At 62.0% G+C, this 44,766-nt stretch carries 46 protein-coding genes and 2 pseudogenes; 22 read left to right on the top strand and 26 right to left on the bottom strand.

Annotated elements, in window-relative coordinates:
• Positions 1-137, top strand: a pseudogene (locus D6877_RS09405) (LysR family transcriptional regulator); the annotation flags it as partial.
• 203 nt (positions 138-340) lie between these two features.
• Here D6877_RS09405 and madM read toward each other — a convergent pair.
• From madM to pilG, 16 genes are all read right to left on the bottom strand, one after another.
• On the bottom strand, positions 341-1,105 hold the full coding sequence (gene madM, locus D6877_RS09400; protein WP_024014642.1) for a malonate transporter subunit MadM: 765 nt from the start codon (positions 1,103-1,105) through the stop codon (positions 341-343).
• A 5-nt stretch (positions 1,106-1,110) separates the two neighbouring features.
• Positions 1,111-1,503, bottom strand: coding sequence for a malonate transporter subunit MadL (gene madL / locus D6877_RS09395; protein ID WP_016772756.1), 393 nt, complete (start codon positions 1,501-1,503; stop codon positions 1,111-1,113).
• Positions 1,504-1,570: 67 nt separating this feature from the next.
• Positions 1,571-2,491 carry a malonate decarboxylase subunit epsilon gene (gene mdcH / locus D6877_RS09390; RefSeq protein WP_130910573.1) on the bottom strand — a complete coding sequence of 307 codons (921 nt, stop codon included), beginning with the start codon at positions 2,489-2,491 and terminating at the stop codon, positions 1,571-1,573.
• The gene (locus D6877_RS09385) at positions 2,488-3,108 is read right to left on the bottom strand and encodes a malonate decarboxylase holo-ACP synthase (protein ID WP_130910572.1); all 621 of its coding nucleotides are present in this window, start codon (positions 3,106-3,108) and stop codon (positions 2,488-2,490) included. The genes mdcH and D6877_RS09385 overlap by 4 nt, the downstream gene beginning before the upstream one ends.
• Complete coding sequence (gene mdcE / locus D6877_RS09380; protein WP_130910571.1) at positions 3,102-3,887, bottom strand: biotin-independent malonate decarboxylase subunit gamma; 786 nt, start codon at positions 3,885-3,887, stop codon at positions 3,102-3,104. The genes D6877_RS09385 and mdcE overlap by 7 nt, the downstream gene beginning before the upstream one ends.
• Entirely contained in the window at positions 3,884-4,735 is an 852-nt protein-coding gene (locus D6877_RS09375) for a biotin-independent malonate decarboxylase subunit beta (RefSeq protein ID WP_130910570.1), read from the bottom strand. The genes mdcE and D6877_RS09375 overlap by 4 nt, the downstream gene beginning before the upstream one ends.
• Entirely contained in the window at positions 4,728-5,027 is a 300-nt protein-coding gene (locus D6877_RS09370; RefSeq protein ID WP_024014647.1) for a malonate decarboxylase subunit delta, read from the bottom strand. The genes D6877_RS09375 and D6877_RS09370 overlap by 8 nt, the downstream gene beginning before the upstream one ends.
• The gene (locus D6877_RS09365) at positions 5,027-5,884 is read right to left on the bottom strand and encodes a triphosphoribosyl-dephospho-CoA synthase (protein WP_130910569.1); all 858 of its coding nucleotides are present in this window, start codon (positions 5,882-5,884) and stop codon (positions 5,027-5,029) included. Before D6877_RS09365 ends, D6877_RS09370 begins: the two co-directional genes overlap by 1 nt.
• The gene (mdcA, locus tag D6877_RS09360; RefSeq protein WP_130910568.1) at positions 5,884-7,554 is read right to left on the bottom strand and encodes a malonate decarboxylase subunit alpha; all 1,671 of its coding nucleotides are present in this window, start codon (positions 7,552-7,554) and stop codon (positions 5,884-5,886) included. The genes D6877_RS09365 and mdcA overlap by 1 nt, the downstream gene beginning before the upstream one ends.
• Positions 7,555-7,843: 289 nt before the next feature.
• Positions 7,844-8,209, bottom strand: a complete 366-nt coding sequence (locus D6877_RS09355; protein WP_130910567.1) for a hypothetical protein — start codon at positions 8,207-8,209, stop codon at positions 7,844-7,846.
• 512 nt (positions 8,210-8,721) lie between these two features.
• Positions 8,722-9,192, bottom strand: coding sequence for a chemotaxis protein CheW (locus tag D6877_RS09350; RefSeq protein ID WP_130910566.1), 471 nt, complete (start codon positions 9,190-9,192; stop codon positions 8,722-8,724).
• Positions 9,185-15,094: an Hpt domain-containing protein gene (locus D6877_RS09345; RefSeq protein ID WP_130910565.1), complete on the bottom strand. Its 5,910-nt coding sequence runs from the start codon at positions 15,092-15,094 to the stop codon at positions 9,185-9,187. Before D6877_RS09345 ends, D6877_RS09350 begins: the two co-directional genes overlap by 8 nt.
• Positions 15,095-15,105: 11 nt before the next feature.
• Positions 15,106-17,154: a methyl-accepting chemotaxis protein gene (locus D6877_RS09340; RefSeq protein WP_130910564.1), complete on the bottom strand. Its 2,049-nt coding sequence runs from the start codon at positions 17,152-17,154 to the stop codon at positions 15,106-15,108.
• 140 nt (positions 17,155-17,294) lie between these two features.
• Positions 17,295-17,834, bottom strand: coding sequence for a chemotaxis protein CheW (locus D6877_RS09335; protein WP_130910563.1), 540 nt, complete (start codon positions 17,832-17,834; stop codon positions 17,295-17,297).
• 10 nt (positions 17,835-17,844) lie between these two features.
• A complete protein-coding gene (gene pilH / locus D6877_RS09330; protein ID WP_039757553.1) occupies positions 17,845-18,210 on the bottom strand; it encodes a twitching motility response regulator PilH in 366 nt (121 codons plus the stop codon).
• A 60-nt stretch (positions 18,211-18,270) separates the two neighbouring features.
• Positions 18,271-18,675, bottom strand: coding sequence for a twitching motility response regulator PilG (gene pilG, locus D6877_RS09325; RefSeq protein WP_016772743.1), 405 nt, complete (start codon positions 18,673-18,675; stop codon positions 18,271-18,273).
• 225 nt (positions 18,676-18,900) lie between these two features.
• Between pilG and gshB the strand changes: the two genes are divergently transcribed.
• The 7 genes from gshB (at position 18,901) to D6877_RS09290 (ending at position 24,979) form a co-directional block, all read left to right on the top strand.
• Entirely contained in the window at positions 18,901-19,872 is a 972-nt protein-coding gene (gshB, locus tag D6877_RS09320) for a glutathione synthase (protein WP_130910562.1), read from the top strand.
• 139 nt (positions 19,873-20,011) lie between these two features.
• The gene (locus tag D6877_RS09315; RefSeq protein WP_039757551.1) at positions 20,012-20,911 is read left to right on the top strand and encodes an energy transducer TonB; all 900 of its coding nucleotides are present in this window, start codon (positions 20,012-20,014) and stop codon (positions 20,909-20,911) included.
• 170 nt (positions 20,912-21,081) lie between these two features.
• Positions 21,082-21,654: a YqgE/AlgH family protein gene (locus tag D6877_RS09310; protein WP_016772739.1), complete on the top strand. Its 573-nt coding sequence runs from the start codon at positions 21,082-21,084 to the stop codon at positions 21,652-21,654.
• Positions 21,654-22,091: a Holliday junction resolvase RuvX gene (gene ruvX, locus D6877_RS09305; protein ID WP_016772738.1), complete on the top strand. Its 438-nt coding sequence runs from the start codon at positions 21,654-21,656 to the stop codon at positions 22,089-22,091. The genes D6877_RS09310 and ruvX overlap by 1 nt, the downstream gene beginning before the upstream one ends.
• Positions 22,092-22,172: 81 nt before the next feature.
• Complete coding sequence (pyrR, locus tag D6877_RS09300) at positions 22,173-22,679, top strand: bifunctional pyr operon transcriptional regulator/uracil phosphoribosyltransferase PyrR (protein WP_024014655.1); 507 nt, start codon at positions 22,173-22,175, stop codon at positions 22,677-22,679.
• Positions 22,680-22,706: 27 nt separating this feature from the next.
• Positions 22,707-23,711 carry an aspartate carbamoyltransferase catalytic subunit gene (locus D6877_RS09295; protein WP_130910561.1) on the top strand — a complete coding sequence of 335 codons (1,005 nt, stop codon included), beginning with the start codon at positions 22,707-22,709 and terminating at the stop codon, positions 23,709-23,711.
• A complete protein-coding gene (locus tag D6877_RS09290; protein WP_130910560.1) occupies positions 23,708-24,979 on the top strand; it encodes a dihydroorotase in 1,272 nt (423 codons plus the stop codon). The genes D6877_RS09295 and D6877_RS09290 overlap by 4 nt, the downstream gene beginning before the upstream one ends.
• Positions 24,980-25,131: 152 nt before the next feature.
• Here the strand turns inward: D6877_RS09290 and D6877_RS09285 are convergent, their stop codons facing one another.
• Positions 25,132-25,566, bottom strand: coding sequence for a TM2 domain-containing protein (locus tag D6877_RS09285; protein ID WP_016772734.1), 435 nt, complete (start codon positions 25,564-25,566; stop codon positions 25,132-25,134).
• Between the two features lie 248 nt (positions 25,567-25,814).
• Here D6877_RS09285 and D6877_RS09280 point away from each other — a divergent pair, with 248 nt between their 5' ends.
• Entirely contained in the window at positions 25,815-26,432 is a 618-nt protein-coding gene (locus D6877_RS09280) for a C40 family peptidase (RefSeq protein ID WP_024014657.1), read from the top strand.
• 94 nt (positions 26,433-26,526) lie between these two features.
• Here D6877_RS09280 and D6877_RS09275 read toward each other — a convergent pair whose 3' ends face one another.
• Positions 26,527-27,561 carry a type IV pilus twitching motility protein PilT gene (locus D6877_RS09275; protein ID WP_016772732.1) on the bottom strand — a complete coding sequence of 345 codons (1,035 nt, stop codon included), beginning with the start codon at positions 27,559-27,561 and terminating at the stop codon, positions 26,527-26,529.
• A 56-nt stretch (positions 27,562-27,617) separates the two neighbouring features.
• Between D6877_RS09275 and D6877_RS09270 the strand changes: the two genes are divergently transcribed.
• The 10 genes from D6877_RS09270 to D6877_RS09225 all read left to right on the top strand — a co-directional run bounded on the left by D6877_RS09270 (position 27,618) and on the right by D6877_RS09225 (position 35,010).
• Positions 27,618-28,304, top strand: coding sequence for a YggS family pyridoxal phosphate-dependent enzyme (locus tag D6877_RS09270; RefSeq protein ID WP_016772731.1), 687 nt, complete (start codon positions 27,618-27,620; stop codon positions 28,302-28,304).
• Between the two features lie 23 nt (positions 28,305-28,327).
• Positions 28,328-29,146: a pyrroline-5-carboxylate reductase gene (gene proC / locus D6877_RS09265; protein ID WP_130910559.1), complete on the top strand. Its 819-nt coding sequence runs from the start codon at positions 28,328-28,330 to the stop codon at positions 29,144-29,146.
• Between the two features lie 10 nt (positions 29,147-29,156).
• Positions 29,157-29,747 (top strand): YggT family protein, encoded by a 591-nt coding sequence (locus tag D6877_RS09260; RefSeq protein WP_016772729.1) that lies wholly within the window; start codon positions 29,157-29,159, stop codon positions 29,745-29,747.
• Positions 29,748-29,952: 205 nt separating this feature from the next.
• Positions 29,953-31,092 carry a homoserine O-acetyltransferase gene (locus D6877_RS09255; protein ID WP_130910558.1) on the top strand — a complete coding sequence of 380 codons (1,140 nt, stop codon included), beginning with the start codon at positions 29,953-29,955 and terminating at the stop codon, positions 31,090-31,092.
• A gap of 7 nt (positions 31,093-31,099) precedes the next feature.
• Complete coding sequence (gene metW, locus D6877_RS09250) at positions 31,100-31,720, top strand: methionine biosynthesis protein MetW (protein WP_039757544.1); 621 nt, start codon at positions 31,100-31,102, stop codon at positions 31,718-31,720.
• Positions 31,721-31,746: 26 nt separating this feature from the next.
• On the top strand, positions 31,747-32,181 hold the full coding sequence (locus D6877_RS09245) for a DUF4426 domain-containing protein (RefSeq protein WP_016772726.1): 435 nt from the start codon (positions 31,747-31,749) through the stop codon (positions 32,179-32,181).
• Positions 32,178-32,774: an RdgB/HAM1 family non-canonical purine NTP pyrophosphatase gene (rdgB, locus tag D6877_RS09240; RefSeq protein ID WP_130910557.1), complete on the top strand. Its 597-nt coding sequence runs from the start codon at positions 32,178-32,180 to the stop codon at positions 32,772-32,774. The genes D6877_RS09245 and rdgB overlap by 4 nt, the downstream gene beginning before the upstream one ends.
• Entirely contained in the window at positions 32,771-33,976 is a 1,206-nt protein-coding gene (gene hemW / locus D6877_RS09235; protein WP_130910556.1) for a radical SAM family heme chaperone HemW, read from the top strand. Before rdgB ends, hemW begins: the two co-directional genes overlap by 4 nt.
• A gap of 22 nt (positions 33,977-33,998) precedes the next feature.
• Positions 33,999-34,322, top strand: coding sequence for a DUF3392 domain-containing protein (locus tag D6877_RS09230; protein ID WP_008083808.1), 324 nt, complete (start codon positions 33,999-34,001; stop codon positions 34,320-34,322).
• 139 nt (positions 34,323-34,461) lie between these two features.
• Positions 34,462-35,010 carry an RNA 2'-phosphotransferase gene (locus tag D6877_RS09225; protein WP_130910555.1) on the top strand — a complete coding sequence of 183 codons (549 nt, stop codon included), beginning with the start codon at positions 34,462-34,464 and terminating at the stop codon, positions 35,008-35,010.
• A gap of 129 nt (positions 35,011-35,139) precedes the next feature.
• Here D6877_RS09225 and trmB read toward each other — a convergent pair whose 3' ends face one another.
• The 4 genes from trmB to D6877_RS09205 all read right to left on the bottom strand — a co-directional run bounded on the left by trmB (position 35,140) and on the right by D6877_RS09205 (position 37,382).
• Positions 35,140-35,865, bottom strand: a complete 726-nt coding sequence (gene trmB, locus D6877_RS09220; protein ID WP_024014663.1) for a tRNA (guanosine(46)-N7)-methyltransferase TrmB — start codon at positions 35,863-35,865, stop codon at positions 35,140-35,142.
• 9 nt (positions 35,866-35,874) lie between these two features.
• Complete coding sequence (locus D6877_RS09215) at positions 35,875-36,669, bottom strand: thiazole synthase (protein WP_007964131.1); 795 nt, start codon at positions 36,667-36,669, stop codon at positions 35,875-35,877.
• A gap of 60 nt (positions 36,670-36,729) precedes the next feature.
• Positions 36,730-36,930 (bottom strand): sulfur carrier protein ThiS, encoded by a 201-nt coding sequence (gene thiS, locus D6877_RS09210; protein ID WP_161984075.1) that lies wholly within the window; start codon positions 36,928-36,930, stop codon positions 36,730-36,732.
• A 71-nt stretch (positions 36,931-37,001) separates the two neighbouring features.
• On the bottom strand, positions 37,002-37,382 hold the full coding sequence (locus D6877_RS09205) for a DUF423 domain-containing protein (RefSeq protein WP_122881808.1): 381 nt from the start codon (positions 37,380-37,382) through the stop codon (positions 37,002-37,004).
• Between the two features lie 74 nt (positions 37,383-37,456).
• Between D6877_RS09205 and mtgA the strand changes: the two genes are divergently transcribed.
• On the top strand, positions 37,457-38,179 hold the full coding sequence (gene mtgA, locus D6877_RS09200; RefSeq protein WP_095181330.1) for a monofunctional biosynthetic peptidoglycan transglycosylase: 723 nt from the start codon (positions 37,457-37,459) through the stop codon (positions 38,177-38,179).
• A gap of 179 nt (positions 38,180-38,358) precedes the next feature.
• On the opposite strand, the gene rpoH is transcribed toward mtgA, so the two are convergent.
• The 4 genes from rpoH to ftsY form a co-directional block, all read right to left on the bottom strand.
• Positions 38,359-39,213 carry an RNA polymerase sigma factor RpoH gene (gene rpoH / locus D6877_RS09195; RefSeq protein ID WP_016772717.1) on the bottom strand — a complete coding sequence of 285 codons (855 nt, stop codon included), beginning with the start codon at positions 39,211-39,213 and terminating at the stop codon, positions 38,359-38,361.
• Between the two features lie 115 nt (positions 39,214-39,328).
• Positions 39,329-40,354 carry a permease-like cell division protein FtsX gene (gene ftsX / locus D6877_RS09190; protein WP_053124717.1) on the bottom strand — a complete coding sequence of 342 codons (1,026 nt, stop codon included), beginning with the start codon at positions 40,352-40,354 and terminating at the stop codon, positions 39,329-39,331.
• Positions 40,351-41,022 carry a cell division ATP-binding protein FtsE gene (ftsE, locus tag D6877_RS09185; RefSeq protein ID WP_016772715.1) on the bottom strand — a complete coding sequence of 224 codons (672 nt, stop codon included), beginning with the start codon at positions 41,020-41,022 and terminating at the stop codon, positions 40,351-40,353. Before ftsE ends, ftsX begins: the two co-directional genes overlap by 4 nt.
• Positions 41,019-42,503, bottom strand: coding sequence for a signal recognition particle-docking protein FtsY (gene ftsY / locus D6877_RS09180; RefSeq protein WP_130910554.1), 1,485 nt, complete (start codon positions 42,501-42,503; stop codon positions 41,019-41,021). The genes ftsE and ftsY overlap by 4 nt, the downstream gene beginning before the upstream one ends.
• Positions 42,504-43,111: 608 nt before the next feature.
• Here ftsY and D6877_RS09175 point away from each other — a divergent pair.
• Positions 43,112-44,467, top strand: a complete 1,356-nt coding sequence (locus D6877_RS09175; protein ID WP_125916683.1) for a pitrilysin family protein — start codon at positions 43,112-43,114, stop codon at positions 44,465-44,467.
• A pseudogene (locus D6877_RS09170) lies at positions 44,460-44,766 on the top strand (insulinase family protein); the annotation flags it as partial. The gene D6877_RS09175 and the pseudogene D6877_RS09170, both read left to right, overlap by 8 nt.

Genomic DNA, 44,766 nt, shown 5'->3' with positions numbered 1-44,766 from the left:
TCATCCCGTTGCAGGAGAAGTACCGCTTGCAGCAGCACATTGGCGTGGTGTTTCTCAAGGCCAAGGAGCGCGATCCGAATCTGCTGGCGTTGCTGGCGGAGTGTCGGATGTATGCCAATCGGCAGGCTGGGGTTTAGATCAAGATCAAAAATCAAGAGCTACCCCCTCACCCCAGCCCTCTCCCCCAAGGGGTAGAGGGGGAAAGGGAGCAGATCGGGGGCTTTTCAGAACCTCAGTTCAACTCAGAAATTTCAGGTCGATGTATAACGCCAAAACAACTCGGTCAGTCCCCTCTCCCTCCGGAAGAGGGCTAGGGTGAGGGGCTTTTGGGGGTGATTAGCTAGCCCATCAACCCGCGCATCGCCAGAAACAGCAGCGAAGGCCCCAGCAGACACCCAAGCGCGGTGTAGAACGCCGCCGTCAGGCAACCATATGGCACCAGCTTCGGATCGGTGGCCGCCAGGCCTCCGGCAACGCCGCTGGAGGTGCCCATCAAACCACCGAAAATCACCGCGCTGCGCGGGTTGTTCAGGCCGATCATCGGTGCCACGAACGGTGTCATCACCATCACCAGAATCGCCTTGATCAGCCCCGCCGCAATCGACAGCGCCATCACCTCGGAACTGGCGCCGATCGCCGCGCCGGTCACCGGGCCGACGATGTAAGTCACGGCACCGGCGCCAATGGTGGTCAGGCTCACCGCATCGGTGTAGCCGAACGCCATCGCCACGCCGACTCCGGCGACGAACGAGGTGCCAACGCCGACAAACAGCGCCAGCACACCGACGAGTCCGGCGCGTTTGAGCTCATCGACACTGACGCCAAACGCCGTCGCCACAATCGCGAAATCCCGCAGCATCGCACCGCCGAGCAGGCCGATGCCGGACAGCAGGGGAATATCCACCACGCCTTTTTGCCCACCGGTGAGTGCGCCGCCGATATACGACAGCACCAGCCCGAGCAGAATCGCAATCGCTGAACCGTGCAGACGGCCCTTGGTGAAGGTGTTGGACATCCAGTAGGACACCCACATGGTCAGGCCGACAATCAAAAAGCCGCTGATCAGACCGTAGCCGGTGATCACTTTCATCATCGATTCGTACATGGCGATTACCCCGCAGTCTTGGCAGGAGCGATCGGTGTCTCTTGCTTGTTGCCCATGCGTGTCAGCACCGGCACCAAGGCAAAAGCGATCACTACGGCGAGGGTGCCGGCAAGAATCGCCATCGGCCCGCCTTTCAGCGCACCGTAGACATTCTGCTGCGCGGCCATGGCGACCACGATGGGAATGTAGATCGCGCTCCAGAACTCCACGCCCTGCTCGGTCTTGCCCTTGAGCCAGCCGCTCTTGTAGAGATAGCTGCCCAGGCCGATCAACAGCAGCATCGCAATGCCGACACCGCCGACGTTGGCCGGCACGCCGATCAGCTTGCCGAGCAGTTCACCGACCCAGATACCGACCAGCGTGCAAAAGGCGAGAAACGCCACACCGTAAATAATCATTGTTGTAGTCCTCAAAGTGCATCGTCGAATGTTGTTTTTGTTGTTCGAAGCTTGAGTCGCGGCGGTTTTAGAGTTGGCGGCCACCCTCCTCGCGCAACAGCGCTTGCAGGGTATCGAGGCGGGCACTGTCGAAGGCAGTGACGGTGCCCTGCTCGAACACCCGGCGCGCCAGCCCGGTCAGCACCGCACCGGGCGGCAGTTCGATCTGTAGACGCACGCCGCGCTCGTAGGCGCTTTGCACGGTGCCGCGCCAATCCACCACGCGGCACATGTTGAAAGCGAGGTCATCGCGCAGCGCTTCGACTTTGCTCACAGGCCGCGCGCGACTGCCGCTCAGATAAGCGATTTTCGGGTTCTTCAGTTCAACCTTGGCGAAGGCCTCGGCAAGCGCCTGCGCCGGTTTTTCCAGCAATGGGCAATGCGACGGCACGCTCACCGCCAGCCGCTTCGCCACTCCGGCGCCGCGACTGCGCGCCAGTTCGGCCACCGCGTGCATGGCCTTGTCGCTGCCGGCGATGACCACTTGGTTATCCGCGTTGATATTGGCCAGGTACACCGGCGCATCTTCGCTGTGCACTTGCGCCAGCAGGGTTTCGACGGTGGACAACTGCAAGCCGATGATCGCGGTCATGCCGTAGCCCTGTGGATAAGCCTGCTGCATCAGCTCACCGCGCAGGCTGACCAGATGCAGCGCATCGCTGAAACTCAAGGCTCCCGCCACCACTGCTGCCGGGTATGCGCCGATGGACAGGCCGGCGACGTAATCCGCGCTCAGTTCATCCTGCAATAACTGCCGCGAAGCAGCGACACCGGCGATCAGCAGGCACAGCTGCACCGCTCGTGTCGTGCGCAATGCCTCGGCTGAATCAAGCTGCAAAACATCCTCGCCGAGTACATCACTGGCCTCGGCCAGCGTTTCCCTTGGCAAACGCTGGAGCATGCCCGCTTGCTGCGCGCCCTGGCCGGGAAACACCAACAGGCTGCTCACGCTGCCTGCTCCTGCGGGTGCCACGGATTCGTCACCAGTGCAGCCTGATGCGCATTTTTCAGCAGCACTCGGGCCGAACCGCTGGCCCATTCCCGCAAGGCCACAGCGCCGAATGGGGTCTGCAATTGCATGTCGACCCGGCACACAGCCTGATCGAAAAGCTCCACGAGTTTGCAGGCCTGATTGCGCGTGATCATCTGCGGCGCACGCAGAATCAGATCGAGATCACTGCCCGCGTGCATCGCTGCAAAACCACTGGCCAATTCAAACCCGACACTGCCGCTGACACCCCAGACCCAACCGCAGTCATCGAGCATCGGCCGTAGTTGTTGGAGCCCCTGCATCACCGGCAGATCTCGCTCGCACTCAACATGACAGAGGGCCTCCGGACTGACCCGACAAGCAATCGAATCCAGCGGCATAAACGTCGCCAGCCGCTGCTCACGCAACACACCACGAACGCCGACCGCGACCAGACCTTTCTCGCTCAAGGCCCGGCGCACCACCACCGGTTGCCCGGCCGCCAGCGCCGCGATCGCCCACTGCGGCGCATCCGCCGGCAACTGCGCTGGGGTCATGCCCCAGAGCAGATCGTGGGCCAGAGGCAGGTTCACCACTGCGCCCTCAGCAATTCGCGGACTTTGCTGGAGGCGGCACGATTGCTCGCACCAAGGCGCCCTTTCAAATCAGTGCTGGTCACATTGCTGATCGCTTGCTTCAGGCACTCAGTCACGCGCGTCAGATCTTCCTCTGTCGGCTGTTCAATCTGCTGCACCGAGAGGGTTTCCCAGAGCAGGCCGAGGCTGGCGTAGCTGTCGATGTCATAGGCCATCGGCGGCACGCTCGACGCCAGCGCCTCCAGTTCCTCGACACTGCGCAAGGTGACCCGCGCCGCCGAGGCTTTGCCCATTGCGTGGACCATCACGCCGGGATCGCGCAGCGCGATCAGGCGATTGGCCTGATAACCGTGGGCGAGAAATGCACCTGACATGGCCTTGCCCACCAGCAGCGCAATCACCGGATGCCCGGCCAGACGCGCACGGGCATAACTGTCCGCCGCGCCGGCCAAGGCCTGATGAATGCCGAGGGCTTCTTCGCGGCGGCCATACGCCTGGCTCGGCACATCGACGATGGCGATGATCGGGCGCTTCTGTGCGCTGTCGCGGTCGGCGCTGATCGCGTCATCCACAGCCTTGGCCAGCGCCCAACCTTCGAGCAGACCGACCTCGCCATTGCGGGCGCGGGGAAAACGATTGTCCGGGTCGGCGACCACGGCGATAAACCTGCCGAGCTCAGCGTCGGCGACTTTCAACGACGGCGGCAAACCTTCGACGACACTGGCGCCAGCGCTGAGCGCATTGAACCAGTGCAAGCCGCGCAATGAATAACCGCTCATGAGCGCTCTCCTTGATACAGATCGCGAACCACCGACGGTTCGATTTGCAGGTCAGTGTTCAGCTTGCCGAGGCGTTGCAGGAACCACTCGGCGCGTTGACTGCGCGGCTGTGCCGGCAGGCCTTGCTGGAGCAGTTGGCCGACCTGCTGACGAATCTGCGCCACATCATCGCCGACATAACGATCCACCAGACCACTGTGGAAACGCTGTTCGCCGCCGGTCAGGCTCCAGATGAAGGGCCGGTCGCGGGAGTCGTATTCCTCGATCCCGGCTTCCTGCTCGATTACCTGCGGGCCGTTCAGGCCGAGACGTGCCTCCTGGGTCACCAGCAAATAACTGCACAGCGCAGCGGCGATCGACATGCCGCCGAAGCAACCGACGCTGCCGGCGACCACGCCGACCACCGGTTGGTATTGCTGCAAATCGACAATCGCCGCGTGAATATCGGCAATCGCCGCCAGCCCTAGATTGGCTTCCTGCAAGCGCACGCCACCGGTTTCCAGCAGCAACACAGCGCGGGTGGGGAGGCCGTTGCGGTTGTCTTCGGCGGCCAGTTCCAGCGCACCGGCAATCTTTGCCCCGCCGACTTCGCCAAGGCTGCCGCCCTGAAACGCACCTTCAATCGCTGCGATGACCACCGGCAAACCGTCGAGGCGGCCCTTGGCGATGATCACCCCGTCGTCGGCTTGCGGCACTACGCCCTGGCGCTCGAGCCACGGCGACATGACCCGTTGAAACGGATCGAGCAGTTCACGAAAGGTCCCGACGTCGAGCAAGGCTTGCGCCCGCTGCCGCGCGCCGAGTTCGACGAAGCTGTGTTTGTTGAGCAACGCTGCGCTGTCAGTCATGGCCGATCTCCTCGAAACCCTGTTCCAGACGCAAGCGCACCACCCCCGGTGTCGCGCCGAAATCATGGATGTCGATGGCCATCGCCGGCGGCGTGGTGCCGTCGAACATCCGCGCAAACAGGTGCTGCCAGCGCTGCTGCGCGCCGTTGACCGAGGTCTGCACATTGATCGTCAGTTTGCCGGCCAGACCCGGTTCGATCAGCACTTCCAGATCACCCGAGCCGACACAACCGACCAGCGCACGCCCGCGTGGCGGCTGCCCGGCGGGGAATTCAAACAATAGGCTTTCCATCAAAACGCTCCCTGAGAGATGCCGTCGCGCTCGATACGATCGAGCAGCAATGTGGCGGCGAGCAGGTCGGCGGCGCCACCGGGCGAGGCATTCAATGTGATGAGTTGTTGATCCAGTTCGTGCAGGCGGCGACGACCGCTGAGGCTGGCGCTGCCACCGGCATCGAGCACCGCTTGTGCGCCAGCCTGCATGGCCTGCAGACCGGGCTCGCCGGCGCGGTAAAGCACGCAGGTGTCGGCCAGCTCGGTCATGATCGCCAGCAACGCATCGAGCCGGGCGTTCTGTTCGCCGTGGCCGTTGGCGCGACTTTTGTGCAGTTGCGGCAGGCCGCGTTGCAGCACGGACGGAAAGCCGAGTTGCGCTTCCTCGCGAGCACCGCGTGCGCCGTAACGCTGGGCAACTTGTGCGCCGTGGCTGAGTGGTGTCGGTGCGTAGCGGTCGTCGAGCAGTGCCAGGCGGGCGGCGCACAGGGCGATGGATTTCGGTTGCAGCGCGGCGGCCGTCACCAACAGTCCCAACGCCCAGATCGCACCGCGATGGGTGTTGACGCCGTTGGTGGTCACGAGCATGGCTTGTTCGCCCTCGCGACCGATGCGGCCGATCGCTTCGCGCAATGGCACACCGACTTCGCCGATCTCCAGCGCCGCCTCGGCCATTTCCTTGAACGCTGGCCACAAGGCCAACGCCGACGCGTGCATCAGGCCCAGGTGCAGATCGGTGTGCGCGCCATTGCCGCGACGGTCGACCAGCGCCGGTTTCGGCGACAGATCGGCTTCGTCGATCAACGCGTCCACCGCCAGATCGGCCAAGCGGTCAGCCAGGGACAGCGGTTTCGCTTGCAGGTTGAATGCGTGCATTACCAGCTCCTGAATTTGGCGGGCGGGTTGTACAGGCCGCCGGACCACTCGACCAGATCGGCGACGCTTTTCGCCGCGAGCAATTCGCGCGTGGCGTCGGTGCGGCGGATGCCGAGGTCTTCGGGCAAGGCGATCAGGCCTTCGCGGCGCATGCGTTCGGTGTCTTTCGGGTTGTGCCGCAGGCCGATGGCGGTAACCCCGGCGACTGCGGCGATCATCGCCTGGCGCTCTTCCAGCGAGCGCGCCTTGTACAGGTAGGCGATGCCTTCTTCGGTGAGCAGGTGGGTAACGTCGTCGCCGTAGATCATGATCGGCGCCAGCGGCATGCCGCTTTTCTTCGCCACCTCCACCGCGTCGAGGGTTTCGACGAAGGTCGGTTTGCCGCCCTCCTGGAAGGTCTCGACCATTTGCACCACCAGTTTCTTGCCGCGTTCGAGCATCGGTTGCGGTGCATCGGCATGGCGCATGTCCAGCCACGCTGGGGTGCCGTGACGGCGGCCGCGCGGGTCGTGGCCCATGTTCGGCGCGCCACCGAAACCGGCGAGACGGCCACGGGTCACGGTCGAAGAATGGCCGTCGCCATCGACCTGCAACGTCGCGCCGATAAACAGATCCACCGCGTATTGCCCGGCGAGTTGGCAGAACATCCGGTTGGAACGTAGCGAGCCGTCGCGGCCGGTGAAGAACACGTCCGGGCGCGCGGCGATGTAGTTTTCCATGCCCAGCTCGGTGCCGAAGCAATGCACGCTTTCGACCCAGCCGCTTTCAATCGCCGGGATCAGCGTCGGGTGCGGATTGAGCGTCCAGTTGCGGCAGATCTTGCCTTTCAGGCCAAGGGATTCGCCGTAGGTCGGCAGGATCAGTTCGATGGCGGCGGTGTTGAAACCGATGCCGTGGTTGAGCGACTGCACATTGTGTTTTTCGTAGATGCCGCGAATCGCCATCATCGCCATCAACACGTGCACAGGCTTGATGTGGCGTGGGTCGCGGGTAAACAGCGGTTCGATGTAGAAAGGCTTGTCGGCGACCACAACGAAATCGACCCATGAAGCGGGAATGTCCACGCGGGGCAGCTCGCTGACGTCGTCGACCAATTGGTTGACCTGAACGATGACGATGCCATCGCTGAACGCCGCCGGCTCAATCAGCGCCGGGGTGTCTTCGGTGCTCGGGCCGGTGTAGATGTTGCCGGCGCGGTCGGCCATGAAACCGGCCGAGAGCACAACGTTGGGGATCAGGTCCACGACGAGGCGGGCGTAGAGTTCGATGTAGGTGTGAATGGCGCCGACTTCGAGCAAGCCATCTTCGAGCAACTGGCTGATGCGCAGGCTCTGGGTGCCGGCGAAGGAGAAATCGAGCTTGCGGGCGATGCCGCGTTCGAACAGATCAAGGTGCTCGGAGCGGCCGACGCTGGGCATGATCATGTGCAGATCGTGGAGCTTGGCCGGGTCAGCCTTGGCCAGCGAACGCGAAAGGAAATCCGCCTGCTTCTGGTTGTTGCCCTCCAGCACCACACGGTCGCCGGGATGGATCAGTGCTTCGAGCGCGGCGACGATTTTGTCGCTGGGCAACACCACGCCATCGGCCAGCCCGCGCACCTTGTCGAGCCGGCGCTGCTTCTCGTCACGCCGCCGCGTCCAGCGCGAGTCGGGGGAAATTGTTGTTGTCATGCTCACTCCACGGGGTTCGCTGTCGTGGAGCCAAGTTAGGCGTGTGTGGTGAGGGCATCAATCAAGCTGGGTGGTGAATCATTACGCTGAGCGTAACGTTCAAAAGCTACCCTCACCCTAGCCCTCTCCCGGAGGGAGAGGGGACTGATTGGGGGATGCTTGGGAATGACTCTGACCTGAACCCGTTGTAGTGAATCCATAATCGACTCGGTCATTCAGGTCGATGTAGGACGCGAGACACCTCGGTCGGCTCCCTCTCCCTCTGGGAGAGGGCTGGGGTGAGGGGCTTTCAGTCGGTTGGCACCATTTTGTCCAGCACGCGGTTCACCGCCATCTCCGCCACCATGACAATCTGCGCGATGCCCTGCAGGGTCTTGCGCTGCGAGCCGTCCACCGAGGCAGCATGGTTATGTAGCATCACCATTGCCGAACCGAGGGTTTCGCAGGCGTCGGCCAGCAAGGATTCGGTGTCGGCTTCGGGGTTGGCCATGTACAGCGTGTTGGGGGTGTACGGCGGGGCCATGAAGTCAGCGCTGGGCGGGCCGAGGTAATGGTCGAGGGCGCGCTCGGCGGCTTCGTGGAATTTCCTGGAGTCGGGGGATTGGTAGGGCGATGCCGGGTCTTGGGTCGGCGGATTTGGCGTTACTTTGAACATGAGCTGTGTTCCCGTTGTTGAGCGCCAACCCCTTGGCTACTAAACGAAAGGGAGGCGACTGTACGCAGGTTAGTAGACCGGGGAACTCAGCTTAAGCCGGCGCGCCGAAGCGCCCTACGTACAGCCACCATCAAGCTCAGATGCGGACACCTGTGATGAATGCACGACCAGCTGAATTACCGCGGGCTACTAAACCCGATCACTGGGAATCAGTGACCCGATCCAAGTTACGCAGCAAGCCCTGGGCGCACAAGCCGGCGGATTCTGGTGCATGCGTAGGCAGGGGCGCAAGGATTTGTAGGCTGGTGCGGCGTAACACTGGGTGTCTTTAAACACCGGTAAGGATTGGTGTTTATTGAGCTACAGGAATTGAGGATCTACCTGTGGGATTGAGGTGATGCGACTGGCGCTTTCGCGAGCAGGCTCGCTCCCACAGAGGTCGCCCGGTGTACACACCCTGTGGGAGCGAGCCTGCTCGCGAAGAGGCCAGCCAGAACACTGAAGACTCTGGATCAATGGACCAGCCCAGCATCCACCAACAACCTCTCCAACCCCAAAAGATCCGGCACCTTCGCCACCTGCTCGCCCACCTGCACCGCCGCCTGCTCCAGCGCGCACAACGGCACATCCACGTAACTCAACTGACTGTCGAGCTTGTACGACCGAGGAATCCCCTGCACCAACAGGGCGATGAATCTCAGCTCGGGCAAGCCGCCCAGCGCATTCAGAATGACGATCCGCGCCCGTTCGCCGATGACGATTTTCTGCCCGCAGGCCGATTCGAAACTGATCAGCGGAATCTGCCGCTCGCGCCACGTTACCCGGCCCAGGTACCACGGCGGCGTGTCGAGGTCGAAGGCGCTGGCCTGGTAGTCGATCAGCTCGGCGATGGCGACATTGGGCAGGATCAGGTTGCGATCGGCCAGCGGCAGCAGCAGCCCGGTGAGCTGGCTGGTGCGCGGGTTGTGCCGGTGCTCATGCATGTTTCTTGCTCCACTGGGCGATGCTCTCCAGCAACACCGATTCCTGATACGGCTTGCCGAGGTAGTCGTTGACGCCGATGGCCATGGCGCGGTCGCGGTGTTTCTGCCCGGTGCGCGAGGTGATCATGATGATCGGCAAGTGGCGCAGGCGTTCGTCGGCGCGCACCTGGGTGGCGACTTCGAAGCCGTCCATGCGCGGCATTTCGATGTCGAGCAGCATCAGGTCGGGCGTGTGCTCTTCGAGCAGCAGCATCGCATCGACACCGTCCTTGGCGGTCAGCACGTTCATGCCGTGACGCTCGAGCAAACGGCTGGTGACCTTGCGCACCGTCACCGAGTCATCGACGACCATGATCAGCAGCGGCTTGTGCGGTTCGCTGTCGATCTCCGTGGCCGTCGGTTCCTGCGCCAGGCGCGCCTGCATCGCCCGGATCGGTGCGAGCAGATCCAGAATCAACACCACCCTGCCGTCGCCGAGAATCGTCGCCCCCGACACGCCCTGCACCGCCGCGAACTGCGCGCCGAGGCTCTTGACCACGATCTCGCGAGTGCCGGCCATGGCATCGACCAGCACCGCAACATGGCGGTCGTTGCAATGCACCAGCAGCACCGGCAACGGCAGGTTCTGCCCGAGCAGTTTCGGCCGTGGCGCAGTCTTCAACAGCTCGCCCAGGTAGCACAGTTCATAACGCTGGCCGGCGTATTGATAACTCGGCGGATCCTGACGGAAGTGCCCTTCCAGATCATTCGGCAACACGCGCACGATGCCTTCGATGGTGTTCAGCGGGATCGCATACTGATCCTCAGCGCACTGCACCATCAGCGCGCGGTTGACCGACACGGTGAACGGCAGGCGAATGCGGAAATGCACGCCCTGCCCCGGCACCGAATCGATGCTCATGCTGCCGCCGAGTTGGCGCACTTCTTCGTGGACCACGTCCATGCCGACGCCACGCCCGGAAATCTGGGTGATCTTTTCCGCCGTGGAGAAACCCGGCTGGAGAATGAACTGCAACACGTCGCGGTCGCTGATCTCGGCGTCGGGCGCCAGCAGACCGCGCTTGATCGCCTTGCGCCGCACGGCTTCCAGCGGCACACCGGCGCCGTCGTCGCGGATGTCGAAAACCATGTCGCCGCCCTCGCGGGACAGATCGAGGGTGATCTGCCCTTGCGCCGGTTTACCCGCCGCCAGCCGCACCTCGGTGGATTCCAGGCCATGGTCGACGGCATTGCGCAGCATGTGTTCCAGCGGCGCGGCCATGCGTTCGAGGACGTTGCGATCCATCTCGCCATCGGCATTGCCGACCACGAACGCGACATCCTTGCCCAGCTCTTCGGCGACCTGACGCACGATGCGTTTCAGACGCGGCACCATGCGCTCGAACGGCACCATGCGCGTACGCATCAGGCCTTCCTGCAATTCGGTGTTGATCCGCCCCTGTTGCTGCAACAGGTTCTCCGCATCGTGGTTGCGGCGGTCGAGGGTTTCCTTGAGGTCGAGCAGGTCCGAGGCGGATTCGAACAGCGCCCGCGACAGTTGCTGGAGCTGCGAATGGCGGTCCATTTCCAGCGGATCGAAATCTTCGTAACCGAGGCGTTCGCCATCGACTTGCTGGCGGCTGAGAATGCGCCCCTGGGTTTCGGTGTCGAGGCGGCGCAACTGATCGCGCATGCGCTCGATGGTGGTTTCCATCTCGTTGAGAGCAATCTGCGCATCGTTGACTTGCTGCTCGATCCGTCCACGAAAGATCGAGGTTTCCCCGGCCAGATTGACCAGTTCATCAAGCAGCTCGGACGAGACCTTGACCATGTCCGCGCCAGCATCGGCGCTCGGCGGCGCGGCCTCAGGCTTGATGACCGGAGCTGGCGCCGGCGGCGCTTCAACCTGCACCGGGTGACTGAAATTCTGGATCGCATTGATCAGCCGATCGGCCGGTGGGCACGGTTGCCCGGCGCGCACGCCATCGAGCATTTGCGCCAGCCGGTCATGGCCGCGCTGCACCAGCGCGAACAGTTCGGCGGACGGTTGCAGCGCACCGGTGGAAAGGCTTTCGTAGAGAAATTCCAGCTCATGGGCGAGGTCGCCGATCGGGCCGATTTCGACCATCCGCGCGCCACCCTTTAGGGTGTGCAGATCGCGCAGCAGGGTTTCAATTTCCTGACGGTTGCCCGGCTCGGCCTGCCAGCGCAACAGCGCGGCGCCGGAGCTTTCGATGATGTCGAAACCTTCTTCGAGGAAGATCTCCAGCAACTCCGGATCATGCCCGGCGTTGTCGTGTTCGAGCGCTGCGGGGGCAGATTCGCTGGCGGCCTGGCCCTGACGCAACTGACGGATCGCGTCGATCAGATCTTGCGCCGGGGTCAGCGCTTGATGCGCTTGCAGTTGCTCCAGCATCAGCGCCAAACGCTCATGACTGTGCTGCAACAAACCTTCGAGCGCGGCGCTGTGGCTGTAGCGTCGATCGACCAGCCCTTCGTAAAGATTTTCCAGTTCCTGGGCAAGGTCGCCGACGGCCTCGACCTCGGCCATGCGCGCGCCGCCCTTCAGCGTGTGCAAGTCGCGCTGCAATGACGACAGCGGCGCGGCGTTGTCCGGGTCCTTGAGCCAGCGCTGCAAGGCTTGCCCGGCGCTGTCGAGAATGTCCACCGCCTCTTCGAGGAAGATTTCGACGATCTCGTCGTCAGGCTCAAGGGCGGCAACCGATTGCTGCAATTGCGCGGTGGCGCTGCCCAGCTCGCGAATGTCCAGGGTGCGGCTGCCATCGCTGCGGATCAGGCCCATCGCCGCCGGGTCGAGGCCTTCGTCGAGCAGTTCCTGCAAGGCCCAAATCCGCTCCGGTTGCGCGGTGATTTCCTGGCCGGCAGCGAGTTCGTCGAGCATGTTGATCAGCGCTTCGTGGGCCAGTTGCGCTTCGTGGAAAAACCGCTCGCTGACCGCCAGGCTGCTTTCTTCCACCGCGCCATACAGGTCGAGCAAGGCTTCGCAGAGGCCATCGACCGCCTGCAGATCGGCCAGATGCGCGCCTTCGCCCAGAGTGGTCAGCTCATCGAGCAAGGCGCTGAGTTCCTGGCGCTCGCCGGGGTGCTGCTGCCAGCGCTGCAAAAGGTTTTCGGCGTCGAGGAGGATGTCCATGCCCTGGGCGAGGAAGTTGTTGATCAGTTGCGGATCGCGCTTGAGGCGCAGGCCGCTGTCAGCCCCATCGGAGCTGGCTTGCAGGCGCTCGGCGAGCAGCGCCTCGGTGCGTTTGATCAGCGACTGCGCACCTACAATCGGCGCCAGCGGATCGTGTTTGAGCTGGCGCAGGCCGACGCGGAACAGGCCCTCGGCTTCGAGCAGCAGTTCGACCTCGTCCAGATCCAGCGGCAACTGATGCGCCTTGAACTCGCGGGCCAGTTGATCCAGCGAAGCCGCCAGTTCGGCCATCGGCAATACGCCGGCCATCGAGGCACTGCCCTTGAGCGTGTGCAGCGCCCGTTGCAGTTCGTCGCTGGCCGGCAACGGCACCTGTTCGGCGGCCTGATCGAGGAAACGGTTGAGGCTGGCGAGGTGGGTTTCGGCTTCTTTGCGGAAGATTTCCAGCAGCAGCGGATCAAGCGCGGCGACGTCGTCGGTGTCTTCGGCAGCCAGCGGCTCATCGCCTTTGGCCAACGCGTGGGCGCGTGCGGCGAGTTGGTCGACATCGCTGCGCTGGCGTTGGCGCTGGGTGGCAAATTCGTTGATCAGCTCGGGCAGCAGCAACACCGCGTCGTCGAGCAATTGGCGCAGCACTGCGCCGGGCTCGACGCTTTGTTCGAGCACGCGATTGAGCAGGTTTTCCACCGCCCAGGCCAGCTCGCCGAGGACCAGCGCGCGGACCATGCGCCCGCTGCCCTTCAAGGTGTGAAAGGCCCGGCGCAGTTCGGTCAGCGCGGCGCGGTCCTGGGGATTGGCGGTCCAGCGCGGCAGGTATTCGTGGAGGACCGCGAGGACTTCGTCGGTCTCTTCGAGGAACACTTCGCGCAGCTCATCGTCTACCGGTTCTTCATCGGCCGGCGGCGGCATCAGGCTGTCGGGGCTGTTGCGCGCCGGCGGGTTGAGCGCCGACACCGGGCTGGCGAGCACTTCGGCCAGCGACTGCACGACGTCAGGGTCGTCGAGCGCTTGCAGATCCTGCATCACCTGCGCTTCGCTGGGGCTGAGCACCTCATCGAGCACCGGCACCTGCGGTTCACCGGGCTGCTCGTTGGGAAAGAAGCCGAGGCTGGCGAGGCTGTTCTGCGCTACATCCAGCAAATGCTCGGCCGGTGCCTGCGGATCATCGCTCAGGCGTTCGAGGTAATACTCCAGGCTGCTGATCACATCGGCCAGATGATCGAGTTGTTCCCAGCCCGGTTCGTGGGCATCGAGCATCAAGTGCTCGCGAATGAAACCGTTGCAGGCCTCGACCAGACTCGCTGCGCGGGCCAGCGGAATCATCGCCAGCGCGCCGCGCACCTGTGTCAGCAGCTCGGGCAGCGATTGCAGATGCTGGCGGTCCCAATCGGCGTCGATGTAATCGACGATCATGTCCTTGGCCTGTTGCAGGCAGATGCGCGCTTCCTTGATCACGATCTGATGGATCTGCGTCAGGTCGGTGGTCGGCAGGCGCGTGTCGTCGGCGCTTTGCGTCTCCACCGTGCCGACCATGCCGGCCAGCGTCGCTTCGACGTAGAGCAAGGCCCCGGCGACGTCCATGAGAATGGCGTCGTTCGGTTCGCGCTGGCCCTGAGCGAGGCTGAGCACCACCGCCAGTTGGTCGATGATGACCTTGCGCGGCTGGCCGAAACCCAGCACCGCGAGGGTGTCGGCAATCTGTCGCAGCGGCGCGAGCAGGCTGTCCAGATCCGAGGCGTGCTGGCGGTCGCTGCGCACGAACAGATCGAGGCGCTCCTTGACCCGCACCAGCTCTTCGCACAGCGCTGCCAGCACCGAGCGCATGGCATCGCGGTCGGGGCCGGCGAGGCGCGCGCGTTCTTCATCGACCATCGCGCTGTCGGGCAACGCGTCGTCCAGGGAGTAGCGATCTTTCATGGTCAGCATCTGCCCGGTGGGATGTTCGGCTTTGGCAATATAGAACAACAGACTTTTCAGCAGCTCGGCCGGCGCCGGCTGGTTGAGCCCGACGATGCCCTGCTCGAGCAGGCGCTTGAGCTCTTGGTCGGCGTCCTTGAACAGGCTGCGCAGCGCCGGACTGTTGGCGATGACGCCCTCGCGCATGCCCTCGATCAATGCTGAGGCGATTTGCCACAAAGGGCTCAACGGCGCATCGCCGCTCAGCGCTTCGAGACGGCTGAAGACTTTGGCCAGATAGCCAAGGTGCGTCTGGTCGTCCTGTTCGCGCAGCAGCCCGACCAGAGCCATTTGCAGCATCTGCCGCAGTTTGCGCAGCACGTTCGGCAGATCGGGCGGTTCCAGGGCGGCGAGTGCCGCGGCGCCGAGCGGCGCCAGCTCGGGCAGCGGCGGGCTGAACAGGCTGGTTTCCGCCAACAGGCTTTCACCACGGGCGCTGCGCAGGTCGTTGATCAGCGGCAGCACCACCAACGGCAGGTCACGACGGGCGCTCTGCACACGGTCGAGGTAAAGCGGCAGTTGCCCCAGGGCTTGCAGCATCAGGTGCAGGGCTTCGTCGCGGTGCGGTACACGATCATGTTGCAGGGCTTCGACCAAGTGCTCCATTTCTTCGGCCAGTAACGCTGCGCCGTAGAACTCGACCATTTGCAGACTGCCGTGGACCTGATGAATGTCGGCCAGGCATTCGTCCAGCCCGGGGAAGGCCTGCGGATCGTCGAGCACGGCTTCGATCGCCTGATGCGCCAGCTTCAGCGTTTCGGCAATTTCGCCCTTGACCCATTCCAGGGCCACGTAGTCGTGCCGATCACCCATAACCACTCCACTCACGCTTTATCTGTCGCCGCCGGCAAGGTGAAACCGGACACCGAACGACGCAACTGACTGGCCATTTTCGCCAGATTGCCGATGCTCTCGGCGGTGGCCGTGGACCCCGACGAGGTCTGCGAGGTGATCTGCTGGATCACGTTCATCGTCAGCGAGATTTGCCCGGCCGAAGAGGTCTGCTGCTGCGCCGCGTTGGAAATGCTCTGGATCAGCGCCGCAAGGGTCTTGGAGACGCCTTCGATTTCTTCCAGGGCCACACCGGCATCCTGCGCCAGTCGCGCGCCGCGCACCACTTCGGTGGTGGTCTGCTCCATGGAAATCACCGCTTCGTTGGTGTCGGCCTGAATCGCCCGCACCAGGGTTTCGATCTGCCGGGTCGCGGCGGACGAACGCTCGGCCAGCCGCTGCACTTCGTCGGCAACCACGGCAAAACCGCGCCCGGCGTCCCCGGCCATCGATGCCTGGATCGCTGCGTTGAGGGCGAGAATGTTGGTCTGGTCGGCGATGTCGTCGATCAGGCTGACGATGTCGCCGATTTCCTGGGACGACTCGCCGAGGCGCTTGATGCGCTTGGCGGTGTCCTGAATCTGTTCGCGGATGTTGTCCATGCCGTGGATGGTGTTGTGCACCACCTCGTTGCCCTTGTTGGCGATTTCCACGGAACGCTCGGCCACCGCCGACGATTCGGCAGCGTTGGCCGAGACCTGATCGATGGACTCGGCCATGTCGCTGATGGCTGTCGAGGCTTCGGAAATCTGCTGCGCCTGTTGCTCCGAGGCCTGGGCCAGATGCATGGCGGTGGCCTGGGTTTCCTGCACGGCGGCGGCAACCTGGCCGGCGGTGAGGTTGATGGTCGCCACCAGATCGCGCAATTGGTCGACGGAATAGTTGATCGAGTCGGCAATGGTGCCGGTGAAGTCTTCGGTCACCGAAGCGGTCACGGTGAGGTCGCCATCGGCAAGGTCTTCGATTTCGTCGAGCAGGCGCATGATCGCGTTCTGGTTGCGCTCGTTCTTCTCGGCGGTTTCGCGCAACTGGCGATTGGTTTCCCGCACCATCACCAGACCGATGAGGATGATCGAGGCCAGCGCCAGCAAGCCCAGCACGTAGCCGCCAATGGTGTCGGTGTTGCGCCCGCCGGCCAAGTGTTCGAAACCGGTGGCCAGATGCGAGGCTTCCTCGAGCAGGGTTTGCGACAGGGTGAAGATGTTGCTCGCCGATTCGCGCACCTTGAACAGCTCTGGCGAAGTTTCGAGGATTTCGTCCACGGAGCCGGAAACGAACTGGAACAGCTCGGAGATTTCGCTCAAACGCGCACGGGCGTCGCGGTCTTCGACCTGGCTGATTTTCAGCGCCGGGTTGCCCTGCAACATGCCGTTGAGCACCAGACCGAAACGCGCGGCATCGCGGCCAAAGGCATCGGCGGCCTGCTGCGAGTTTTCGTCACCGGCGAGCACGGTGTTAACCGCACCGAGGATGCGTTCGGCGAGCAACGATTGCCGTTGCGCCATCGCTACCTGCGCCGCGGGAGCGCCACGCTGGAGGAGGATTTCCACGACTTTTTCGTATTCGATCTGCAACTGCGGCACGGTTTCGGCCAGCGTCGCGGCGACCTGATGCAGCGACAGCACGGTCTGTTCGCTGGTGAGGATCGCGTCGGTGTTTTTCAGCAGGCGTTCCCAGTCCATCTGCACCGCGCGCATTTCCGGGCGCACGGCGACGGGTGCCGGTGGCAGGCCGGTGTTCGGGTCACCCTTTTTCAGGTAACCCCAGCGCTGGGCAAAATCGTTGCGCGCATCACTAAGCAGTTTGAAGGCGGCCGCCTTGCCCGCCGCCGCTTCGGTGGCGTTCTTGGCGATGCGTTGCGAGAGCACGCGCAGTTCGCCGGCATGGCCGATGTACTGCTTGTCGTAGTTCGCCTGGGTGTTGAGGTACGCGAAGTTGGCGAACAGCAGCATGATGAACACGATCAGTGCGATAAACAGCACGATGATCTGCGCGCGACTGCGCGATGCTTCTGCCGACTTGCCTGTTTTTGCTTTTGTCATCGGTCCTCGCCTTAGAAACTCGCCATGGCCTCTTGTGGGAGCGAGCCTGCTCGCGAAGGCGGTGGGTCAGCCAGCATCAGTGTGCAGGGCAGACCGCATTCGCGAGCAGGCTCGCTCCCACAGGGATGGTATTCAACCAATCAGATTGCGACACCCATGAACACCGGGGATCTGGCCAGTGCAAACAGGCTGAACACCCGCCAGTTCTGTTCACGGCGGAAATAGCCTTTGACGAATTCGGCCTTGGAGCCCTGGCGCTTGCTGATCGACAGCGGCTCGAAACTGCCTTGCTCGAAATGCTGCAAACCGATCACCTCGTCGACCATCACCCCGGCGAACACGTCTTCATGTTCCACCACCAATACCCGCCGTTGTTTGCGCAGCGGCGACAGCTCATGGCCGAAGAACCCGCACAGGTCCATGATCGGCAGCAGCCGCCCGCGCAGGTTTGCCACCCCCTTGACCCACGGCTTGACCCCGGGCAACTGGGTGAAGCGCGGCTCATGCAAAACTTCGCTGACTTCGCCCATCGGCGCCACATACCAATGCTCGCCGAGGCGAAAGCCGATGCCGCTCCAGCGATCCGGGCGCGCCGCTTGCGACGGCAGGTCGGCTGCCAGCAGGCGGCAGCGCTGGTCGATCTGCCAGAGCAGTTCGAACGCGGTCAGCGATTCGTTCATGATCGCGCGATCAGCCTTTGAGGACGTTGTTCAGGGTCTTGATCAGGGTGTCTTCGTCGACCGGTTTGGTCAGGTAATCCTTGGCGCCCTGGCGGGTGCCCCAGACTTTGTCGGTCTCCTGATCCTTGGTGGTGATGATGATCACCGGGATGTGCGCGGTATCGGCATCCTTGGTCAACTGGCGGGTCGCCTGAAAACCGTTGAGGCCGGGCATGACGATGTCCATCAGCACCGCGTCGGGTTTTTCCTGACGGGCCAGGGCCACGCCGTCGGCGCCGTTCTCGGCCTTGAGCACTTCATGGCCGTGCTTTTCGAGCATGCCGGTGAGTTTGTACATTTCAGTCGGCGAATCATCGACGATCAGGATACGTGCCATGGTCTTCCCCATTTTTCTGGTCGACTGCCGGCCCGCTGGCCGAGCGTCACTGTGCGTGTCTTACTGCGGCAAAACGGCGGCGAAGCCCGGAACATGGGCCTGGATCGCGTTGAGCAGTTCTTCTTTGCTGAACGGTTTGGTCAGAAATTGATCAGAACCGACAATCCGCCCCTTGGCCTTGTCGAACAGACCGTCCCTGGACGACAGCATGATCACCGGCGTCGCCTTGAAGGCGCTGTTGTTCTTGATCAGGGCGCAGGTCTGATAACCGTCCAGACGCGGCATCATGATGTCGACAAAGATGATCCCGGGATGGTGGTCGGCAATCTTGGCCAGCGCATCGAAACCGTCGATTGCGGTGATCACTTCGCAACCGACATTCTTCAACAATGTTTCGGCGGTGCGGCGAATCGTTTTCGAGTCGTCGATCACCATGACCTTCAAGGCGCTGGACTGCTGTTCCATAAGAGGGTTCTACCGTCGCCTTTGCGAATCAAATTGTCCGTTTTGCTGTGAATAATGGCCTGAAACCCTTGAAACCCATGGGGCGGCGCGATCTGCCAGCCTTTTTAGCACAGTCTCCAGATGCAATCTATCGACGGGTTTTTCCTTGACCCGAAACCCGCCCGGCGCCACTCTGGCGGCACTTTTTCAATACCGATCCGGTAGCCAAATTTCGAGGAAAACCCAATGAGCGTTCGCGTCGGGATTGTCATGGACCCTATCGCCAGCATCTCCTATAAAAAGGATAGCTCGCTGGCCATGCTGCTGGCCGCGCAGAAGCGTGGCTGGGAACTGTTCTACATGGAACAGAAAGACCTGTATCAGGCCGAAGGCCAGGCGCGGGCGCGGATGAGTCCGCTGAAAGTCTTCGCCAACCCGGAAAAATGGTTCGAACTGGACGCCGAGCAGGACAACCTGCTGAGCGATCTGGACGTGATCCTGATGCGCAAGGATCCGCCGTTCGACATGGAATTCGTCTATTCCACTTATCTGCTGGAACAGGCCGAAGCCGCCGGCGTGCTGGTGGTGAACAAGCCGCAGAGCCTGCGCGACTGCAATGAAAAGCTGTTCGCTACGCTGTTTCCGCAGTGCACGCCGCCGACCATCGTCAGCCGCCGCCCGGACGTATTGCGTCAGTTCGCCGACCATCACGGTGACGTGATCCTCAAGCCGCTGGACGGCATGGGCGGTTCGTCGATCTTCCGCCATACCGCCGGCCACCCGAACCTCTCGGTGATCCTCGAAACCCTGACCCTGCACGGCAAGCAGCAGATCATGATTCAGGGCTACCTGCCGGCGATCGTCGATGGCGACAAGCGCATCCTGATGATCGATGGCGAGCCGGTGGATTACTGCCTGGCGCGGATCCCGGCCATGGGCGAAACCCGTGGCAACCTCGCCGCCGGTGGCCGTGGCGAAGCGCGTCCGCTGACCGAGAAGGATCGCTGGATCGCCGCCCAGGTCGGCCCGACCCTGCGCGAGAAAGGCCTGCTGTTCGTCGGCCTCGACGTGATCGGCGAGCACCTGACCGAAATCAATGTCACCAGCCCGACTTGCATCCGCGAAATCGACAATGCGTTCGGCACCGACATCGGCGGGATGCTGATGGATGCTATCGAAAAGCAGCTGCAAGCTTCGAGCCGCAAGCCACAAGCTTGAAGCCGCCCGCGTCAGCTTGAAGCTTGAAGCTTGAAGCTGCCCCTATGCAGCTTGTCGCTTGAAGCTCGTCGCTTGCAGCTAAAAACCAACATTGCGTTATCATGCCGAGCCCAAAAAAACGCGATGTTGGTTTTCTACGATGACTCTGCCGTCCGATCTGCCCGCTGAACTCGCCCATCGTGGCGTGCGCCCGGCCGATCGCCTCGGTTTTACCCTGTTTCTGGCGGCGCTGATTCATTTGGCGCTGCTGCTCGGCGTCGGCTTCACCATGGTCGAGCCGCAGCAGATCAGCAAAACCCTGGAAATCACCCTGGCCACCTTCAAGGCCGAGAAAAAGCCGGAAAAGGCGGATTTTCTCGCCCAGGAAAACCAGGAAGGCAGCGGCACGCTGGACAAGAAGGCCCTGCCCAAGACCACCGAAGTCGCGCCGTTCCAGGACAATCAGGTCAAAAAGGTCACCCCGCCGCCCGCCGCCAAGCCAGTGGTGCAGGAAGCCGCACCCAAGGCAGCGGTGACCACCGTCGCGCCGAAACCGAAAAAGGCGCCGACCAAGAAAGAAGAAAGCAAAACCGAAGTCAAACCGACCGTCGACGCGCCGGTGTTCGACAGCTCGCAGCTGTCCAGCGACATCGCCAGCCTCGAGGCGGAGCTGGCCAAGGAACAACAGCTGTACGCCAAGCGCCCGCGCATCCACCGCTTGAGCGCGGCCTCGACCATGCGTGACAAGGGCGCCTGGTACAAGGACGACTGGCGCAAGAAGGTCGAACGCATCGGCAACCTCAACTACCCCGAAGAAGCCCGACGCAAGCAGATCTACGGCAATTTGCGCCTGATGGTCTCGATCAACCGCGACGGCTCGCTGTATGAAGTGCTGGTGCTGGAATCCTCCGGCCAGCCGCTGCTCGATCAGGCGGCGCAGCGCATCGTCCGCCTGGCCGCGCCGTTTGCACCGTTTACCGGCGATCTGTCGGACATCGACCGCCTGGAAATCATCCGCACCTGGAAATTTGCCAGGGGCGACAAGCTCTCCAGCAATTAAAGACCCTGCAAACCCTGTGGGAGCGAGCCTGCTCGCGAATGCGGTGTGTCATTCAATATTAATGTGACTGGTCCACCGCATTCGCGAGCAGGCTCGCTCCCACCTTGGATCGGTGTGTTGCTTACATCTCCAGCTTGTCAGTTCGCCCCTCGAACGCCACACTAGCGCTCATGAAAAACGTCAGCCCCAGCTACCTCAAGCATCACTTCCTGATCGCCATGCCACACATGGCCGACCCGAACTTTGCCCACACCTTGACCTACATCGTCGAGCACACGGCCAATGGCGCGATGGGGCTGGTGGTCAACAGGCCGCAAGATTTGAACCTGGCCGACATCCTCGAACAGCTGCGCCCGGACATCGAGCCGCCGGCGCGTTGCCAGGATGTGCCGATCTTCATCGGCGGGCCGGTGCAGACCGATCGCGGTTTCGTCCTGCACCCGGCGGGCCAGACCTTCCAGGCCACGGCGCAGCTGGACGGCGACCTGGCCCTGTCGACTTCGCAGGATGTGCTGTTCGCCATCGCTGACGGCGTCGGCCCCGCGCAAAGCCTGATCACCCTCGGTTACGCCGGATGGGAAGCCGGGCAACTGGAAGCCGAACTGGCCGACAACGCCTGGCTGACCTGCCCGTTCAACGCCGACATCCTCTTCAACACTCGCAGCGAATTGCGTCTGGAAGCGGCAGCGCGGCACCTGGGCATCGACCTGAATCTGCTCACCAGCCAGGCGGGTCACGCCTGATGGCCCTGCGCCTGATTCTCGGCTTCGACTACGGCACCAAACAGATCGGCGTCGCGGTCGGCCAGGTCATCACCGGCCAGGCCCGCGAGCTGTGCACCCTCAAAGCACAGAATGGCGTGCCGAACTGGGATCAGGTCGAAGCGCTGATAAAAGAATGGAAACCCGACGCCGTGGTGGTCGGCCTGCCGCTGAACATGGACGGCACGCCCAGCGAGATGTGCGTACGCGCGGAGAAATTCGCCCGCCGCCTCAACGGCCGCTACAACCTGCCCTTCTATACCCACGACGAACGCCTGACCACTTTCGAAGCCAAGGGCGAGCGACTGGTGCGTGGCGGGCAGAAAGGCAGTTACCGCGACAACCCGGTGGACGCCATCGCCGCCGCCCTGCTGCTGCAGGGCTGGCTCGATGAAAACACTGCATTGTTTGAATCCTGACAAGCGCTTCGGCGCTTTTCTTTTGGTTATAAACCGAGCTTCGTCCGGCAGGACGCAGCGCGGAATCACGAAGGAGCAACCATGAGCCTGCCCAATCCCGCCGATCTGATCAGCCAGATGGCGACCCGCCTCAAGGCGCACCTTGCCCAGCGTGACATCAGCGAACCGCGTTACATCGGCATCCGCACCGGCGGCATCTGGGTCGCGCAGGCGCTGCTCAAGGAACTGGCCAGCGATGCGCCACTGGGCACGCTGGATGTGTCCTTCTACCGCGACGACTTCAGCCAGAACGGCCTGCACCCGCAAGTGCGCCCGTCCGCCCTGCCCTTCGAGATCGAAGGCCAGCATCTGGTGCTGATCGACGACGTGCTGATGAGCGGTCGGACCATCCGCGCCGCCATGAATGAATTGTTCGATTACGGCCGCCCGGCCAGCGTCACCCTGGTCTGCCTGCTGGACCTGGACGCCGGCGAGCTGCCGATCCGCCCGAACGTGGTCGGCGCCACCCTGACCCTGGCCGGCAACCAGCGGGTCAAGTTGTCCGGCCCCGAGCCGCTGACGCTCGAACTGCAAGACGTCACCCTTTAATCCGCCCTATTGAGAGTCCCCCTCGCGATGACGCCTCTAGATACCAAGCGCCCGCTGCAGCTCAATGATCAGGGCCAGCTGCGCCACTTCCTCTCGCTCGACGGCCTGCGCCGTGAGTTGCTGACGGAAATCCTCGACACTGCCGACTCGTTCCTTGAAGTCGGCGCCCGGGCGGTGAAGAAAGTCCCGCTGCTGCGCGGCAAGACCGTGTGCAACGTGTTCTTCGAGAACTCCACGCGCACCCGCACCACGTTTGAACTGGCGGCCCAACGGTTGTCGGCAGACGTGATCACCCTGAACGTGTCGACATCGTCGGCGAGCAAGGGCGAAACGCTGCTCGATACCCTGCGCAACCTTGAAGCGATGGCCGCCGACATGTTCGTCGTGCGCCACGGCGACTCGGGCGCGGCGCACTTCATCGCCGAGCATGTCTGCCCGCAAGTGGCGATCATCAACGGCGGCGACGGCCGGCATGCGCACCCGACCCAGGGCATGCTCGACATGCTCACCATCCGTCGGCACAAGGGCGGTTTCGAAAACCTTTCGGTCGCCATCGTCGGCGACATCCTGCATTCGCGGGTGGCGCGCTCGAACATGCTCGCGCTGAAAACCCTTGGCTGCCAGGACATCCGCGTGATCGCGCCGAAAACCCTGCTGCCGATCGGCATCGAGCAATACGGCGTCAAGGTCTACACCGACATGGCCGAAGGCCTGAAAGACGTCGACGTGGTGATCATGCTGCGTCTGCAACGTGAGCGCATGACCGGCGGCCTGCTGCCCAGCGAAGGCGAGTTCTATCGCCTGTTCGGCCTGACCACCGCACGTCTGGCCGGAGCCAAACCCGATTGCATCGTCATGCACCCGGGGCCGATCAACCGTGGTGTGGAGATCGAGTCGGCGGTGGCCGACGGCCCGCACTCGGTGATCCTCAATCAAGTGACCTACGGTATCGCGATTCGTATGGCTGTGCTGTCCATGGCCATGAGCGGGCAGACTGCGCAACGTCAATTCGAGCAGGAGAACGCCCAGTGAAGCTCAGCATTCTCGGCGCACGCGTCATCGATCCCAGCAGCGGCCTGGATCAAATCACCGACATCCACGTTGAAGCCTGCAAGATCGTCGCCCTCGGCGCCGCGCCGGCCGGTTTCAGCGCAGTGGAAACCATTGATGCCCAAGGTCTGGTCGCCGCGCCTGGCCTGGTCGATCTCAACGTTGCCCTGCGCGAGCCGGGCTACAGCCGCAAAGGCTCGATCGTCAGCGAAACCCGCGCCGCCGCTGCCGGTGGCGTGACCAGCCTGTGCTGCCCGCCGAAGACCAAACCGGTGCTCGACACATCCGCCGTGGCCGAACTGATCCTCGACCGCGCCCGCGAGGCGGGCAACACCAAAGTGTTCCCGATTGGCGCGCTGAGCAAAGGCCTCGACGGCGAACAACTGGCCGAACTGGTCGCGCTGCGCGACGCCGGTTGCGTGGCGTTCGGCAACGGTCTGGAGAGCTTCCGCAACAGCCGCACCCTGTGCCGGGCGCTGGAATACGCGGCGACTTTCGACCTGACAGTGATCTTCAACTCGCAGGATCACGATCTGGCCGAGGGCGGTCTCGCCCACGAAGGCGCGGTCGCCAGTTTCCTCGGCCTGCCGGGCATCCCGGAAACCGCCGAAACCGTGGCGCTGGCTCGCGATCTGCTGCTGGTCGAGCAGACCGGCGTGCGTGCGCATTTCAGCCAGCTGACCAGTGCACGGGGTGTGGCGCTGATTGCTCAGGCGCAGGCCCGTGGCTTGAAGGTAACGGCGGATGTTGCGTTGTATCAGCTGATCCTGACTGACGAAGCGCTGATCGACTTCAACAGCCTTTATCACGTGCAACCACCGCTGCGCACCCGTGCCGACCGCGATGGTCTGCGTGAAGCGGTGAAATCCGGGGTGGTCTCGGCCATCTCCAGCCATCACCAGCCCCACGAGCGTGACGCCAAACTGGCACCGTTCGGCGCCACCGAGCCGGGCATCAGCAGTGTTGAGTTGCTGCTGCCGCTGGCGATGACGCTGGTCGAGGATGGTTTGCTCGACTTGCCGACGCTGTTGGCGCGTCTGAGCGCAGGCCCGGCTGGAGCGCTGCGCCTGCCGGCGGGCAAACTGGCGGTGGGCGGTGCGGCGGATATCGTGCTGTTCGATCCGAAGTCTTCGACGGTGGCCGGTGAACACTGGCTGTCGAAGGGCGAGAACTGCCCGTTCATCGGGCACAGTCTGCCGGGTGTGGTGCGCTACACGCTGGTGGATGGGCGGATTACTCACCAGGCATGACTTGCTGCTGAGGGAGATTGTGGCGAGGGGATTTATCCCCGTTCGGCTGCGTAGCAGTCGCGAAGCCATTGCACGCGGTGGAACAAATCCACCGCGTTCTCGGATTCAGGACCGCTTCGCGGCCCAACGGGGATAAATCCCCTCGCCACTACTTACTGGAAGGCGCCGCGATTCTGCGCGTTGCGCACCGACACCTGATCGTTCAGGGTCCAGAAGTCATACAGCACGCCAATAAAGAACAACCCGCCGGTCAGCAGATACAGCAGGCCGCTGATCCATTTGCCCTGATACATCCGGTGTACGCCGAACACACCGAGGAAAGTCAGCAGAATCCACGCGACGTTGTACTCGATCGGCCCGGCAGCAAAGCGCAAATCCGCTTCGCGATCCATCGCCGGGATCAGAAACAGGTCGATCAGCCAGCCAATCCCCAGCAAACCGAAGGTGAAGAACCAGATCGTCCCGGTCACCGGTTTGCCGTAATAAAAGCGGTGCGCGCCAGTGAATCCGAAAATCCACAGCAGGTAGCCGATGACTTTGCTGTGAGTGTCTTTTTCTTTCACGCGGGGGAGCTGATAGCTGTTCATTAAGACCTCATTGCACTCGATAGATAAATATTCTTCATTTCTTTGTGACTTTTTTACAGGTGGCCGACGTATGGCAAATGTTACCGTTGCTAGCGCGAAACCCTTGTAGAACCTGACTTCTGTCGGACAATTGCGTACTTTTTGAGCGTTTTTGGTTCCGTAGCCGGCGGAATGAATCGATGAACGGCCTCGGAACGGCAAAAAAAGCTGTTATAAAGTTGCGCGCTATCACTTATGAGCCACGCCTAATGCGACCATTTTTCAAGACATGGCTGACTATTTGCCTATTAATGCCACTGGCCGCCCACGCCACCAATCGTGAGCAACGTCTTCCCAACGTCAACGGCTTCACCCCTAAATCCCATGCTTCGGCTCCATCGAGCAAAAGCAGCAAGAGCAAGACCACCACGCTGAGCAGCAAGAGCCGCAGCAAGCTGGTGCCACCGATGGCGAGCAAGGAAAGCAGCAATGTGCTGAGCCGTGCGGTAAACGTCCTCGGTACACCTTATCGTTGGGGCGGCAGCAGCCCAAGTAAAGGCTTCGATTGCAGCGGTCTGGTGAAATACGCGTTCAACGACGCTACGTTCGACCTGCCACGCACCTCCAACGCCATGGCCAGCGGTCACGGCGAGAAAGTCGAGCGCAAGGATCTGAAGCCGGGCGATCTGATTTTCTTCAACATCAAGAGCCGTCGGGTCAATCACGTTGCCATCTACCTGGGCAACGACCGCTTCATCCACGCCCCGCGCCGGGGCAAAGCGGTGAGCATCGACACGCTGAACAAGCCGTACTGGGAAAAGCATTACGTCGTCGCCAAGCGCGTATTGCCGAAAGAGCAACAGCAGCTGCGTGTAGTGCAGCGTTAAAGATCAAAAGATCGCAGCCTTCGGCAGCTCCTACATTGGGATCAGCGTTTCCCTGTAGGAGCTGCCGAAGGCTGCGATCTTTTGCTTTTGGTGGTTAAAAATTATCCGGCGTACGCGCTTTCTCGCGAGCATGCTCGCGGCTGATCAAGCCCTTGGTCACCAGATCCTTCAGGCACATATCGAGTGTCTGCATCCCCAACGACCCACCGGTCTGAATCGCTGAATACATCTGCGCCACCTTGTCCTCGCGAATGAGATTACGGATCGCTGACGTACCGAGCATGATTTCATGCGCCGCCACCCGCCCGCCGCCGATCTTCTTGATCAACGTCTGCGACACCACCGCCAGCAACGACTCCGACAGCATCGAACGCACCATCGACTTCTCGTCGCCGGGAAACACGTCGACCACGCGGTCGATGGTCTTCGCCGCCGAGGTCGTGTGCAGGGTGCCGAATACCAGATGCCCGGTCTCGGCGGCGGTCAGCGCCAAGCGAATGGTTTCCAGATCACGCATCTCGCCAACCAGAATCACGTCCGGGTCTTCACGCAGGGCCGAGCGCAGTGCGGTGGCGAAGCTGCGGGTATCGCGATGAACTTCGCGCTGATTGATCAGGCATTTGCGCGATTCATGGACGAACTCGATGGGGTCCTCAATGGTGAGGATGTGGTGATGGCGATGGGTGTTGAGGTAATCGATCATCGCCGCCAGCGTGGTGGATTTGCCGGAGCCGGTCGGCCCGGTGACCAGCACCAGCCCGCGCGGCGCGTCGGTGATCTTGCGGAAAACATCGCCCATGGCGAGGTCTTCCATGCTCAGCACTTTCGACGGAATAGTGCGGAACACGGCGCCGGCACCACGATTCTGGTTAAAGGCGTTGACCCGAAAGCGCGCCACGCCGGGTACATCGAAGGAAAAATCCGTTTCCAGATTTTTCTCGAATTCGATGCGCTGGGTGTCGTTCATGATGTCGTAGATCAGATCGTGCACTTGCTTGTGATCCAGCGCCGGCAGATTGATCCGTCGCACGTCGCCATCGACGCGAATCATCGGCGGCAGGCCGGCCGACAGGTGCAGGTCGGAAGCGCCCTGTTTGGCGCTGAAGGCCAGCAGTTCAGTGATATCCATAGCGTCCCTCAATTCCAGTAGAATGCCGCGAACCTACAGACCGCCGGCGCCTCTTGATGTCCACGATAGCAGACAACATCCTTCAGGTTAGTTCGCGCATCCAGGCAGCGGCCAAAGCTGCGCACCGCGACGAAAACAGCATCCATTTGCTCGCCGTGAGCAAGACCAAACCCGCCCAGGCCCTGCGTGAAGCCTATGCCGCCGGCCTGCGCGACTTCGGCGAGAACTACTTGCAGGAAGCCTTGGGCAAACAGCTGGAGCTGGCCGACCTGCCCTTGATCTGGCACTTCATCGGCCCCATTCAATCGAACAAGACTCGCGCGATTGCCGAGCATTTCGACTGGGTGCACTCCGTGGATCGTCTGAAAATTGCCCAACGCCTGTCCGAACAACGCCCGGCCGAACTGCCGCCCCTGAACATCTGCATTCAGGTCAATGTCAGTGGCGAGGCGAGCAAATCCGGTTGCACGCCGGCCGATCTGCCAGCGCTGGCCGAGGCCATCAGCGCGCTGCCACGCTTGAAACTGCGCGGACTGATGGCGATTCCCGAGCCGACCGAAGAGCGCGCCGAACAGGACGCTGCCTTCGCCGCCGTGCAGGCATTGCAGGCGAGCCTCGCTCTGCCGCTCGACACACTGTCCATGGGCATGAGCCACGACCTCGAGTCGGCCATCGCCCAAGGTGCCACCTGGGTGCGGATCGGTACCGCGCTGTTTGGCGCCAGAGATTATTCCCAGTCTTGAACGTTTCCAGATAAGGACCACACATGAGCAACACACGTATTGCGTTTATCGGTGCGGGCAACATGGCGGCCAGTCTGATTGGCGGCTTGCGCGCCAAAGGTCTGGAAGCGGCGCAGATCCGCGCCAGCGATCCGGGCGAAGACACCCGTGCCAAGGTCAGCGCCGAACACGGCATCGAAACATTCGCTGACAACGCCCAGGCCATCGACGGCGTCGATGTCATCGTCCTGGCGGTCAAGCCACAGGCGATGAAAGCCGTGTGCGAGGCAATCCGCCCGAGCCTCAAGCCTAATCAACTGGTGGTGTCGATCGCCGCTGGCATCACCTGCGCGAGCATGACCGCGTGGCTCGGCGAACAGCCGATCGTGCGCTGCATGCCCAATACTCCAGCGCTGCTGCGTCAGGGTGTCAGCGGTCTGTACGCGACCAGCGAAGTGAGCGCCGAGCAGCGCCAGCAAGCCGAAGAGCTGCTGTCCGCCGTCGGCATCGCCCTGTGGCTGGAAGAAGAACAGCAACTGGACGCAGTCACCGCAGTGTCCGGCTCCGGCCCGGCGTATTTTTTCCTGCTGATCGAAGCGATGACCGCCGCCGGCGTCAAACTGGGCCTGCCGAAAGCAATCGCGGAGCAACTGACCGTGCAGACCGCCTTGGGCGCCGCGTACATGGCGGTGTCCAGCGATGTCGACGCCGCCGAATTGCGTCGCCGCGTGACCTCGCCGAACGGCACCACGGAAGCTGCGATCAAATCATTCCAGGCTGGCGGCTTCGAAGCGCTGGTTGAAACCGCACTCGGCGCCGCCGCGCACCGCTCGGCCGAAATGGCCGAACAACTGGGCAAATAAGGAGCCTTACATGATCGGATTGAACACCGCAGCGGTTTACGTGCTGCAAACCCTCGGCAGCCTGTACCTGCTGATCGTGCTGCTGCGCTTCGTCCTGCAACTGGTGCGGGCGAACTTCTACAACCCGCTGTGCCAGTTCGTGGTCAAGGCCACCCAGCCGCTGCTCAAGCCTTTGCGCCGGATCATCCCGAGCCTGTTCGGCCTCGACATGTCGTCGCTGGTACTGGCGATTCTGGTGCAACTGCTGCTGATGGCGCTGACCCTGCTGCTGACCTACGGCACCACCGGCAACCCGCTGCAACTGGTGATCTGGTCGCTGATCGGCGTCACCGCGCTGTTCCTGAAGATCTTCTTCTTCGCCCTGATCATCAGCGTGATCCTGTCGTGGGTCGCACCGGGCAGCCACAATCCGGGCGCTGAACTGGTCAACCAGATCTGCGAACCGGCGCTGGCACCGTTCCGTCGTTTCCTGCCGAACCTCGGCGGCCTGGACCTGTCGCCGATCTTCGCCTTCCTTGCGCTGAAATTGATCGACATGCTGGTGATCAACAATCTGGCGGCGATGACGATGATGCCGGAGATTCTGCGTTTGCTGATGTAACCGAGTGCGTTCGGTCTGACTGACCGAGTCGCCTTTTTCGCGAGCAGGCTCGCTCCCACATTGGAATGCATTTCAACTGTGGGAGCGAGCCTGCTCGCGAATGGCTGCACCTCGATTCGAAGCGAAAACGCCGGACCTGATCGTTGCTTGCCGCTAACCCCCCCGGTCTTTAGACTTACGCCTCATTTCAACGAGAGCAGGGTCGATGCCAACTGCCTTTCCCGCCGATTCTGTTGGTCTGGTAACGCCGCAAACCGCGCATTTCAGCGAACCGCTGGCGCTGGCCTGTGGGCGTTCGCTGGCCGCCTATGACCTCATCTACGAAACCTACGGCACGCTGAACGCCCAGGCGAGCAACGCCGTGCTGATCTGCCACGCGCTGTCCGGTCATCATCACGCCGCTGGTTATCACAGCGTCGACGACCGCAAGCCCGGTTGGTGGGACAGCTGCATCGGCCCCGGCAAGCCGATCGACACCAACAAGTTCTTCGTGGTCAGCCTGAACAACCTCGGCGGCTGCAACGGCTCCACCGGCCCGAGCAGTATCAACCCGGAGACCGGCAAGCCGTTCGGCGCCGATTTCCCGGTGCTCACCGTGGAAGACTGGGTGCACAGCCAGGCGCGTCTGGCTGACCTGCTCGGCATCAGCCAGTGGGCAGCGGTGATCGGCGGCAGCCTCGGCGGCATGCAGGCACTGCAATGGACCATCACCTACCCGGATCGCGTGCGGCACTGCTTGGCGATCGCCTCGGCGCCTAAATTGTCGGCGCAGAACATCGCCTTCAACGAAGTCGCGCGCCAGGCGATCCTCACCGATCCGGAATTCCACGGCGGCTCGTTCCAGGAAGCCGGCGTGATCCCCAAGCGCGGGCTGATGCTCGCGCGCATGGTCGGCCACATCACCTATCTGTCCGATGACTCCATGGGTGAGAAATTCGGCCGTGGCCTGAAGAGCGAAAAGCTCAACTACGACTTCCACAGTGTCGAGTTTCAGGTCGAGAGCTATTTGCGTTATCAGGGCGAAGAATTCTCCGGGCGCTTCGATGCCAACACTTATCTGTTGATGACCAAAGCACTCGATTACTTCGATCCGGCGGCGAACTTCGACGATGATCTGGCGAAAACCTTCGAGAACGCTACAGCGAAATTCTGCGTGATGTCGTTCACCACCGACTGGCGCTTCTCCCCGGCCCGCTCGCGCGAGCTGGTGGATGCGTTGATGGCGGCGCGCAAGGACGTCAGTTACCTGGAAATCGATGCGCCGCAGGGCCACGACGCCTTTCTGATTCCGATCCCGCGTTATCTGCAGGCGTTCGGCAATTACATGAACCGCATTTCGTTGTGAGAAAGCCATGAGAGCTGATCTGGAAATCATCCAGGAATGGATCCCCGCCGGCAGCCGCGTCCTCGACCTCGGTTGCGGTGACGGCGAGCTGCTGACCTGGCTGCGCGACAACAAGAACGTCACCGGTTATGGCCTGGAAAACGACGCCGACAACATCGCCGAGTGCGTGGCCAAGGGCATCAACGTCATCGAGCAGGATCTGGACAAAGGCCTGGGCAACTTCGCCAGCAACAGTTTCGACATCGTCGTCATGACCCAGGCCCTGCAAGCGGTGCATTACCCGGACAGGATCCTCGACGAAATGCTCCGGGTCGGCCGTCAGTGCATCATCACCTTCCCCAACTTCGGCCACTGGCGCTGCCGCTGGTATCTGGCGAGCAAGGGCCGCATGCCGGTCTCGGAATTCCTGCCCTACACCTGGTACAACACGCCGAACATCCACTTCTGCACCTTCGAGGATTTCGAAGAACTGTGCCGCGAACGTGACGCGAAGGTCATTGATCGGCTTGCCGTGGATCAACAGCACCGGCACGGGTGGGCCAGTAAGCTATGGCCTAATCTGTTAGGTGAAATCGGTATCTACCGCGTCAGCAGTCCGCAACTGGCGGACCACCGGGTCGCGGTCTGAGCCTGGGCAATTGAAGGAGCACGAACATGAGTCGTCTAGCGTTGCTGTTACTCACCGCCTGCCTGAGCGCCAGCGCCATGGCGGCGGACGTCATCAAAGGTGAGCGCAAGGAAACCTTCGGCGACATCACGGTGCACTACAACACCTTCAACTCGACGTTCCTGCAACCGGATATCGCCAAGGCTGCCGAGCTGATCCGCAGCAAGAACCAGGGCGTGATCAACGTCTCGGTGGTCAAGGACGGCAAACCGGTGATCGCCAGCGTCACTGGCACGATCAAGGACCTGACCAGCAACAGCGTGGCGCTGAAATTTCGCCAGGTCACCGAACAGGGCGCGATCTACTACATCGCCCAGTACCCGGTGCCGCAGCAGGAAACCCGCACCTTTGAAATCAAGGTGCAGAACGGCGACAAGATCAACACCATCAATTTCAACCAAGAACTCTTTCCCGGCGAATGATGAACATCAAGCAGCTCGTACTGGCCAGCCATAACGCCGGCAAACTCAAAGAACTCCAGGCCATGCTCGGCGACTCGGTGCAACTGCGCTCGATTGGCGAGTGGAGCAAGGTCGAACCGGAAGAAACCGGCCTGTCGTTTGTCGAGAACGCGATCCTCAAGGCCCGCAACGCCGCGCGCATTTCCGGGCTGCCGGCGCTGGCCGACGATTCCGGGCTGGCAGTGGACTTCCTCGGCGGCGCACCGGGCATCTATTCGGCGCGTTACGCCGACGGCCAGGGCGATGCGGCGAACAACGCCAAACTGCTCGATGCGCTGAAGGACGTGCCGCAAGCCGAGCGCGGCGCGCAGTTCGTCTGCGTGCTGGCACTGGTGCGCCACGCCGATGATCCGCTGCCGATCCTCTGCGAAGGCCTGTGGCACGGGCGCATCCTCAACGCAGCCAGCGGCGAACACGGTTTCGGTTACGACCCGCTGTTCTGGGTGCCGGAGCGCGAGTGCTCCAGCGCCGAGCTGAGCCCGGCCGACAAGAACCAGATCAGCCACCGCGCCCGTGCAATGGATCTGCTGCGCCAGCGTCTGGGCTTGAAATGACCACTGATTCTTGCGCGTCGTCGCTGATCATCGGCGGCGCCGCGTCCTCGCCTCGGGCACCGCTGCCAACCCTGCCGCCCCTGGCGCTGTACATCCACATCCCGTGGTGTGTGCGCAAATGCCCCTATTGCGATTTCAACTCGCACACCGCCAGCCCGGTGCTGCCGGAGCAGGAATACGTCGACGCGCTGCTGGCCGATCTCGATCAGGATCTGCATGCGGTGTATGGCCGTGAGCTGACTTCGATTTTCTTCGGTGGCGGGACGCCGAGCCTGTTCAGCGCCGAAGCCCTCGGACGCTTGTTGCAGGGCGTCGAGCAACGCATCCCGTTCGCCGCCGACATCGAAATCACCCTTGAGGCCAATCCGGGCACCTTCGAGCAAGAGAAGTTTGTTGCTTATCGCAAGCTGGGGATCAATCGCCTGTCGATCGGCATCCAGAGTTTCCAGCAGGAAAAGCTTGAAGCCCTCGGCCGCATTCACAACGGTGACGAAGCCGTGCGTGCGGCGGGCATGGCCCGGCAGGCCGGGTTCGATAACTTCAATCTCGATCTCATGCACGGCTTGCCCGATCAGTCGCTGGACGATGCCTTGAGCGATCTGCGCCAGGCCATCGCGCTGCAGCCGACGCACATTTCCTGGTATCAGCTGACGCTGGAGCCCAATACGGTGTTCTGGAACCAGCCGCCAGTGCTGCCGGAAGACGACACCCTGTGGGACATTCAGGAAGCCGGCCAGGCGCTACTGGCCGAGCACGGTTACGCGCAATACGAAGTCTCGGCGTACGCCCAGGTCGGGCGACCGGCGCGGCACAACCTCAATTACTGGAGTTTTGGCGATTTCATCGGCATCGGCGCCGGTGCCCATGGCAAGCTGAGTCATCCGGACGGGCGCATCGTGCGCACATGGAAAACCCGCTTGCCGAAGGACTATCTGAACCCGGCGAAGAGCTTTCAGGCTGGCGAGAAATCGCTGAGCAATGACGAGATGCCCTTCGAGTTCCTGATGAACGCCCTGCGCCTGACCGCCGGGGTCGAATCGCGCCTGTATCCGGAGCGCACCGGCCTGTCGCTGGAGACCCTCGCCGAAGGCCGGCGCGAGGCCGAACAAAGCGGCCTGTTGCAGGTCGAACCGTCACGCCTGGCGGCGACCGAACGCGGCCAGCTGTTCCTCAACGACTTGCTGCAACAATTTCTGAACTGACTTCAGCTCAAAGGGAAAACGCATGGATTTGATACTCGACCTGCTGGCCACCGTCTCCCGCTGGAGCCGCAGCAATCTCTCGGAAATCGCCTTGGCGCTGGTCGGTTGCCTGCTGGTGCTGTTCGGCGCTGACTTCAAAGGCTGGGTCGAACAACGCCTGGGCAGCATCGCCGGCGCCCTGCGCGTGCCCCTGATGGCCCTGCTCTGCCTGATAGGCAGCGGCGCCGCGCTGATCTACGCCACGCCATGGGTGATCAAAGGCCTGAGCCAGTTCAACAACTACAGCCTGGCGCCGGTGCTGCTGGTGGTACTGGTGCTGATCGGCGTCGTCGCCGACCGCCGCTGACACCGCAAACACCCCGAAACGAAATGTGGGAGCGAGCCTGCTCGCGAAGGCGTCATGACATCCAACATCATCGTTGATTGTCAGACCGCTTTCGCGAGCAGGCTCGCTCCCACAGTTGATCGCAATGAAAGGGAAGTTCATGAGTAAAAAACTACTGGATGAGACGAGCAAATTTCTCAGCTTCGTGTTGCGTCACCAGCCTCAAGCGATCGGACTGAATCTGAATTCGGAAGGCTGGGCAAATATCGATGCACTGATCAGCGGCGCGGCGCGTGATGGCAGACATTTAAGTCGTGAGCTGATTGAAAACGTCGTGACCAGCAGTGACAAGAAGCGTTTTACGATTTCCGCTGATGGCCACTGTATACGCGCTGTTCAAGGCCACTCGACGAAAAGCGTTGATCTGCAATTCGAGCAGAAACAGCCACCGCAAACGCTCTACCACGGAACAGCGACGCGTTTTCTCGACTCGATCCACGAACAAGGCTTGATTCCAGGACAACGCCATCAGGTGCATCTGTCCGATGAGATCGCCACCGCGTCGGCCGTGGGTCAACGCTACGGAACGCCAGTCGTTCTGAAGGTTGCCGCGAAGCAGATGGAAGAACAGGGCTTCAAGTTCTATCAGGCCGAAAATGGCGTCTGGTTGACAGAGCTGGTGCCCGCTCGATTTCTTGCCCCCCTGTAATCTCCTCATACACAAAACAATTGTGGGAGCGAGCCTGCTCGCGAAGGCGTCTTAACATCCAACATCATCGTTGATAGTCAGACCGCTTTCGCGAGCAGGCTCGCTCCCACAGTTTTTATTGTGTGTTACTTAAGCGATCTTTTCGAACTTCAGATCCCACACGCCATGGCCAAGACGTTCGCCGCGGCGTTCGAACTTGGTGATCGGGCGTTCGGCCGGGCGCGGGACGCATTTGCCGTCTTCGGCGAGGTTGCGGTAGCCCGGGGCGACGTTCATCACTTCCAGCATGTACTCGGCGTATGGTTCCCAGTCGGTGGCCATGTGCAGAATGCCGCCGACCTTCAACTTGCTGCGCACCAGTTCGGCGAACGAGGCCTGGACGATGCGGCGCTTGTGGTGGCGGCTCTTGTGCCACGGATCCGGGAAGAACAGCATCAGGCGATCGAGGCTGTTGTCGGCGATGCAGCGGTTGAGCACTTCGATCGCGTCGCAATCGTAGACCCGCAGGTTGGTCAGCCCTTGGGTCAGCACGCCATTGAGCAGCGCGCCGACACCCGGACGGTGTACTTCAACACCGATGAAATCCTGCTCCGGAGCAGCAGCGGCCATTTCCAGCAGCGAATGGCCCATGCCGAAACCGATTTCCAGCGAGCGCGGCGCCGAGCGGCCGAACACTTGGTCGTAATCGACCGGCGCATCGGCCAGCGGCAGCACGTACAGCGGCGCGCCCTGGTCCAGGCCGCGTTGCTGGCCTTCGGTCATGCGCCCGGCGCGCATCACGAAACTCTTGATGCGGCGGTGTTGGCGCTCGTCGCCTTCGTCCGGCTGGACAGGCGTGTCGTTCGATTCAGTCATCAATGGCTCTTACTTGATCAGACCATCCAGCGGCGAAGAGGCGCTGGCATAGAGTTTTTTCGGCATGCGGCCGGCGAGGTACGCCAGGCGACCGGCGACGATGGCGTGCTGCATGGCTTGCGCCATCATGACCGGTTGCTGGGCGTGGGCGATGGCCGAGTTCATCAGTACGGCGTCGCAACCCAGCTCCATGGCGATGGTCGCGTCGGAAGCGGTACCGACACCAGCATCCACCAGCACCGGGATCTTGGCTTCTTCGAGGATGATCTGCAGGTTGTACGGATTGCAGATGCCCAGACCGGAGCCGATCAGACCGGCCAGCGGCATCACGGCGATGCAGCCGATTTCGGCCAACTGGCGAGCGATGATCGGGTCATCGCTGGTGTAGACCATCACGTCGAAGCCTTCCTTGACCAGGGTTTCGGCGGCCTTGAGGGTTTCGATCACGTTGGGAAACAGGGTTTTCTGGTCGGCCAGCACTTCCAGCTTCACCAGGTTGTGGCCGTCGAGCAGTTCACGGGCCAGGCGGCAGGTGCGCACGGCTTCGATGGCGTCGTAGCAACCGGCAGTGTTCGGCAGGAAGGTGTAGCGATCCGGCGACAGCACTTCGAGCAGGTTCGGCTCGCCTTCGATCTGGCCCAGGTTGGTGCGGCGCACGGCGAAGGTGACGATCTCGGCACCCGAGGCTTCGATGGCCTGGCGGGTTTCTTCCATGTCACGGTACTTGCCGGTACCGACCAGCAAACGCGACTGGTAAGTACGACCGGCCAGCACAAAAGGCTTGTCGCTACGAACGATGCTCATGGGGAATCCTCTTTAGGGGTGAGGGTCTTGCAGAATTCTGTGCCCTCGCGGGCCGGGCGATCAGCCGCCACCGATGGCGTGCACCACTTCGACGTTGTCGCCGTCGTTCAATGTGGTATCGGCATGCTGGCTGCGCGGGACGATGTCCAGATTGAGCTCTACCGCCACACGGCGCCCGGTCAGCTCCAGACGAGTGATCAGGCCCGCAACGGTTTCACCGTCGGGCAATTCAAAGGACTCACCGTTCAACTGAATGCGCATGCACAACGCCGCCATCATTTTTAGGGGCTGGCATTCTAGCCCGATCATGACCTAAAGGTCAGTACCAAGCGTCAAGCGGTTAGCTGCAAGCGCCAAGCGGCGAGGCCGAGGCAAACCCAACCGATGAGAAACGCCAGGCCACCAAACGGGGTGATGATGCCGAGTTTGCTGATGCCGGTCATGGTCAGCAGATACAGGCTGCCGGAGAACAACACCATGCCGACGGTGAAGGACAGGCCGGCCCAAGTAATCAGGCGCCCTTGAATCTGCGTGGCCAGCAGCGCAACGCCGAACAGCGCGAGTGTGTGCACCAGTTGGTAGGTGACGCCGGTGTGGAAAATCGTCAGGTATTCCGGCGTCAGACGGTTTTTCAGGCCATGGGCGGCGAACGCACCCAGCGCAACACCGGTGAATCCGAAAAAAGCGGCCAGCATCAAAAAGCCACGCAGCATGGGGAACTCCAGTCAGACGCCATCGGCAGGGTCTGTATAATGGCCCGCTCCACGGGTTCGGCCAAGCCATCTCTATGCTGCGTTCAATTTTCCGTCGTCTCACGAAGGCCCTGCTCTGGTTCGCCGGCGGCAGTGTCTTGCTGGTGCTGGTGTTCCGCTTCGTGCCACCGCCGGGCACGGCGTTGATGGTCGAGCGCAAGGTCGAATCCTGGGTCGACGGCGAGCCGATTGACCTGCAGCGCACCTGGAAACCGTGGAATGAAATCTCCGACGACCTGAAAGTGGCGGTAATTGCTGGCGAGGACCAGAAATTTCCCGAGCACTGGGGCTTCGATCTGCGCGCGATTCAGGCCGCTCTGGCCCACAACGAACTGGGCGGTTCGATTCGCGGCGCCAGCACTTTGAGCCAGCAGGTGTCGAAAAATCTCTTTCTCTGGTCCGGCCGCAGCTATCTGCGCAAGGGTTTGGAAGCGTGGTTTACCGCGCTGATCGAGGTGTTCTGGCCCAAGCAGCGGATTCTTGAAGTGTATCTGAACAGCGTCGAGTGGGATGACGGCGTGTTTGGCGCTGAAGCGGCGGCGCGGCATCACTTTGGCGTGAGTGCTAAGTCATTGTCGCGTCAGCAGGCGAGTTATCTGGCGGCGGTACTGCCCAATCCACGGGTGTGGAGCGCGAGTCATCCGACCGGATATGTATCGCGACGTGCCGGGTGGATTCGGCAGCAGATGAGTCAGTTGGGCGGGGACAGTTACTTGCTCGGGCTGAATGATTCGCGGCGGGCGCCTTGGGCTGAATAACACCGAAATACCAATGTGGGAGCGAGCCTGCTCGCGAAAGCGGTGTGTCAGCCTGTGTTGATGTCACTGATAAACCGCATTCGCGAGCAGGCTCGCTCCCACAGGGATTTGTGTTGAAACAGAAATAAAAACGCCCCGATCATCGCTGATCGGGGCTTTTTTTATTGCTGATGCGCCGGTTACGCGGCGATCGACAACTTGAGCTTGTTCATCGCGCTCTTTTCGAGCTGACGGATTCGCTCGGCCGACACGTTGTACTTCTGCGCCAGGTCGTGCAGCGTGGCTTTTTCTTCCGCCAGCCAGCGCTGGTAGAGGATGTCACGGCTGCGTTCGTCCAGCACTTCCAGTGCTTCGTGCAGGTTGGTGTTGGAGTTGTCGCTCCAGTCGGCATCTTCCAGTTGACGCGCCGGGTCGTACCGGTGGTCTTCCAGGTAGTTGGCCGGCGACTGGAAAGCACTGTCGTCGTCGGCTTCGGCAGCCGGGTCGAAGGCCATGTCATGGCCGGTCAGGCGACTTTCCATCTCGCGCACTTCACGTGGTTCGACGCCAAGGCTTTCCGCCACACGGTGGACTTCCTCGTTGTTCAGCCACGCCAGGCGCTTCTTCTGGCTGCGCAGGTTGAAGAACAGCTTGCGCTGGGCCTTGGTGGTCGCGACTTTCACAATGCGCCAGTTGCGCAGGATGAACTCGTGAATTTCCGCCTTGATCCAGTGCACAGCGAACGACACCAGACGCACACCCATTTCCGGGTTGAAGCGCTTGACGGCCTTCATCAGGCCGACGTTGCCTTCCTGGATCAGGTCAGCCTGGGCCAGACCGTAGCCGGAATAGCTACGGGCAATGTGTACGACAAAACGCAGGTGGGCGAGCACCATCTGCCGAGCCGCCCCCAAATCCTGCTCATAGTAGAGACTCTCGGCCAGTTCACGCTCCTGCTCCGGCGTCAGCAATGGAATGCTGTTGACGGTGTGCACATAGGCTTCCAGGTTCGCACCCGGAACCAGCGCATACGCAGGTTGCAAAGAATTGGTCATACGAAAAAACCTCCCACTTACATACTCGTGCCTCTCGGCACTGCGAAAAATTGACCGGGAACTCAGGTACAAGTTCCCATAAAAACCGCAAGGTCAATCACGCGCAAAAAAGATTCTACTTCGGCGCCAGCTCCCTGAGATGACGTGCGACTGCAATCCATGCACCGATATAACCCAACAGCACCGCGCCAAGCAAGAGCGACAGACCGTCGGCCACTGGCACACCGGCCAGGGCGAAATCACTGCCGTACAAGCCGGCCAGTCCAACCACCGCATCGTTCAGCCAGTTCAGGCCGAACGCCAATACACCCCACGACAACAGCCCTGCACCGAAGCCATACAACGCGCCCATATAAAGGAAAGGACGACGCACATAACTGTCAGTGCCGCCGACGAGTTTAATCACTTCTATCTCGGTGCGGCGGTTTTCAATATGAAGACGAATGGTATTGCCTATCACCAAAAGTAATGCAGACACCAACAACACCGTCAGACCGAAGACAAAGCGGTCGCCAAGCTTGAGGATGGCGGCCAGACGCTCGACCCAGACTAGATCAAGTTGCGCCTGTTGTACCTTGGGCAGCTCGGAAAGTTTTTGTCTTAATGCTTCGAGTGTCGGCTTGTCGACTTCGTTCGGTGTGACCAGCACCACACCCGGCAACGGGTTCTCGGGCAGTTCACGCAGGGCTTCGCCCAGACCGGACTGCTGCTGGAACTCTTCCAGCGCCTGATCGCGGCCGACATATTCGGCATCAGCGACGCCGGGCATGCCTTTGATCTGTTCACGCAACGATTCGCCCTGTTCCGGGCTGGCATCGAGTTGCAGGTACAGGGAAATCTGCGCCGCGCGCTGCCAGGAACCGCCAAGACGCTCAACGTTGTTGAGCAACAGCGACAGCCCCATCGGCAGACTCAGCGCAACGGCCATGACCATGCAGGTGAAGAAGCTGCCGATCGGCTGTTTGCCGAGGCGGCGCAGGCTGTCGAGCAGACTGGCGCGATGGCTTTCGATCCAGGCGCGAAACAGCGTGGCGAAGTCCGGGCCGTCGTCATCGTCGTGCTTTTTCTTTTTCTGCGGTTGCGGATCGGCGGCCTTCGGGGCCACGCGCTCGGAAACCTTGGGACTGCGTGTCGCACTCATACCCCGGCCTCCCCGTCGCCGATCAAGCGCCCGCGTTGCAGGGTCAGCATGCGATGACGCATGCGCGCGATCAGTGCCAGGTCGTGACTGGCGATCAGCACGCTGGTGCCCAAACGGTTGATGTCTTCAAATACACCCATGATTTCGGCGGCAAGACGCGGGTCGAGGTTACCGGTCGGTTCGTCCGCCAGCAGCAAGGCCGGGCGGTGGACGATGGCGCGGGCAATGCCGACGCGCTGTTGCTGACCGGTGGACAGGTCGCCCGGGTACAGATCGGATTTGTCCGACAGTGCCACGCGTTCCAGCGCCGAATCGACGCGCTTGGCGATCTCGACCTTGGACAGGCCGAGGATCTGCAGCGGCAAGGCGACGTTGTTGAACACCGTGCGATCGAACAGCAACTGGTGATTCTGGAACACTACGCCGATCTGCCGGCGCAGAAACGGAATCTGCGCGTTGCTGATGGTGCTCAGGTCCTGCCCGGCGAGCAGCAGTTTGCCGCTGGTCGGCCGTTCCATCGCCAGCAACAGGCGCAACAGCGTGGATTTACCGGCACCGGAGTGCCCGGTGACAAACAAGAACTCGCCACGACGGACTCGAAAGCTCAGCTCATGCAAGCCGACGTGACCGTTCGGGTAGCGTTTACCGACCTGTTCGAAACGAATCATGAACGCTCCCGCTCGGCAAACAGTGCCTGGACAAAGGGTTCGGCTTCAAAGGTACGCAAATCGTCGATGCCTTCACCGACGCCGATGTAGCGGATCGGCAAGCCGAACTGCTTGGCCAGGGCGAAAATCACCCCGCCCTTGGCGGTGCCGTCGAGCTTGGTCAGGGCCAGGCCGGTCAGTTCGACGGTCTGGTTGAACTGCTTGGCCTGGTTGATGGCGTTCTGGCCAGTGCCGGCGTCGAGCACCAGCAGCACTTCGTGCGGCGCGTCGGCGTCGAGCTTGCCGATCACCCGGCGAACCTTTTTCAGCTCTTCCATCAGGTTGTCTTTGGTGTGCAGGCGGCCGGCGGTGTCAGCGATCAGCACGTCGATGCCACGGGCCTTGGCCGCTTGCACGGCATCGAAGATCACCGAAGCGGAATCAGCGCCGGTGTGCTGAGCGATCACCGGAATCTTGTTGCGCTCGCCCCAGACCTGCAATTGTTCCACGGCCGCTGCACGGAAGGTGTCACCGGCCGCCAGCATGACTTTCTTGCCTTCCAGTTGCAGCTTCTTCGCCAGTTTGCCGATGGTGGTGGTTTTGCCGGCGCCGTTGACGCCGACCACCAGGATCACGAAAGGCTTGTTCTGCGAGGCGATTTTCAGTGGCTGTTCAACCGGTTTGAGCATCGCTGCCAATTCGGCCTGCAGAGATTTGTACAGGGCGTCGGCGTCTGCCAGTTCCTTGCGTGCGACCTTCTGGGTCAGGCGCTGGATGATCTGCGTGGTGGCTTCAACGCCGACGTCGGCGGTGAGCAGACGGGTTTCGAGGTCGTCGAGCAGGTCATCATCGATGGTCTTGCGCCCGAGGAACAGACTGGCCATGCCCTCGCCGATGCTGGCGCTGGTCTTCGACAGGCCTTGCTTGAGACGGGCGAAGAAACCGGCTTTGGTTTCCTCGGCGCGCGGGGTTTCGACGGGCGCGTCTACAGGCGCTTCGACCGGCACGATAGGAGCGACAACTGGCGCAGCGGCAAGCGGTGCAGGCTCAGGCTCGGACGGTGGAACAACCGGGGCGGCGGGTTCAGAAATGATCGGCGCTGGCTCGACAACCGGCTCAGGCACAGGCTGCGCAGCCACTTCGGCAACCGGTGCAGGAATCACTGGCGTCACATGCGGCGCCGCTTCTTCAACCAGCGCGACCGGCTCTTCTGCCACCGGCAAGGTCAGCCACGGCTCGGCGGCGGGCGTCAGCGGCAACTCGGGAGCGGCGGGCGCTTCCGGCTCGGCCTCAGCCTCCGGTTGCAGCACCGGCTCGGCGATCGGCAGCACAATCGGCGCCGGCTCTTCTTCTATTACAGGTGCTGGCGCGGGGGCCGTTTCAGGAATCGCGGGCGGCTGTTCGACGACGGGTTCCTGCGGTTTCTTCCGCAGCCATCCGAACAGGCTTTTCTTCTCGCCAGCCGCAGCTGGGCTCTTCTTGTCGTCGTTGGAACCAAACATGGAGGACGGCTATCTCACGGTAGCGACGCGCCAACAGGGCGCCCCGGCAAATAAATATTCGATGCAGAACAGACTGTGTTTCACCCAGCTTGTTCACGCGCAACATTTTGTCGAGGCACCGAAGGCACCTCAAGGATCGTATTAACGTTGGTCTACACCGGCAAAGATCGGCGAAAACGCGGAGTTTAGTGGGAAAAACACAGCTTTTCGCCGCAAACCTATACAGCCTTATCAAACCCTGAAGCCTGATAGGCGTGGCCGCCAGTAAAACGGATCAGTATCCTAGGGCGTGTCATTGATCATTACCAGTACCGCGTGGCCGCCTGAAAACGGGCCAGACAAGGCGCAGGCCGCAGGGAATGTGCTTTCCTTGCCAAGGACTGCAACGCAGTATGGCCCGTTTTCAGGCGCCACCCGGAGGGCCGGGCCTGATAGTGTGCAGGGCTGCGTTGCTCGGAGTTTATTTGGAACAACCAAACCACACTCCTCGCGCCTTGCCCTGCACACTATCAGGCGCCGGCGCGGTACTGGTAATGATCAATGACACGCCCTACCTCTCGCCCGCCGACGCTAAGACCAAGCGGGCAGCCCAACAGGTTGAAAAACGAATGAATGCTCTTGCCCGCCGCGCTGCTGGCCTGCTGCTCAGCGCAGTCTGCCTGCCCCTTTCGGCCCTGGCGGCCGACCCGCAACCGACCCATGAATTCACCCTCGACAACGGCCTCAAGGTCGTTGTGCGCGAAGACCATCGTGCGCCGGTGGTCGTTTCGCAGATCTGGTACAAGGTCGGCTCCAGCTACGAGACTCCGGGCCAGACCGGTCTGTCCCACGCGCTCGAGCACATGATGTTCAAGGGCAGCGAAAAGGTCGGCCCCGGCGAAGCTTCGCTGATCCTGCGCGACCTCGGCGCCGAAGAAAACGCCTTTACCAGCGACGACTTCACGGCTTATTACCAGGTGCTGGCTCGCGATCGCCTCGGCGTGGCCTTCGAGCTGGAAGCCGACCGCATGGCCAACCTGCGCCTGCCGGCCGACGAGTTCGCCAAGGAAATCGAAGTCATCAAGGAAGAGCGCCGCCTGCGCACCGATGACAAGCCGATGTCCAAGGCCTACGAGCGCTACAAGGCCATGGCCTACCCGGCCAGCGGTTACCACACGCCGACCATCGGCTGGATGGCTGACCTCGACCGTATGAAAGTAGAGGAACTGCGCCACTGGTACCAATCCTGGTACGCGCCGAACAACGCCACGCTGGTGGTGGTCGGTGACGTCACTCCAGACGAAGTGAAAACCCTCGCCCAGCGCTATTTCGGCCCGGTCGCCAAACGCGACGTGCCCCCGGCGAAAAAACCGCTGGAACTGGCCGAGCCCGGCGAACGCCAGATCACCCTGCGCGTGCAGACCCAACTGCCGAGCCTGATGCTTGGCTTCAACGTGCCGAGCATTGCTACTGCTGAAGACAAACGCTCGGTCAACGCCTTGCGCTTGATCTCGGCGCTGCTCGACGGCGGCTACAGCGGACGCATCCCGACGCAGCTGGAACGCGGCGAAGAGCTGGTCTCCGGCGGCTCGTCGGACTATGACGCCTACACCCGTGGCGACAGCCTGTTCACCCTGTCGGCGACGCCGAACACACAGAAGAAAAAGACCATCGCCCAGGCCGAAGCCGGTTTGTGGAAACTGCTCGAGCAGCTGAAAACCACTGCGCCGTCTGCCGAAGAGCTGGAACGCGTCCGCGCTCAAGTCATCGCCGGCCTGGTCTACGAGCGTGACTCGATCACCAGCCAGGCCACCGCGATCGGTCAACTGGAAACGGTCGGCCTGTCGTGGAAGCTGATGGACACCGAACTGGCCGATCTGGAGAGCGTGACCCCGCAAGACATCCAGAACGCCGCGAAAAAGTATTTCACCCGCGAACGTCTCAGCGTCGCCCACGTCCTGCCAATGGAGACGACTCATGAGTGAGCGCAAAACCCCACGCCTGATGCTGCTTGGCCTGATTGCTGTCGCGGTGATCGGCTCGGCAGCGGTTTATCTGTCTCCAAGCGCTGACAGCCATGCCAGCGAAGCCCTGGATAACGCAAAAACCAGCCAAAAGTTGCAATCGCTGGCAGAACTCGACGGCAAGGCCCCGGCCAGCCGCAAGCTCGATGTGCAGACCTGGAACACCGCTGAAGGCGCGAAAGTGCTGTTCGTCGAAGCCCATGAACTGCCGATGTTCGACATGCGCCTGATCTTCGCCGCTGGCAGCAGCCAGGATGGCA

This window comes from Pseudomonas sp. Sample_9 (genome assembly GCF_004307535.1).
GTDB lineage: Bacteria > Pseudomonadota > Gammaproteobacteria > Pseudomonadales > Pseudomonadaceae > Aquipseudomonas > Aquipseudomonas mercuritolerans.
Note: the sequence above shows the minus strand (reverse complement) of the source record. Positions and strands in the feature narration are given on the sequence as shown.

Excerpts from the sequence above, each read along its gene's own strand:
- rpoH (WP_016772717.1), bottom strand. The coding sequence starts at position 39,213 with ATGACCAATTCTTTGCAACCTGCGTATGCGCTGGTTCCGGGTGCGAAC.
- mtgA (WP_095181330.1), top strand. The coding sequence starts at position 37,457 with ATGCTGCGTTCAATTTTCCGTCGTCTCACGAAGGCCCTGCTCTGGTTC.
- proC (WP_130910559.1), top strand. The coding sequence starts at position 28,328 with ATGAGCAACACACGTATTGCGTTTATCGGTGCGGGCAACATGGCGGCC.
- D6877_RS09230 (WP_008083808.1), top strand. The coding sequence starts at position 33,999 with ATGGATTTGATACTCGACCTGCTGGCCACCGTCTCCCGCTGGAGCCGC.
- D6877_RS09295 (WP_130910561.1), top strand. The coding sequence starts at position 22,707 with ATGACGCCTCTAGATACCAAGCGCCCGCTGCAGCTCAATGATCAGGGC.
- D6877_RS09340 (WP_130910564.1), bottom strand. The coding sequence starts at position 17,154 with ATGACAAAAGCAAAAACAGGCAAGTCGGCAGAAGCATCGCGCAGTCGC.
- D6877_RS09245 (WP_016772726.1), top strand. The coding sequence starts at position 31,747 with ATGAGTCGTCTAGCGTTGCTGTTACTCACCGCCTGCCTGAGCGCCAGC.
- D6877_RS09175 (WP_125916683.1), top strand. The coding sequence starts at position 43,112 with ATGAATGCTCTTGCCCGCCGCGCTGCTGGCCTGCTGCTCAGCGCAGTC.
- D6877_RS09255 (WP_130910558.1), top strand. The coding sequence starts at position 29,953 with ATGCCAACTGCCTTTCCCGCCGATTCTGTTGGTCTGGTAACGCCGCAA.
- ftsY (WP_130910554.1), bottom strand. The coding sequence starts at position 42,503 with ATGTTTGGTTCCAACGACGACAAGAAGAGCCCAGCTGCGGCTGGCGAG.
- D6877_RS09280 (WP_024014657.1), top strand. The coding sequence starts at position 25,815 with ATGCGACCATTTTTCAAGACATGGCTGACTATTTGCCTATTAATGCCA.
- ftsE (WP_016772715.1), bottom strand. The coding sequence starts at position 41,022 with ATGATTCGTTTCGAACAGGTCGGTAAACGCTACCCGAACGGTCACGTC.
- mdcA (WP_130910568.1), bottom strand. The coding sequence starts at position 7,554 with ATGACAACAACAATTTCCCCCGACTCGCGCTGGACGCGGCGGCGTGAC.
- D6877_RS09370 (WP_024014647.1), bottom strand. The coding sequence starts at position 5,027 with ATGGAAAGCCTATTGTTTGAATTCCCCGCCGGGCAGCCGCCACGCGGG.
- rdgB (WP_130910557.1), top strand. The coding sequence starts at position 32,178 with ATGATGAACATCAAGCAGCTCGTACTGGCCAGCCATAACGCCGGCAAA.
- thiS (WP_161984075.1), bottom strand. The coding sequence starts at position 36,930 with ATGCGCATTCAGTTGAACGGTGAGTCCTTTGAATTGCCCGACGGTGAA.
- D6877_RS09355 (WP_130910567.1), bottom strand. The coding sequence starts at position 8,209 with ATGTTCAAAGTAACGCCAAATCCGCCGACCCAAGACCCGGCATCGCCC.
- D6877_RS09375 (WP_130910570.1), bottom strand. The coding sequence starts at position 4,735 with ATGACTGACAGCGCAGCGTTGCTCAACAAACACAGCTTCGTCGAACTC.
- D6877_RS09275 (WP_016772732.1), bottom strand. The coding sequence starts at position 27,561 with ATGGATATCACTGAACTGCTGGCCTTCAGCGCCAAACAGGGCGCTTCC.
- pilH (WP_039757553.1), bottom strand. The coding sequence starts at position 18,210 with ATGGCACGTATCCTGATCGTCGATGATTCGCCGACTGAAATGTACAAA.
- ruvX (WP_016772738.1), top strand. The coding sequence starts at position 21,654 with ATGGCCCTGCGCCTGATTCTCGGCTTCGACTACGGCACCAAACAGATC.
- madM (WP_024014642.1), bottom strand. The coding sequence starts at position 1,105 with ATGTACGAATCGATGATGAAAGTGATCACCGGCTACGGTCTGATCAGC.
- hemW (WP_130910556.1), top strand. The coding sequence starts at position 32,771 with ATGACCACTGATTCTTGCGCGTCGTCGCTGATCATCGGCGGCGCCGCG.
- D6877_RS09310 (WP_016772739.1), top strand. The coding sequence starts at position 21,082 with ATGAAAAACGTCAGCCCCAGCTACCTCAAGCATCACTTCCTGATCGCC.
- D6877_RS09350 (WP_130910566.1), bottom strand. The coding sequence starts at position 9,192 with ATGCATGAGCACCGGCACAACCCGCGCACCAGCCAGCTCACCGGGCTG.
- mdcE (WP_130910571.1), bottom strand. The coding sequence starts at position 3,887 with ATGAGCGGTTATTCATTGCGCGGCTTGCACTGGTTCAATGCGCTCAGC.
- madL (WP_016772756.1), bottom strand. The coding sequence starts at position 1,503 with ATGATTATTTACGGTGTGGCGTTTCTCGCCTTTTGCACGCTGGTCGGT.
- D6877_RS09315 (WP_039757551.1), top strand. The coding sequence starts at position 20,012 with ATGACTCTGCCGTCCGATCTGCCCGCTGAACTCGCCCATCGTGGCGTG.
- D6877_RS09345 (WP_130910565.1), bottom strand. The coding sequence starts at position 15,094 with ATGGGTGATCGGCACGACTACGTGGCCCTGGAATGGGTCAAGGGCGAA.
- D6877_RS09285 (WP_016772734.1), bottom strand. The coding sequence starts at position 25,566 with ATGAACAGCTATCAGCTCCCCCGCGTGAAAGAAAAAGACACTCACAGC.
- D6877_RS09365 (WP_130910569.1), bottom strand. The coding sequence starts at position 5,884 with ATGCACGCATTCAACCTGCAAGCGAAACCGCTGTCCCTGGCTGACCGC.
- D6877_RS09215 (WP_007964131.1), bottom strand. The coding sequence starts at position 36,669 with ATGAGCATCGTTCGTAGCGACAAGCCTTTTGTGCTGGCCGGTCGTACT.
- ftsX (WP_053124717.1), bottom strand. The coding sequence starts at position 40,354 with ATGAGTGCGACACGCAGTCCCAAGGTTTCCGAGCGCGTGGCCCCGAAG.
- D6877_RS09270 (WP_016772731.1), top strand. The coding sequence starts at position 27,618 with ATGTCCACGATAGCAGACAACATCCTTCAGGTTAGTTCGCGCATCCAG.
- trmB (WP_024014663.1), bottom strand. The coding sequence starts at position 35,865 with ATGACTGAATCGAACGACACGCCTGTCCAGCCGGACGAAGGCGACGAG.
- D6877_RS09260 (WP_016772729.1), top strand. The coding sequence starts at position 29,157 with ATGATCGGATTGAACACCGCAGCGGTTTACGTGCTGCAAACCCTCGGC.
- metW (WP_039757544.1), top strand. The coding sequence starts at position 31,100 with ATGAGAGCTGATCTGGAAATCATCCAGGAATGGATCCCCGCCGGCAGC.
- D6877_RS09225 (WP_130910555.1), top strand. The coding sequence starts at position 34,462 with ATGAGTAAAAAACTACTGGATGAGACGAGCAAATTTCTCAGCTTCGTG.
- D6877_RS09335 (WP_130910563.1), bottom strand. The coding sequence starts at position 17,834 with ATGAACGAATCGCTGACCGCGTTCGAACTGCTCTGGCAGATCGACCAG.
- gshB (WP_130910562.1), top strand. The coding sequence starts at position 18,901 with ATGAGCGTTCGCGTCGGGATTGTCATGGACCCTATCGCCAGCATCTCC.
- D6877_RS09205 (WP_122881808.1), bottom strand. The coding sequence starts at position 37,382 with ATGCTGCGTGGCTTTTTGATGCTGGCCGCTTTTTTCGGATTCACCGGT.
- pyrR (WP_024014655.1), top strand. The coding sequence starts at position 22,173 with ATGAGCCTGCCCAATCCCGCCGATCTGATCAGCCAGATGGCGACCCGC.
- pilG (WP_016772743.1), bottom strand. The coding sequence starts at position 18,675 with ATGGAACAGCAGTCCAGCGCCTTGAAGGTCATGGTGATCGACGACTCG.